The sequence below is a fragment of the Aeriscardovia aeriphila genome (genome assembly GCF_002259595.1).
Taxonomy (GTDB): domain Bacteria; phylum Actinomycetota; class Actinomycetes; order Actinomycetales; family Bifidobacteriaceae; genus Aeriscardovia; species Aeriscardovia aeriphila.
Genome location: NZ_MWWU01000002.1, coordinates 230686 through 288356 on the forward strand (window position 1 = coordinate 230686; position 57671 = coordinate 288356).

40 protein-coding genes and 3 tRNA genes (2 of these 43 only partly in view) are annotated in these 57671 nt (G+C 54.9%); 24 read left to right on the forward strand and 19 right to left on the reverse strand.

What is annotated here, in order from left to right:
- The 6 genes from mfd to AEAE_RS02035 all read left to right on the forward strand — a co-directional run.
- On the forward strand, positions 1–656 hold the 3' portion of the coding sequence (gene mfd, locus AEAE_RS02010; protein WP_094689490.1) for a transcription-repair coupling factor. Its footprint begins 2980 nt before the window's first position; only the last 656 of its 3636 coding nucleotides appear in the window; its start codon lies beyond the left edge, outside the window; it ends in the stop codon at positions 654–656.
- A gap of 122 nt (positions 657–778) precedes the next feature.
- The gene (eno, locus tag AEAE_RS02015; RefSeq protein WP_094689491.1) at positions 779–2074 is read left to right on the forward strand and encodes a phosphopyruvate hydratase; all 1296 of its coding nucleotides are present in this window, start codon (positions 779–781) and stop codon (positions 2072–2074) included.
- A 279-nt stretch (positions 2075–2353) separates the two neighbouring features.
- Complete coding sequence (locus AEAE_RS02020) at positions 2354–3154, forward strand: FtsB family cell division protein (protein WP_094689492.1); 801 nt, start codon at positions 2354–2356, stop codon at positions 3152–3154.
- 70 nt (positions 3155–3224) lie between these two features.
- A complete protein-coding gene (locus AEAE_RS02025) occupies positions 3225–3935 on the forward strand; it encodes a DUF501 domain-containing protein (protein ID WP_094690071.1) in 711 nt (236 codons plus the stop codon).
- A 232-nt stretch (positions 3936–4167) separates the two neighbouring features.
- Entirely contained in the window at positions 4168–5112 is a 945-nt protein-coding gene (locus AEAE_RS02030) for a Ppx/GppA phosphatase family protein (RefSeq protein WP_244569636.1), read from the forward strand.
- 160 nt (positions 5113–5272) lie between these two features.
- A tRNA-Leu gene (locus AEAE_RS02035) sits at positions 5273–5356 on the forward strand.
- Between the two features lie 91 nt (positions 5357–5447).
- Here AEAE_RS02035 and AEAE_RS02040 read toward each other — a convergent pair.
- The gene (locus tag AEAE_RS02040; protein WP_094689494.1) at positions 5448–6167 is read right to left on the reverse strand and encodes a hypothetical protein; all 720 of its coding nucleotides are present in this window, start codon (positions 6165–6167) and stop codon (positions 5448–5450) included.
- Between the two features lie 134 nt (positions 6168–6301).
- Here AEAE_RS02040 and AEAE_RS02045 point away from each other — a divergent pair, with 134 nt between their 5' ends.
- Positions 6302–6718 carry an FKBP-type peptidyl-prolyl cis-trans isomerase gene (locus tag AEAE_RS02045; RefSeq protein ID WP_094689495.1) on the forward strand — a complete coding sequence of 139 codons (417 nt, stop codon included), beginning with the start codon at positions 6302–6304 and terminating at the stop codon, positions 6716–6718.
- Positions 6719–6783: 65 nt separating this feature from the next.
- Positions 6784–7278 carry a GreA/GreB family elongation factor gene (locus AEAE_RS02050; RefSeq protein WP_094689496.1) on the forward strand — a complete coding sequence of 165 codons (495 nt, stop codon included), beginning with the start codon at positions 6784–6786 and terminating at the stop codon, positions 7276–7278.
- A 166-nt stretch (positions 7279–7444) separates the two neighbouring features.
- Here the strand turns inward: AEAE_RS02050 and trhA are convergent, their stop codons facing one another.
- Positions 7445–8299 carry a PAQR family membrane homeostasis protein TrhA gene (trhA, locus tag AEAE_RS02055; RefSeq protein ID WP_244569592.1) on the reverse strand — a complete coding sequence of 285 codons (855 nt, stop codon included), beginning with the start codon at positions 8297–8299 and terminating at the stop codon, positions 7445–7447.
- A gap of 61 nt (positions 8300–8360) precedes the next feature.
- On the opposite strand from trhA, the gene AEAE_RS02060 reads away from it, so the two are divergent.
- Positions 8361–9896: a sensor histidine kinase gene (locus tag AEAE_RS02060; protein ID WP_094689498.1), complete on the forward strand. Its 1536-nt coding sequence runs from the start codon at positions 8361–8363 to the stop codon at positions 9894–9896.
- Here AEAE_RS02060 and AEAE_RS02065 read toward each other — a convergent pair.
- The 3 genes from AEAE_RS02065 to AEAE_RS02075 form a co-directional block, all read right to left on the reverse strand.
- Positions 9853–11811, reverse strand: a complete 1959-nt coding sequence (locus tag AEAE_RS02065; protein ID WP_158520469.1) for an FtsK/SpoIIIE domain-containing protein — start codon at positions 11809–11811, stop codon at positions 9853–9855. The genes AEAE_RS02060 and AEAE_RS02065 overlap by 44 nt on opposite strands.
- A gap of 254 nt (positions 11812–12065) precedes the next feature.
- A complete protein-coding gene (locus AEAE_RS02070; RefSeq protein ID WP_094689500.1) occupies positions 12066–13601 on the reverse strand; it encodes an LCP family protein in 1536 nt (511 codons plus the stop codon).
- Positions 13602–13749: 148 nt separating this feature from the next.
- A complete protein-coding gene (locus AEAE_RS02075; RefSeq protein WP_094689501.1) occupies positions 13750–15231 on the reverse strand; it encodes an LCP family protein in 1482 nt (493 codons plus the stop codon).
- Between the two features lie 171 nt (positions 15232–15402).
- Between AEAE_RS02075 and AEAE_RS02080 the strand changes: the two genes are divergently transcribed.
- Together AEAE_RS02080 and AEAE_RS02085 are read left to right on the forward strand one after the other, a co-directional pair.
- Positions 15403–19056: a glycosyltransferase gene (locus AEAE_RS02080; RefSeq protein WP_094689502.1), complete on the forward strand. Its 3654-nt coding sequence runs from the start codon at positions 15403–15405 to the stop codon at positions 19054–19056.
- A gap of 1 nt (position 19057) precedes the next feature.
- A complete protein-coding gene (locus AEAE_RS02085; RefSeq protein ID WP_094689503.1) occupies positions 19058–20584 on the forward strand; it encodes a DUF5719 family protein in 1527 nt (508 codons plus the stop codon).
- Positions 20585–20677: 93 nt separating this feature from the next.
- On the opposite strand, the gene AEAE_RS02090 is transcribed toward AEAE_RS02085, so the two are convergent.
- The 6 genes from AEAE_RS02090 to glgB form a co-directional block, all read right to left on the reverse strand.
- Entirely contained in the window at positions 20678–21112 is a 435-nt protein-coding gene (locus AEAE_RS02090; RefSeq protein WP_094689504.1) for a metallopeptidase family protein, read from the reverse strand.
- Positions 21113–21956: 844 nt separating this feature from the next.
- The gene (locus tag AEAE_RS02100; RefSeq protein WP_244569593.1) at positions 21957–23498 is read right to left on the reverse strand and encodes a Y-family DNA polymerase; all 1542 of its coding nucleotides are present in this window, start codon (positions 23496–23498) and stop codon (positions 21957–21959) included.
- A complete protein-coding gene (locus AEAE_RS02105) occupies positions 23483–23968 on the reverse strand; it encodes a LexA family protein (RefSeq protein ID WP_094689506.1) in 486 nt (161 codons plus the stop codon). The genes AEAE_RS02100 and AEAE_RS02105 overlap by 16 nt, the downstream gene beginning before the upstream one ends.
- A 184-nt stretch (positions 23969–24152) precedes the next feature.
- On the reverse strand, positions 24153–25172 hold the full coding sequence (locus tag AEAE_RS02110; protein ID WP_244569637.1) for a sensor histidine kinase: 1020 nt from the start codon (positions 25170–25172) through the stop codon (positions 24153–24155).
- A 321-nt stretch (positions 25173–25493) separates the two neighbouring features.
- Complete coding sequence (locus AEAE_RS02115; RefSeq protein WP_094689507.1) at positions 25494–26231, reverse strand: response regulator transcription factor; 738 nt, start codon at positions 26229–26231, stop codon at positions 25494–25496.
- A gap of 14 nt (positions 26232–26245) precedes the next feature.
- The gene (glgB, locus tag AEAE_RS02120) at positions 26246–28495 is read right to left on the reverse strand and encodes a 1,4-alpha-glucan branching protein GlgB (protein WP_094689508.1); all 2250 of its coding nucleotides are present in this window, start codon (positions 28493–28495) and stop codon (positions 26246–26248) included.
- A gap of 210 nt (positions 28496–28705) precedes the next feature.
- On the opposite strand from glgB, the gene AEAE_RS02125 reads away from it, so the two are divergent.
- Positions 28706–29320 (forward strand): CarD family transcriptional regulator, encoded by a 615-nt coding sequence (locus tag AEAE_RS02125; RefSeq protein ID WP_094689509.1) that lies wholly within the window; start codon positions 28706–28708, stop codon positions 29318–29320.
- A gap of 140 nt (positions 29321–29460) precedes the next feature.
- On the opposite strand, the gene AEAE_RS02130 is transcribed toward AEAE_RS02125, so the two are convergent.
- The 3 genes from AEAE_RS02130 to AEAE_RS02140 form a co-directional block, all read right to left on the reverse strand.
- Entirely contained in the window at positions 29461–29961 is a 501-nt protein-coding gene (locus tag AEAE_RS02130; RefSeq protein WP_148139941.1) for a hypothetical protein, read from the reverse strand.
- Between the two features lie 561 nt (positions 29962–30522).
- Entirely contained in the window at positions 30523–31344 is an 822-nt protein-coding gene (locus AEAE_RS02135) for a metal ABC transporter permease (RefSeq protein WP_094689511.1), read from the reverse strand.
- A complete protein-coding gene (locus AEAE_RS02140; RefSeq protein ID WP_094689512.1) occupies positions 31344–32330 on the reverse strand; it encodes an ATP-binding cassette domain-containing protein in 987 nt (328 codons plus the stop codon). Before AEAE_RS02140 ends, AEAE_RS02135 begins: the two co-directional genes overlap by 1 nt.
- A gap of 113 nt (positions 32331–32443) precedes the next feature.
- Here AEAE_RS02140 and AEAE_RS02145 point away from each other — a divergent pair, with 113 nt between their 5' ends.
- From AEAE_RS02145 to pyk, 5 genes are all read left to right on the forward strand, one after another.
- Positions 32444–33343 (forward strand): tetrahydrofolate dehydrogenase/cyclohydrolase catalytic domain-containing protein, encoded by a 900-nt coding sequence (locus tag AEAE_RS02145; protein ID WP_211277519.1) that lies wholly within the window; start codon positions 32444–32446, stop codon positions 33341–33343.
- 375 nt (positions 33344–33718) lie between these two features.
- The gene (gene rpsA / locus AEAE_RS02150; protein WP_094689514.1) at positions 33719–35224 is read left to right on the forward strand and encodes a 30S ribosomal protein S1; all 1506 of its coding nucleotides are present in this window, start codon (positions 33719–33721) and stop codon (positions 35222–35224) included.
- Between the two features lie 252 nt (positions 35225–35476).
- Positions 35477–36148 carry a dephospho-CoA kinase gene (coaE, locus tag AEAE_RS02155; protein ID WP_094689515.1) on the forward strand — a complete coding sequence of 224 codons (672 nt, stop codon included), beginning with the start codon at positions 35477–35479 and terminating at the stop codon, positions 36146–36148.
- 124 nt (positions 36149–36272) lie between these two features.
- A complete protein-coding gene (uvrB, locus tag AEAE_RS02160) occupies positions 36273–38372 on the forward strand; it encodes an excinuclease ABC subunit UvrB (protein ID WP_420809216.1) in 2100 nt (699 codons plus the stop codon).
- 185 nt (positions 38373–38557) lie between these two features.
- On the forward strand, positions 38558–39997 hold the full coding sequence (pyk, locus tag AEAE_RS02165; protein ID WP_094689517.1) for a pyruvate kinase: 1440 nt from the start codon (positions 38558–38560) through the stop codon (positions 39995–39997).
- A 179-nt stretch (positions 39998–40176) separates the two neighbouring features.
- Here pyk and AEAE_RS02170 read toward each other — a convergent pair whose 3' ends face one another.
- Positions 40177–40767: an NUDIX domain-containing protein gene (locus AEAE_RS02170; protein WP_094689518.1), complete on the reverse strand. Its 591-nt coding sequence runs from the start codon at positions 40765–40767 to the stop codon at positions 40177–40179.
- 159 nt (positions 40768–40926) lie between these two features.
- On the opposite strand from AEAE_RS02170, the gene AEAE_RS02175 reads away from it, so the two are divergent.
- From AEAE_RS02175 to AEAE_RS02210, 7 genes are all read left to right on the forward strand, one after another.
- Positions 40927–41000 (forward strand) — tRNA-Leu (locus tag AEAE_RS02175).
- 56 nt (positions 41001–41056) lie between these two features.
- Positions 41057–41665 (forward strand): ANTAR domain-containing response regulator, encoded by a 609-nt coding sequence (locus AEAE_RS02180; protein ID WP_094689519.1) that lies wholly within the window; start codon positions 41057–41059, stop codon positions 41663–41665.
- Between the two features lie 419 nt (positions 41666–42084).
- Complete coding sequence (locus AEAE_RS02190) at positions 42085–45792, forward strand: DNA polymerase (RefSeq protein ID WP_420809215.1); 3708 nt, start codon at positions 42085–42087, stop codon at positions 45790–45792.
- Between the two features lie 38 nt (positions 45793–45830).
- Positions 45831–46790, forward strand: a complete 960-nt coding sequence (locus AEAE_RS02195) for a Nif3-like dinuclear metal center hexameric protein (RefSeq protein WP_094689520.1) — start codon at positions 45831–45833, stop codon at positions 46788–46790.
- A gap of 96 nt (positions 46791–46886) precedes the next feature.
- Positions 46887–46960 (forward strand) — tRNA-Pro (locus AEAE_RS02200).
- Positions 46961–47155: 195 nt separating this feature from the next.
- Positions 47156–48175: a hypothetical protein gene (locus AEAE_RS02205; protein ID WP_094689521.1), complete on the forward strand. Its 1020-nt coding sequence runs from the start codon at positions 47156–47158 to the stop codon at positions 48173–48175.
- Positions 48176–48265: 90 nt separating this feature from the next.
- Entirely contained in the window at positions 48266–49585 is a 1320-nt protein-coding gene (locus tag AEAE_RS02210) for a hypothetical protein (RefSeq protein ID WP_094689522.1), read from the forward strand.
- 3 nt (positions 49586–49588) lie between these two features.
- Here the strand turns inward: AEAE_RS02210 and glgX are convergent, their stop codons facing one another.
- From glgX to AEAE_RS02230, 4 genes are all read right to left on the reverse strand, one after another.
- Entirely contained in the window at positions 49589–51826 is a 2238-nt protein-coding gene (gene glgX, locus AEAE_RS02215; protein ID WP_094689523.1) for a glycogen debranching protein GlgX, read from the reverse strand.
- Positions 51827–52236: 410 nt separating this feature from the next.
- Positions 52237–53469 carry an acetate/propionate family kinase gene (locus AEAE_RS02220; RefSeq protein WP_094689524.1) on the reverse strand — a complete coding sequence of 411 codons (1233 nt, stop codon included), beginning with the start codon at positions 53467–53469 and terminating at the stop codon, positions 52237–52239.
- 146 nt (positions 53470–53615) lie between these two features.
- Positions 53616–55523 carry a phosphate acetyltransferase gene (gene pta / locus AEAE_RS02225; protein WP_094689525.1) on the reverse strand — a complete coding sequence of 636 codons (1908 nt, stop codon included), beginning with the start codon at positions 55521–55523 and terminating at the stop codon, positions 53616–53618.
- Positions 55524–55677: 154 nt separating this feature from the next.
- Positions 55678–57671 carry the 3' portion of a phosphoketolase gene (locus tag AEAE_RS02230; protein ID WP_094689526.1) on the reverse strand. 490 nt of this gene lie beyond the right edge of the window, so the window shows 1994 of its 2484 coding nt (coding positions 491–2484); the start codon falls outside the window, past its right edge; it ends in the stop codon at positions 55678–55680.

Below are 57671 nucleotides of genomic sequence, written 5' to 3' on the forward strand. Positions count from 1 at the left end.
AGAACACGGCTTTGGGCTCGGGTTATGACGTTGCTTTGCGCGATCTGGAGTTGCGTGGTACGGGTAACTTGCTGGGCGCTGAACAGTCTGGCCATATTGAGGGCGTGGGTTTCGACCTCTACGTTCGCATGGTCAGCCAGGCTGTCGAGCAGTTCAAGCATCCGCAGGAGAAGGAAGAGGAGCCGGTGACGGTCGATCTTCCAATTCCGGCCTCTGTTCCCGATTCTTATATTTCTTCGGAGAAGTTGCGCTTGGAGGCGTACCGTAAGCTGTCGGCGGCGAAGACCCAGGCTGACCTCGAGGATGTGCGCGAAGAGTTGGAGGATCGTTACGGCGCTATTCCTCAGCAGGTTCGCTTGCTCTTTGAGGTCGCTCGTTTGCGCCAGGAGGCTGGCAAGATTGGCATTACGGAAATTTCGGCTTTGGGTAGCCGCGTTCGCTTTGCCAAGATTGACCCTGCAGAGTCGGTGCGCATGAGGATGTCGCGTATTTACCATGGCTTTATGTATCGCCCGGTAACGCATACGGTGCTCATTCCTGCGCCATTCCAACGCTCTGAGCAGGCGGCGGAGAGTTTCGACCCTCAAGGTGTTATCGAGTGGGTTGAGCAAGTTTTGCAAGATTTTCAGTGGAAGCATGAGCCCTCTGCTCGCTAAATTCTCGACACAAAATTGACGAGGGATGGCTGAACTTTCCGTGTGTCGAGTGGCGTTTGCGCGTCTTGCATTTCGGATACTCTAGAAGAGTCAAAGCTACCACCTATCTAAAAGGAGTTGTTGTGGCAGTCATTGAAAGCGTGTACGCACGTCAAATTCTCGATTCCCGCGGTAACCCAACCGTCAAGGTCGTTCTTGACACCGACGATGGTGCTCAGGGCGAGGGCCTCGTTCCATCTGGTGCTTCCACCGGTGAGGCAGAAGCTTGGGAACGTCGCGATGGTGATAAGTCTGTTTACGGTGGCAAGGGTGTTCTTGACGCCGTCAAGGCAGTCAACGATGTGATTGCTCCAGCCATTATTGGTATGGATGCTTCCGATCAGCGTGCTCTCGATCAGACCATGATCGACCTCGATGGCACTCCAAACAAGGGCAAGCTCGGTGCAAACGCCATCCTCGGTGTTTCTCTCGCAGCTCTGTATGCTTCCGCTGAGTCTGCTGACGAACCACTCTACCGTTACATTGGCGGTACCAATGGTCACGTCCTTCCAGTGCCGAACATGAACATCATGAACGGTGGTGCTCACGCTGACTTCGCAACCGATATTCAGGAGTACATGATTTCTCCTTACGGTTTCGAGTCTTACTCTCGCGCACTTCAGGCTGGCGTGGAAATCTACCACACCTTGAAGTCCACCCTGAAGAAGGCTGGCCTCGAGACTGGTTTGGGTGATGAGGGCGGCTTCGCTCCAAAGCTCAACAACAACGAGGATTCCCTCAAGTACATCATGCAGGCCATTTCTGACGCTGGTTATGAGCCAGGCAAGCAGGTTGGCATTGCTATCGATGCTGCTTCTTCTGAGTTCTACAACAAGGAAACCAAGAAGTATCACTTCGACGGTGAGGATCGCGACGCAGCTTACATGCTCGACGTTTACTCCAAGCTCGTTGAAGAGTACCCAATCGTCTCCCTCGAGGATCCATTCGCTGAGGAAGATTGGGAGAACTGGCAGAACATCGTCGCTCGCATGGGTGATCAGCTTCAGTTCGTTGGCGACGATCTGCTCGTGACCAACCCGAAGCGCTTGCAGAAGGCCATTGACCTCAAGGCTGCAAACTCCCTGCTCGTCAAGCTCAACCAGATTGGTTCTGTGTCTGAGACTCTCGACGCCATCGAGCTCGCAACCCGCGCAGGCTTCACTTCTATGGTTTCTCACCGTTCTGGTGAGACCTCTGATACCACCATTGCTGATCTGGCTGTTGCTAAGAACACCCGTCAGATCAAGACTGGTGCTCCAGCTCGTGGCGAGCGTATTGCTAAGTACAACCGCCTTCTCGACATCGAGGAGGAGCTTGGCTCTACCGCAGTGTACGCAGGCCCATCTGCCTTCAAGCGCGCTCTCGCACTGCAGAAGTGAGCTGCTGAGCGGTCAGGCTTACTGTAGCTGGCTTGCTCATAGTTTGAGATTGTCACTGCTGCTGACAGCATAGTGGTAATCTTGTGCCGGCTGAGTTTTACTCAGCCGGCTTTTTATTTCCCGTCACACCTCCAGTCGGAAAGAGTAGACTGGGAATTTAGCTACGCCAGCCCGTGCGGGTTGATGACCGGACGGCGAAGGCTGGACGGTAAAGGGCAGATGGTGGTGGCCGGACGGTGATGACCAGATGAATGAGCGTTACGCGAGAGAGGAGTGAACGTGCCTAGTTTTCGTTCTCATGACTCGAAACGAGAGCCTTCCTCGCGCACTTCCGGTGCTCAGCGTGACCCACGCAACCACACGAGTTCGCGCGACAAGAACAGCTCGCGTAACCACTTGAACTGGCGTAATCAGCGGCAGTCGAATGCGGCACGCAATGTGTCGCCATCGCGCTCCTCATCTGCACTGCGCGACTTCGGCACAAAGCGTGCTTCAGCACAGCGGCCTGTTACTTTTTCTTCAACGTCTCCGAACTCTTCTTCGGCCTTACGCACGTCGAGCTCGACAAATACGAGCCGAAACACCAAAAGAGAGCAGGGAGTAGGCGTCAGAATTCTCCTTCAAACCCTCGCCGTGGTAATCTTGCTGGTCGCCCTCGTTCCTTTTATGGGGACTTTGCGCGACTACAATGCCTCTTCCAGCCAGCTGGTGAGCTTGCAAGATAAAGCGGAAGAGCTGAGTAAGCAGAAGCGAGAACTGGACCTGCAAATCGGGAGATGGGACGATAACAATTACGTCGTCGACCAGGCGAGGACCAGGCTGGGCTTTATTTACCCCGGCGAAGTGAGTGTGCGCGTTATCGGCAAGGAAAAGTACCAGAGCACCGCGACCACCACGGTGAAAACTCAGAATACGGGTAAAGCCAAGAGCGAATGGTATAAGCTGTGGCAGCGCTCGCTTAAGCGTTCCGATAAGGCTGCCTACCGCGATCAGAAGGTTTCTCAGGCAGTTCCGCCTGCGCAACAAGAGCAACAAGAAAAGGACCAGAATGCCAACCGAGGACGAGCTCGCCATGAATGAAGGCTCTGCCGTGAGAAGTGAAATGACTGAGGCTAAGGCTGATCCGGCAACACTTGATCCGGCAACGCTGATGAATGATGTGCCGCACTTGAGCGAAGATGATCTGCGCATCTGCCGTAGCAGAGCTCAGCAGTTACTGGCCGAGAGGGCGAGCCAAGCGGATATTGCCGTCGTCACCGAGCAGTTGGGACGTTACCCGCGTGGATTTATCTCCGTCGCCGCGCGCTGCCAGCAGTGCGGAACACCATTGGTTGTGGCAACTCGACCGCTGATTACCGAGCGCGTCAAGCATCCTACTCCTTTCCCGACCACTTTCTATTTGACGAGCCCGGAGGCCGTGAAGGCAGCGTCGCATTTGGAATCTGCCGGTGTGATGGTTGAGCTGCAGGAGCTGTACGGTGAGGAAGCGACTGCTGGCGAGGCTGCTGCTGCACAAGCTTCGGGTGCAGCTGCTTCAGACGCTGTTGAAACTGCGGATTCTGGCGAGGCGCAGGGTGATAATCTGGAGCGCCACCGCCAGTATGTTTGCGCCCATGAGATGTACCTTGCCGTGAGAAACGAGCTGGCCCGCGAGCTGGGCGACTCGCAGGAGCATATTCTTAACATTTCTGCAGGCGGCATGCCTACCCGCGTCAAGTGCTTGCACGCTCTCGTCGGCCATGCGCTGGCGATGGGTCCGGGCGTGAACCCGGTGGGCGATGAAGCGTTGCACCGTATGAAGCACGAGTTCGACCCTGCGGTGTGCCGTTGCACGCTGAAAGTTGCCGATTTTGAGCGCTAACAAGGTACTCAGTACAGCGAGCCTGTGCAGTGGAGAACGCGCAGTGAAGACGCGCAGTGAGGACGCGCTGTGAGCAACGCAGTTAACAAGTGCGATAACAAGTGAGGAGCAGACGATGACGGAATTGACTGAGCAGGAGCGCGAGTTCGCTCGTGAGGCTGCCGCAACCCCGAGGCCTGAGGGCAGCGTGCGCGTGGCCGGTATCGACTGCGGCACCAACAGCATTCGCCTCATGATCGCCGACGTTGACGAAGCCGGTCTCCACGTTCGCGTGCCGCGCATTATGGACGTGATCCGCCTAGGCCAGGACGTCGACCGCAATCACGCTTTTGCACCGGTTGCTCTCGAGCGTGCTTATGCGTCTGTTGCCCGATTTGCCGAGATTATCAGACTGGCTGGTGGTGTCGATCGCATCCACTTCGTTGCCACTTCGGCTACTCGTGATGCCTCGAACCGTGAAGAGTTTGAAGACGAGGTGGAACGCCTTCTCGGCGCTCGCCCGGAAGTGATCCCGGGCACTCAGGAAGCGCGCTTGAGCTTCCTGGGAGCGACCTCCCATTTGAGTGCTCAGCAGTTGCGCGACAAAGCTCCGTTGCTGGTGGTGGACCTCGGCGGTGGTTCGACTGAAATGGTGCTGGGTGGAACAGGGGAGCAGGCCAGTGAAGTTGCTCAGTCGATCAGCATGAATATAGGTTCGGTGAGGATGAGCGAAAGGCATTTGCTCTCCGACCCGGCCACTGCCGAGCAGATTGCGCAGGCGCAGGACGATATTGATGGCGTTCTGCATGATGCCTTGCGCACTGTTAATCTTGAGAAAACCCGGACGCTCATCGGCGTGTCGGGAACTATTACGACGCTCAGCCTCGCCGCTCAGGGAGAAAAGGTGTATTCGCGCGAGCTGGTCGACGGCGTGCAGGTGAGCATCGAGAACGCGAAGAAGGCTGCTGACATGATTCTGTCGCTTTCCACAAAGGATATGGAGAGCTGGCCGGTCATTCACCCCGGTAGGCGCGACGTTATCGGCGGCGGCGTGCTCGTCTACTCGAGGCTTTTGACGCTGGTCAACGCGCTGACTCGTAAGGCAGGCCATGAGATTACCAGTTACACTGCTTCGGAGCGCGGCTTGCTGGAGGGAATTATTCTTGACGCGGGTCGCAGTATGCTTGCTTCGAGGTGAGCACGAGAAGTAAGTGTTCGAAGTAGTGAGTGCGAGGGTGGTGCGCCCTCTGAGGAGAGGCACGCTACTCTCGCGCAAAGTTGAGGCGACACAGTGTTTTACTCTGCACGGCTTTGGCATACAATAAGTGAGGCTTGTCGTAAGTAGCGCTTGTCGCTTTGCTCCGGTGGCGGAATGGTAGACGCAGCGGGCTTAAACCCCGCGGTCCGTTGAGGACATGTGGGTTCGATACCCATCCGGAGTACTACATATCCGTCGGGTGTTCTGTGACACTGATCGAGTGTCGCGAGGACTTCTCGCGCTCTTTTCTTCCCGTTCTCTCGCCTTGAACTCTTTCAGTGCAAGAGCATGAAAAGCATCAGCGAAATGATAATCACAATCACCAGGGCGATCGGTACAACCCACGACGAAGCTTTCATCCTCTGATTGTGCTTGTCGAAAGCTTTCTGCACTTCCTGCGGAACTTCAGATCGAACCTGCTCATACTGCAAGCTCGCACGCTGAATCGCACCCTTCTGAGCGCGGGCATACTCCAAGTTTTTCTTTGCCTGCTCGATATCCTGCGTGGAGTTAATCACTGCTGTCACGTTCTGATTAAGCTCGGTCAGCGCCTTCTCATGCTCAGTAATATTTGACTGCGTATGCTGGCCCATCTCTCGCACTTGACGCGAAAACTCCTGTGCCGCACCCTCCTCTTGGGAACCGGCATTCACCTTCACCTCGGTGGAACCGTTAGTCAACATCAACACCAGAGTCTCACCGGAAGTCTGGATAGTGGATGTTACGGCTGAGCTCAGCGGCATCTGCACATCTTCTGCTGCCACATGGTCGCGATAGAGGCGAGCGGTTTCGAACTGGGCAACGGGGGAGTTCCACCGCTTCTTCTCATCTTCGAGAGCAGCCTTCGCCTTGTCGACAGCTTTAGCGTGCTGCTTGGAAACGCGATTAAAAGAATCTTCTGCAGCTTTCACGTTGCGATCGTACTCGTTGCGAGCCTGTTCTACTGAATTCCATGCTTGTTCCAAACGCAACATCTGAGGAGATTTCTCAGCCATGCTTCCCACCTTCTGCCTGTAAGCCTTTTGCTTACAGTTTACGCTTGTTGCGCTCAATTGGGCGGCCGCACCGGTAACATAGAGCCGGTAACCCGCGAGCTATGTGCTCAGCGGCAAAAGCATAAGGAGTAAACATGAGTGAAGCACAGATGCCAGTGGTCACTGGTGGCTTCGGCGAAATGCCAACCATTTCCTTCCCACAGGCTGAGGCTCCAGCAGGTTTGAAGGCTGTCGAGCTGGTGGAAGGCGACGGCCCAGTCGTGCGCCCTGGTGACATGGTCACTGTGAACTATCACGGTGTCGTGTGGGGTTCTGACGTCCCCTTCGATTCTTCTTTCAACCGTCATCAGCCAGCAACCTTCGGCATTGGCATTGGCCAGGTCATTAAGGGTTGGGATAACACCGTTCCTGGCCACAACGTTGGTTCTCGTCTCGTGGTTTCCATCCCAGCCGAGTATGGCTACGGTTCGCGTGGCATCCCGTCTGCTGGCATTCCTGGCGGCGCCACTTTGGTGTTCGTCGTTGACATTGTGTCGACTACTTCTCGCTGATAATCTCAAAATTTCTTGAGATTACCACTGCCGAGAGTTCGGCGTATTTCCTATAAAGGAGTGATATGGCAGAGGATAAGATCTATCTGCTGACTCAGGACGCTTACGATGAGATGCGTAAGGAGCTCGAGCATCGTCAGGGCCCATTGCGCGAAGAGATCGTTCAGAAGATCTCCGCTGCGCGCGCTGAGGGCGATTTGTCCGAGAACGGCGGTTACCACGCTGCTCGTGAGGCACAGGCGAAGAATGAGGGTCGAATCAACGAGTTGATCGTCAAGTTGCGCGACTCGAAGATTATCACCCCTCCTGAGGCAGGCACCGTGGGCAATGGCACTCTGGTCACTTTGAAGATTGGCTCGATGGAAGGCAAGTACTTGGTGGGTTCTCATGACCTGTCTATTGCTACTTCCGAGCAGATTATCAGCCCACAGTCTCCGATTGGCCAGGCTGTAATGGATCATCACACGGGTGATACTGTCACTTACACTGCACCAACAGGCCGTGAGATTCAGGCTACGATTGTGGATGCTCAGCCTTACAAGGCTCAGCAGTCTCAGTGACTAGCGCACAGCGCTTGAACATTCATAGAAGGGTCGGATTGCATTGCAGTCCGACCCTTTTTTATAGCCGTAGGAGGGTGTTACAAGCGCAGGAGAGCGTTACAGTCGCGCGATAGCGTACAGTCCGCTACAGTCAGCAACAGGGTGTTACAGGCACAGGAGACTCCTACAGGCGCAGCAGGACGAAGAAGATTGCCACCATATGGCATGCATATGCCAGCGTCGTGCACGTGTGAAAAATCTCGTGGAAGCCGTAGACGCGCGGCCAGGGGTCAGGCCAGCGTTTGCCATAGACCACAGCGCCGAGAATATACGTCAAGCCACCGGAGACAATCAACCACACCACAACCGGGCCTGCTGCAGGAGCAACCCACAGCGCGGGGATAAATAGGCCACCGGAGACGCCGAAAATGACGTAGACCAGCGTATAGAGCCAGCGTGGTGCGTTGATAAAGATCACGTGCAGGATGATGGCAGCCGCCGTCGCCACCCACAAAGCGGTGAGGGCAATGTGGCGCACGGAAGCAGGCAAAGCGAAGCTGATCGGTGTGAAAGTTCCCACAATGAGCAGGAAAATATTAACATGGTCGATGCGGCGTAGAATGTCTGTCACCTTCTCATTCCAGTCGCCAATATGGTAGACGGCAGAGTTGGCGAACAGGATGAGCGAGCAGATCATATACACTGCACACGCCCATTTCATCGCTGGCCCATGCGCTAGGCTGATCGCTACAATGCCGCCGGCGAGAGCCAGGGGAGCAGTGCCCGCGTGAATCCAACCACGCATCGCTGGTTTCGGCCTTCCGTGAACATCCAGCCGAACTTTCTTCCACGGGTAAGGCCCTTCCTTGATAGCGCCGACTCGCATGCCATGCTTGTACATTTTCTTCTCTCGGCGGGCCACGCGCTTGAGGTATTTCCACTGCGCTTTGGCCTCATCGGCACGCCTCTGAGCTGCCAGAGGGTCGAGCGTGTGCTCTAGCTCAGGGTTTGGCATATTCGGTGTGTTTTTCTCGCTCATTCTCATCCTTTTTCCGCTTGTCCACCACAATAGCGCTAGGCCAGCGAATACCATGGAGATTATGGCCGAATTTGCTCGAATTATTAAGGACGCACCAAACCTCGACGACTCTGACCGTGATTGCTTGCACAGGCTCGTTGCTGACTGGCAAGTGATCGCTGACCTGGGATACATGGACCTTCAGCTGGTCATTCCCGTCGCCGACGGCCACTTCATTTACGCCGGTCAGTGCCGCCCGTCCACTGGTGTGTCCATTCGACCAGACGACTTGGTGGGCCACCTTGTCGATTCTGATATGCGCGCCTTGCTCATGCGCGCTATGGGTTCGCATGATATTTTCCGCTCTCGCCAAGAAGAAAAGGATGATCACGACGATTACTACGATGACGAGGATGAAGAGCGCGATACCACTCCTCGCATCTGCGACACTTTCGCCGGAATTTGGCACAACGGGCGTGCGATCGGCGTTCTGATTCGAGAAACCAACCTCAACACGCGCGGTATTGCTGGCCGCTACGAGCGCGAGGGAATCACTGCAGCCAAAGCCCTCTTCAGCATGGTTTCGCGCGGCGAGTTCCCCTACTCTGTCGCTGTGAACAAGCAAAGGCATAACCCTCGAGTTTCTGATGGTTTCACTGTGCTGGATTCGCATGGCGTCATCAACTGCTCTTCGCCTAATGCCATCTCCTGCTTGCGCCGCTTGGGTTTTGTCAACGAGCTGGAAGGCCGCGGTTTTGACGATGTGATCCGCGAACTGCTGGGCGATAACAAGGAAGCCATTCAGCAGATGCAGCCGATTTACTCGGGTATGGAACCTGCGGATACCACCTTGGAAGTCAACGGTTCTGCTATTGCTTTCCGCACTTTGCCGTTGAACGGACCGCGTGGTCACTTTGGTGCCGTCATTCTCTACCGTGATATTACTGAGCTTCGCCGTCGTGACGAGCAGCTGAAGACCAAGGATGCCACGATTTCTGAGATTCACCATCGTGTGAAAAATAACTTGCAGTCGGTTTCTGCTCTGCTGCGCCTTCAAGCCAGGCGCACGAAGAATGACGTGGTGAAGCGCGCGCTTTTTGAAGCTCAGAGGCGTGTGCAAGCTATCGCTATGGTTCACGAGTCTTTGTCGCAATCGGCCGATGAGATGGTTGATTTTGACGCTGTGTTGCATGAACTGTTGCGCATGACTATCGACGTGGAAGCGCGTTCGGATCAGCATATTTCCCTCGTTTTTGAGGGCAAGTTCGGTAAGATGCCTTCGCAAGATGCAACCCCGCTTTCTCTGGTGCTGAACGAGCTGGTGACAAACTGTGTGGAGCACGGTTTTGAAGGACGCACCTCGGGTACGATCACGGTTTCCGTGGCGCGCTGGAAGAACGACCTGAACATTAGCGTGGAAGACGACGGCATTGGCCTGGAGGCAAGCCAGCAGATGGAGCACGATGACGGTGAATCAGGCTTAGGCACCCAGATTGTCAATACGTTTATTTCTTCCGACTTCGGAGGAACGGTGACGAGGAGTTCCAAGCCTGAAGGTGGCACGCGCGTGGACCTTACGGTGACATTGCGTGCAGCTCAGAACGCGGAGCGCATCTAGGCTGTTTTGACCGTTGCGCCGAGTCGGCATTGCTCTCGAACGACGGTGACGGTGATGAGCTCAGTACTTTGCTGCGCGCGGTTTCGTCCATGCGGTAGCACTGAACGGTAAGCTGCTGCGCGCCTGTCATTAGCACAGCGCGGCCGGGACATGTGTAATCTGCAGCTTCCCATTCCTGCACTGCTGGGCGTGATAATCCGGCGAGAGCATCACTAGTGGGCTCGCCCGTGGGAAAGTAAATCACCGTAGCAAATTGCTCAGCTCGGCGCACATATTTCGCACTGGTCAAGCACATTACGGTCCTCAGTTTCGGATTGTGCAGTTCTTCCCGGATTATCAGCGCGTCTGAATTAGTGGGATCCAACAGTTGGTCAGCGTCATCACGCCAGCGCACAGTAAAAGCTGATGAGTCATCAGCAGTGGTAATCTCAGGGTTTTCTTGCGATGAGCGGGCTTCCTCGTATTGGGTGCGCAAGAGGGTGAGCAGGTTGGTTTTACCTCTGCCATGCCCGCCCACTATAGCGATGTTGCCGTGAGTGAGGTCGACACAAGCAGGTAGCAGCGCAGTCCCACTATCCTGAAGGCCAAGAGCAAGCTGGTGCACAGTTGTAGAGAGATCGAGAGAACTGGAAGGGACGCTCAGTGGGGTTGGGGGAAGGCTGAGCGAGGTTGAAGGGACACCCCAGGGGATATTGCGGGGCAAAGGTGCAGAAAAGAGCTCCTGAACAGGAGTATTTTCCATAAACTGCGCAGCGAGAGAACAGTGGTGAACCACAGCAGCACACGAATCGAGATGCGGCGCATGGAAAAGCTGAGGGCCTTGACCATACTCCACAATGCCTAAGCCAGGAACGCTCGGCAGGTGGGCCGTATCCGGCACACCCACGAGGTCAGTCGATTGCATGCTATCGCGCAAACGCAAACACACGAGCAGGGAGAGGTTCGCTCGCATATCCGTGCTCAACTGGCCTAGGGGTGACTGAGTGGCCAAAATCAGGTGCATGCCTAAAGATCGGCCCTGGGAGGCAATCCTGGTGAGGCGCTGCACGTAGTCGGGCAACTGGTTTTTCAGCGCTGTGAACTCATCCACCACAATAATCAGGTGTGCTGGAGGCGAGCTGAGCTGAGTGATCTGCGAAACGTGATGATGGGCAACGAGCTGCTCTCGGCGATGCAGCTCTTCTTCGATTGCGCGCAGAGCTCGCTTCGCATGGGCAATCGAGAGGTCGGATACGCAACCGCGAGCATGAGGCAGATGCTTTAAATCATTGAAAGTAGCTCCGCCTTTGAAGTCGAGGAAGATGAACTGCACACGCTCAGGGCTATTGCGTAACGCTAAGCTTGCACACCAGCTTTGTAAGAGAACAGATTTGCCCGAGCCGGTCGTTCCTGCGATGAGCACATGCGGGCCATGCTGGCCAAGGTCTACGGTGAGCTCATCGAGCTGGGCAGTAGGGTAGAGCAGCGTTGAGCCGAGAGGAACACGAAGATCTACCGCAGGAGTGAGCTGAACACTGCCATCAGGCAGGAAGGAAGAATCACGTAGCCAGTAGCGCAGAATTGATCGCCAGTCGGGTGATGTGAGCTGCGCTGGCATGAAGGAAGTGAAAGGCTGCGATGCTGCGAACATACTGGTGTGCGCGTTCGCGTTACTAGGAGCGGTAGCGAGCAACTCCACCTGATGGTGGATCCACGTTTTCTCATCTTCCACTTGCGGCTCATGGGTGTGAGAGGGCTGCTCTTCGCTGAAAGTTGCTGCATCTTTCTTTCTGATAATCTCGGTGAGAACGGAAGTCAGGCTTAAGGCTGCGTTAGCGATACTCATGACCAAGAATGGGATATTCCCTGCCCACCAGGCGATGCCTACCATGGCAAACTGTGCGAGCAGAGGCAAGAAGCGCAGAAAAGCGAGCAATCGAGTGAGTGCAAGTTGCCGCGCAGAAGTGCCAGAGCGGCGTGTTTCAGCAGGAGAAGGTCCTGCAGCGACAGGCGAGCGTCGCGCAAGGGTCGGAGAGCGTCGCGCAGAAGTACAAGAGCCTGTGGCAGCAGCACAAGGGCCTCGGTCAGCTGCACGAGTGCAGTGTGAGAGGTGGTGGAGTGACATGCCTCCATCACAACGCACCAGTCACGCGCGAACAGGATTTTTCAGAAAATGTGGAAAACTTTCGCTCAGATGATGCCGCCCACAACGCCCGGCTCTTCTTCGCCATTGATAATCTTGGCAAACAAAGTGAGGGAAGCCTCCGAGTTGAGCAACACCGTCGAACCGATGCCGTCGACGTAATAACCCATCGACTTGACCACCGGCAAGCCAGTGATACCGTTCGGGCCGGTCGCTTCACGGAAAGCCAAAGCCATCTGCGCCAAGTTGAACGGATTCATTGAATTATCAACGGTGAGCGAATCGAGGCCAGCGCCCGCCACCGAGAAGAGCTTATGCGGGTTGAAAATCGTCGACGGGGACATGGTCTGCTTGGCAATAGCAGCAACAACCTGACGTTGACGCTTCGTACGGCCAAAATCACCCATCGGGTCGGAGTAGCGCATACGCGAGAAGGAGAGAGCCTGTTCGCCATTCACCGTGTGGCAGCCAGCAGTCCACTTCATACCCGAGTTTGCGTCATCAACATTTTGGTCGTAGCACAAATTCACGCCGCCCAAAGCATCGACAACATTTTGTACGCCGGAGAAGCCGATCTTGACCACATGGTCGACCTTGATGTGAGAAATACTCTCCACCTGGGCAGACAATGCCGGCCAACCGTACTTTTCTGCTATAGCGTTGATCTTCATATCCACATCGTCTTGAGTGACCAAAGTGTCGCGAGGAATGGAAATGAGAGCTGCGCGGCCAGAAGCCGGCTTGATTAACAGCATGATCGTGTCGGTACGCTCGCCAGGAACAGAATCTTCAGCGCCAGTGCCGCGAGCACCGTCGCGCACATCGGAACCGAGGATCAGCCAAGTATGAGCAGAATCGTCGGCGCGCGAGCTCAAAGCGTCAAAGCGCTTCGGCTTGGAATTTGCCCAGAAGTACACTCCCGCGCAGAAAATCAGAATGAGCACGAGCAGAACTGCCAGAACGCGCAAAAATATATGCCGCTTGGGGCGAGCTTTCGTGAGAGCCTCACCCGCTGGGTTGCCCGAGTGAGGGTCGAGGGGTGCGTGCGGGCCGCGAGGAGAGCGTGGTTCGAAGGAAGGATGCTGGCTGTCAGCAAAGCGAGAGCCTTGAGCGGCACGAGAACCTTGAGCGGCACGAGAATTACGCGGCGCAAAAGAAGGTGCGGGCTGATAATCTCGGCGCGAAGAGGGAGCAAAAGAAGGGTAATCGCCGCCGCGAGCCTGTGGTGCGCGGGAGTAAGGGTCAGAGGAGAAGCGAGCCTGCGAGTTACGAGCCTGTGCCTGCTGGTACTGACGAGGCTGAGGCTGAGCAGAATTGACCTGACGCGGAGCTTGCGGGTTGCGCTGAGGCTGAGAATAGCGGCTAGCTTGAGGATTGCGGCCAGCCTGAGACGTGCGCTGGGCCTGCGGGTTTCCTGCGCGCTGAGAGTTCTGAATGTGGTGGAAATTCTGAACATTCGAACCCTGCTGACCTGAGTTGTGCGCGTAAGAGCCATCAGCGCGCTGAGCAGCAGAAGAGGGGCGAGGCCGAGAATTATGGGGAGTAAAGCTTGGCGGTACGAAATCATCATCAAAAGCGGCCACAATATCTCCCTTCTCGTCCTCTCCCTTTGTAGAACATTGCGCGAGGGCAGGAGGCGCACTAGCGCGAGAATTTGCTGTTTCTTCGCAATCGGAAAGGCTCGGTCTGTGAATCTGGGCAGCACAAACCACCCAGATTATCAGCGCGCTATCACAGCTTGTCTGCAGGAATTCCGCAGATCGTGTGGTTCAGGTAGCGGTCAGCGATGCCCATGAAGCTTCCTGTCTGCGCATCACGAATCACGCCCGTCTCCGGGTCAACCACACCGCCTGTGCGAGGGTCAACCAAAGAGCCATCCGACTGGGAAATCAAGCCAGTGATCGGGTCAGGCTTCGCAGCGTTCTGCTCGGACTGCTGGTCGGAAGAATCCGTCGACTCCGAGGAGTTCGAAGAGTTCGAAGACGTGTCAGAAGAATTGTCCGAAGAAGTAGACTTGTCAGCCTCACTCTTGCTCTGAGCGCTTTCCTGAGCGAGCTGATCGGCCTGCGTTTGCGCATCAGCGGAGAGGTCAACGTTAATTGGCTTACCAGCGCGCATCAGCTCCCACAGAGTTTTTGCCGCATCCGAGAACACCACACGGTTCGGGTCACTCGGGGCCGTCATAATTGGGGCAGTGCGCGAGTAGAGGTTCGAAACAGAGAAGTGACGCATCGAGTAAGCCAAGCCAGTCAGTGTTCCCAGCTGGCCCAAACCAGAGCTCATCGTCAGTGACTCCAGTGCAGACTTAGCGAAACCATAGAGCTCGTTGACGTTGAGAAGAATATTCTTCTGCTTGATCTGGCGCAGCAGCTGCTTGATCAAATACTGCTGACGAGCAGTACGGCCAATATCGGAACCATCGCCAATGCCGTGGCGAATACGAGCGAACATGGTGCCCGACGTTCCATCCAGATGGTCCAAGCCCTTGTTCAAACGCAAACCGGTGTACTCATCATTCACGTTTTCAGCGATGCACACGTCCACACCACCGATGGCATCGATCATCTTCCTCATACCAGCGAAGTCGACAACGATGAACTGGTCAAGGTGAATTCCCGTGAGCGACTCCACAGCAGCCATCGCGCAGGTTGCTGCGCCCGAGAGGCCATCCCTGTTGTAGCCGTAGGCGAAGATGGAGTTGAACATCACGTTGTAGCGCGCAGGAATCGTGCCCTTGCTGGTAGTGCAGGCAGGAACATCGACCAAAGTATCGCGCGGAATAGAAACCAAATTCACATAAGAGCGGTCTGCAGAAATCTGGGCGATCATCGTCGTATCGGCGTTATGCTCGCCGCCTTCCGTCTTGTTACCCAGAGTGGAATTCTCAGCGCCATCGCGCGAATCCTGACCCATCACCAACAGATTGATCGGCTTGCCAGAGTTCGGGTCCAGAATCTCGGTTTCAGCCTTCTTCGTCTTTTGGGAAGTAATGATGACGGAGCGGGATGTGATCGTGCTGTTAATCTCGGAATACACTGCAGCACCAGCAGTGGCGACGAAAGCGAAAAGGGCAATGAACAGGCACAAAATTGCACGCAACACCACGCGGCGATTGGTGAAAACTGTTGCATGCAGGGGTTGGTTAGAGGGGGTGTGGGCCAAGTTGGGAATTGCTCGCCCCGACCTCGGAGCACCGTGTTTACTATTTGCCATATGCCCCGTCTTTCGTCTCAAAGCGTACAAAACAATATTTACAGTCTAGTCCACTCTCAAACTTTTGCACATTCGTGCTGCTTTCTCGCTACAGTGGGACGTGTGGGAAAGAATACGGTGAGCAATACGACAGAAGAAGCCCATTTGGCGCTGCGAGGAGATGATGTATCAATGAAGAGTTCAGTCACGCAGCACGGTGCCTCCTCAACTGACAATTTGCAACATCTGCACACCCCAGCCACGGCTGCCGCGCGCAATTCGGCCTCTTCGCAGGTCTCCTCGCAGGCTGCCACCGCGGGCTCCACCACAAAGGAAGCTAAGCCGGCCACTCTTGCCAGCATCACCCGAGACGTGAGGGAGATAGCCCAGCTCGCCCGTCGCATTATGAGCGGACCGGTGAGAAGCCTGAGCGAAACCATGACCTCGGTGACGGCTGTCAATGCCAAAGGCGCTGGCCCCATCGTCGTTTCGGATGTGTGCGCGATTATCACCGTCGAGCGTGACGCCCGCTTCTTCAAACAGACGCTGGAATCCGTCCTTTCTCAGTCCGTCTTGCCTTCCCAGATTGTCATTGCGTGCCAAACAGGGGAGAGCCTCACATCGCTCGCCGCTTACCGACCAGCACGAGCCCAAGTCGGCCCTCAAGCTCAAGCTGGCGCTCAAGTCGACAACCAAGCCGACGCTCAAACCTCCGCTCAAGCTCAAGCCAGCGCCGCCGCTCAAGCCGACTCCTCCATCGCTACTGCAACTGCGGACTACATCTCCGTCGGTCCCGTTCAAATCACTGTTCTTCCTGTCGAAGGTGCAAAGAGCTTCGGCGACGCCATTTCCCAAGTGTTGCGCGCCCAAGTTGTCGACCCTTCCATCGCCCGCCTCTGGCTGTTGCACGACGACTCTCGAGCAGCGGACAGCACCACTCTGTTTCGCATGGTCACCGCCGACGCCAAGCAGCCCGGCGTTCAACTGTGGGGTGCTAAACAGCTGGACTGGAAGGGTGAAACCCTCCACGACGTGGGCTCTTTCACTGACCGCTGGAATCGGCGTGCCAGCCTCGTCGTCGACGGGGAAGAAGACCAAGGCCAGTACGATCGCCGCTTGAACGTGTACAGCGTTTCCCTCGCCGGCGCGCTGGTCCACCTCACTGCGTGGAATAAGGTTCGCGGCACGCGCCCGTGGTACGGTTTCGACGAATCAGTAGACCTTTCTCGCCGCATGTGGCGTGCCGGCTTCCAAGTCGGCGTTGTTCCTCAGGCGCGCATCGCTCACCGTCGTGCCCGTTTTGAAGGCATTCGTAGCCTTCGTGGCCAGGCTCTGACGCACCCTCGCTCGAGCGCGTGGCAGCAGGTGGTTGCTCGCGACAAGATCCGCATTTCCGCCACTCCGCTCCTTCTCGCTCCTTTCGCATGGTTGGGCTCGATTCTCGTTTCGCTCTTCTTGTTCCTCGGCTTGCTGTTTTCCAAGAAGCCGTGGCAGGCGGTGTGCGAGCTCCTGGCTCCGTGGGCCGCACTCGTGCGCACACCTGTTGGCCTCTACCAGCGCACTCAGCTCAGGCTTGCTGGCCAGGGTGGTTCGCATTTCACTGCTTTGCGCGCCACCACCTCTCAGCTTCATGATTGGCATACTCGCCAACGCATTTTCCGCGATGCCCAGTCCCGCCCGGCGCGTAATCCGCTTGAGGCGATGCATCTGAAGACTTTGACTCATCGTCGCCTGCGCTGGGAGTTTGCTCTCGCCCTCGTAGGTATTGTTGCCACCGCCTTGGTGAACCGCTCGTCGCTGGCAGCTCTCTTCTCCGGCAATTCCTTGTCTTCCGTATGGTGGCCGGCAACTTCTGCCTCCACCGCGCACATCTTGCATGTGGCTTCTACTCCGTGGACCTATAGCTTGGGTATGGGTGCTGCTGCCGCTCCTCTTCCTTTCGCTTGGGACCTTCTGGTGATCTCTCTGCTGGGTGGTGGGCATCTCGCCATTGGTTTGACGGTGTTCTGGCTGCTCGCTCCTGCTGGTGCGATGCTCATGATGTTTGCCCTTGCTGGCACGGTTTCGCGTTCGAATTCCGTGCGTTTCAGTGCCGGTCTGCTCTGGGGTGCGCTCCTGCTGGCTACTGGCATTGTGTTTACTGGTGATGTGGCGATGCTGATGGTGTGGCTGATGCTTCCGGCCACTCTGTACTCGCTGTTGCGCGCGATTGGCTTCTATGCGGTTGACCAGCCGAAGAAGGCTCACTCTTCTGTTCAGTTCGCTGCTATTGCTGGGCTTTGTGGTGCGGCAGCCGTTCTTGCTCAGCCGCAGCTTTTGCTGGTCTTCCTTTTGTTGGTGCTGGTGTTCTTGGTTTTGGCTCGCTCGCATCGCTTGATGGTGTTGCTTCTGCCGCTGCCTGCTGTGGTGATGAGTGCGCCGACGTGGTTGAGCGCGTTTGACCTGGCTGAGCTGACTGGCTTGTCCTCGCAGCAGCTTCCCCTCTCGAGTAGTTTTGCTCAGTTGTTTGGCTCGGCACTTTTGCCGTACACGCACACTCAGCTTTTTGCTCACCCTCCTGTTGCGCTGTTCACCGTTATGGATGGCTTTGCTGCCGGTTTGGGTTCGGCTTCCTCGTGGTCGGCATTTCTCAAGATTGTCATTGCGCTTGTTGCCATTCTTTCCTGCATTGTGCTTGCCATGGCGGTGATCTCGCTGTTTGTTACGCGCTCTTTGCGCCTGTCTCGCTTGTCGTGGATGCTCATGCTGTTGGGCTCGGCTCTTGCCGCTTTTTCTGCAACGCAGACGATTGGTGTGACGACGGATGTTTTGGCTCTTCAGCGCGCAGGCTCTGGTTCCGTTTCGCCGTTTGTTCAAGGCTCGGTTCTCCCAGGATTATCAGTGCTGCTTTTAGGCCTGGTGTTGGCTGCAATCTGTGTGGCGGGTGTTCGCGATCACACGTTTGTGGGTTTGCTGGAAGTGGATACTGCTACGGGTGACGAGGTGGATGTTTCCTCTCATGCGGGTGTTTCTTCGGTGGCTTCTCGCGCTTCTGTTTTGCCGCGGCATGTTCTTGCTCCTGACCTTTTGAAGCAGATGAGTTTGACGCAGTCGGAACTTTCCGCTCGTTACGCGTCTACTGTTGAGGATGCTCGCCGCAAGCAGCGTCCTGTTCGCATTCTCCACTCCCTGATTTCCACTGTGTTGGTGGTGACGGCGCTGAGTTTGACGCTGGTTTCGGCTGTTCAGGCTGGCATGCTGAACAAGGTGAGCACGACGGGTTCTCTGCTTCCTTTGGTGGGTGTGGCTGATTTGCAGGAGCATCCTCGCCAGCGTGTGTTGGTTTTGCGTGTGGCTGATGAGTCGAGTGTGCAATACACGGTGATGTCTTCTGCTGCAGGCGATGTGCTTGACCGTAATGTGAATGCGGATGTTATTGCTGCGCATCGCAGCAATGCTGAGCAGGAGAAGCTGAATTCTTTGGCTGCTAATCTCTTGTCAGAAAATGCTCCTCAGGCTTTGGCGCAGTTGGAGAAGCTGGGCTTTATCGGCATTTTCGTGGTGCCGTCGCATTCTACGGATGCGGGCGTGGTGCAGGCGCATGCCATGTTGGCTTCTCATGTTGCTGGTTCGGATCAGAGCAATACGGTGGTCAATAATCAGGCTGGCTTGTATGTGCGTTTGCTTTCTTCGACGACGCAGAGTGTGGATGGTGCGCAAAGCTTCAATACTGTTGAGGTTCCTGTCGGGGGTGAGGTGCGTGCCTCGCGTTCGCCTTTGCGCATTGTGTGGCTGATTGCGATTGCTGTTCTTGTTGTGGTGTGGCTGTTGTTGGCGCTTCCGAAGCGTCGTTCGGTGAAGGAGTGATATGAGGGCTGTAACTCGTCGTATTATCACCGTCAGTTCTGCTGTCGTGCTGTTGGCTGCAGGCATTGGTGCGTGTGTTTTGCCTACGTCTCCTCTTCACGTGGGGGATGCTTCTGCGGTGACGAAGTCGCATTTTCAGAATGTTGCTCCGAGCCAGTCGTCGTGTTGGTTGCCTTCCGGGGTGGGGCTTGCTGATTCGGTGAGCTATGGTGATCAGGAGTTTTCTGCTTCGAATGGCAACTTGGCGGTCAGTTCTGCTGCTGCTGCTTTTGGTGCGGTGGCTTCTACTCAGTCGTCTGCTTTGGATTCAACGGATTTGAAGGATTGGGCTTCTGCTGAGTTTGGTGCTTCTACGGGTGAGCTTGCTGAGCGTGTGATGCATTCGGATTTGAGTTCGGCGACGACTGGTACTGGTTTGAGTACGTCGACTGTTTCGCAGGCTTCTACAGGTGATGTTCAAGGATTATCAGCGACGAGTTGCGTGTCTGCTCGCCGTGATTTCACTTTCTTGGTTCCTTCGACTCAGCGGGGGCATAACGAGATTGTTGAAGTGGTGAACCCGAGTGGTAAGCCGACGGCGATTAGTGTGGATTTGTGGACGGAGAAGGGTGAGTCTGCTTCTCAGACGTCTTCTCGTATTTCTGTTGCTCCGCGTTCTCTGGCTCGTATTGATTTGTCTGCTGCTGCGGGCCGTCATGATGCTCTTCGTGTGCGTTTGTCGAGTTCGGTGGCATCGGTGTATGCGTATGTGAAGTCGCAGGCTTCTCAAAAGCTCGCTTCGCAGGGTGTGGATTATATTTCGCAACCGAGTGTGGCTTCTTCTCGCCTTGCTATTGCTGGTGTGCGCGAGGGGCTTGCTACTTCGCTGGTGCTGTATTCACCTCTTCAGCAGCGTATTCATATTTCTTGGCTTGCTCAGGGTAAGCCTGCTGCTCAGGCTGATTCGGTAACGCTGGGTGCTGAGCATGTAACTGTGATCGACTTGAAGAATGCTCCTGCCGGGGTTTCTGGACTTCTTGTTTCCACTGATGCACAGAGTTCCAAGGCCACTCAAGCTGTGGTGGAAGCGATGGCTGTGCAGAGCGTGTCCAGCTCGGGTAATCAGCAAGATTACGTTCCTCTTCCTGCTCAGCTTCCTGTGACTTCTGCGGCGAGTGTGCGTGTTGATAATCTGAACTCTCGTTTTAGCTTGGCTAATTCTTCTGATTCTGCTGTAACTGTCACGCTGGCTCAGTTTGATGACAAGCATCAGCAGGTGAAGAGTGATACGGTGAGCATTCCTGCTCTGTCTTCACGGCTGATGGATGATAAGTGGCTTCAAAGCTCTACTCGTTCCGTGGTGCTCACTCAGCAGCTGGATAAGAAGCAGCCTCAGGCGGGTGTGACTTTCACTCAACAGGTGACGTCTCCTGCGCTGGATTCTGCACATGTGGCTGGTATTGCTGCTTTGTTGTCGACGAGTTTGGTTCCTGTTTCTCAGAAGGTGACTGTGGTGAGGAGCCCTGCTGCAGCCTCACTCACGCGCTAACCTTTTCTCCCTCAAATGTGCGGCTTGACTCGTTGCTGCTTGTGCTCGCTCTTGTGTGAGCGTGCCTATTAGCTCTTGTGTGAGCGGTTGTGTTTAGCGCCAGTCTCCGGTGTAACCAGGGTCGATTTCTTCGGGGCTCATGCCGCTGAGCTCGGAAATTCTTTTGACCAGTTCGTCGCGAATCATCATCTGCAAATCATGCTTGTCAATAGCGCGGTTGAGCAGTGGCCTGCGAAACAGCATGATGCGTGCAGGTTTTCCATGTTCTGCCGGGTAGGCGAGTGACCGCAGTGCCTGCTGATCTTCCCACGGCAGGGGATCGGTGGGAGCAATGTCAGTGACAGCGAACTGGATGGAGTTGATCATATCCGGCCATGCGGTGCGCAGGCGCTTGAGTTGACCGACGGCGAGCGCATCAAAGATGGCGGAGCGCTTGCGATATTGTGGTCGCCAGATTCCGGTGAGAACTCCGCGTTCTCCGCGTCCGTGCCGGTCACGGTAAATGGGTCGTTCCCATGCTTCACTCATCGTTACGCTCCTGCTTTCGTTTTCCACATTCACTCTAGAAGGATGCCTCAACGTCATTTTCGTGGTGTGCTCGACCTATGACGTATTCACTTCTTCGCGAGATTGACTACTTGCTCGCACCTCGAGGCTGTGCAGGCTGTTTACAACCTGACTGCGTGCTGTGCCATACCTGCCAGCAGCAGTTGGATAGGTGGGTTGAGCGTGATTTTCCCTCTTCACTTATTTGCTTAGGAGCGCTCTTCTCCTGTGCTCGCTATCAGGGACCTGTTCGCCACGCCATCCTCACGTGGAAGGATCATGGCGATAGGGAAGTGACGCAGTATTTTGCTTCTGCGTTAGCGCGGCTTATTCTTCGTACTCTTCGCGTCACTGGAGTTTCGCCTGATAACCCTCTTGTGTTGATTCCTGCTCCGAGTTCTCGCTCTTCTCTTCGCGAGCGCGGATGGTACCCGATGCGTGAGCTCTGTACTCAGCTTGCTGCTCTCCTTTCCTCTTATGGTTTTCATGTTCACGTGTGTTGCGCTCTTCACCAGAAGAGGGGCTCGCATAAGTCAGTGACGGGTAGTGTGAGGCAGCGGCAATCAAAGTCGCGAACCTATCAGATTAATCGGCGTCAGCTGCAGTTCCTGTTTGACGCGCAGGCATTGTGCTCGCCGTCTTTGTCGTTGTCGTCATCGTCGTCACCATCTTCTGGATCTTCTTCACAGTCTTTATCGCGGTCTCCTTTCGTCATGGTGATTGATGATATTTGCACTACAGGGTCTACGGTGGTGGGCTGTATTCGCAGCCTTCGCCAAGCTGGCGTCCCTGTGCATGCGGCTTTCACGCTGGCCTCAGTGTCGGGCTAGTTCGCTTTAACGACCATCATCTCATCCCAGCGAGTAGTACTGCGAGAAGAGAGCATGGCGCGCTTCATATTCCAGCTCGCACCTACTTCCTCTTTAGCTCGGCCAGTTCCTCGCACACCGCCATAACCGATGCCAATGCTGTGGTCACCATAACGACGGTTGATGGAGTCGAGCAGCTGGCCAATGTGGGAATCATCACGTTGAGCTTTGAACTGTTCGAAGGGGTGATATTCGCTCGAGGGGATGAGCCCGGAGAGGAGCACTCCTGCGCGAATGAAACGAGTGGACGGGTCAATTGCAGGCAGAAGCTCATGGGTGATGAACTTCACAATATAGAGAGGATCATCAGAAGGAGTAGGCAAGGTGCGAATGGTGAGGGGAAGAGGAACTCCTCCTTCATCAGGGTTGTAGGGCGAAATGCCGGCGAAAATTCCCACGCTGGTAGCGAGGCCATTCTGTCGGCGTAAACGACGGCAAGCATCTTGTGTGTAGACGCTGAAAGCCTGACAGAGAGTATCACGACCAGTGATGGGATGACCGAACATGCGCGAGCATAGAATTTGATCTTTTCGAGCACCGGTTGTGGCACTGACTTCATCTTCAATGCAAGCGATACCGCGCAATTCCAACACTGTTCGCTGTAAGAGCACAGAGAAGCGATGGCGAATAGCATTCGGGTCTTGCTGGGAGAGGTCCCACGCGCTGATAATGCCCATACTGCTCAGCTTGCGAGTGAGACGATGGCCAACTCCCCACACTTCGTCAATGGGAACGCTTTGTAAAAGCCTGCGTTGAGAATCAGCATCAAACTGATCCCAGGTACCGATATGCGCCGTGCCATTGCCATGCTTCACCCAGTGGTTCACTATTTTGGCGAGAGTTTTTGTCGGTGCAATGCCAATGGAGAGGGGAATCCCCACACCTTGCCACACGGCTTGGCGCATGCGGTGAGTTTGAAGAAGAGCATCGTGCAAGGGCAGGCGCGTTTCGAGGAAGCATTCGTCGATGGAATACACCTCTTGGTGTTCGAAGAACTCGTGCATGACGTTCATCATGCGAGCAGAAATACTGCCGTACAGCTCGTAATTGGAACTGCGAGCAACAGCACCATGTTCGAAGGCTGTCTCTCTGATTTGAAACCAGGGGACGCCTTGAGGAATATACGGTTTAGCCTCTGCTGTGCGCGTGACAACACAGCCGTCGTTATTGGAGAGCACGAGAACAGGCTTGTGCGCGAGCTCAGGGTGGAAAACGCGCTCGCAGGAGGCGTAGAAGCTATCAGCGTCGGCAAGAATATAACGGCGAGTGCTTGTAGAGAACACAGCACCATTGATGTTCACTGTGTTGTTCTGCTCAACCAGAGCAGGAATGCTGCTACTCTCCGGGGCTGCACCTGTTGCAGAAGCTGGGCGTCGCTCGGTGATGCGCTGCTCGCCGGGTCGTTGCTGGGTGGCGCACTGCTCGTGAGTACGGGAAGAGGAAAGCAGGGGAGAGCTTTCCCACGTGTGTACCGTGCCAAAAGTCATGCTGGTCGCCATGAGGAATCCTTTCGAGACAAGAAGTGATAGTTGCCAATAACCACTCCCCAGATCAGAAAATCTTGAAGATCACTGATGGCAATATTGGGGTATCGCGGGTTCTCCGGGTGTAAGTAGGGCGGAACTCCAGGTTGGGCGATGAGGCGTTTGACGGTGAGTTCACCATCCAAAGCGGCGATAACAATGTCAGAATCTTCCGCATCTAAGGCGCGGTCAACGAGGAGAAGGTCGCCGTCGAAAATACCTGCTCCTTGCATGGAATCTCCTGCGACGCGCACAGCATAGGTTGTGGCAGGGTGGGTGATGATGTTCTCGTCAAAGGAGAAGTCAGAGAAAAAATAATCCTGAGCAACGGAGGGGAAACCTGCATGAACGGCTTCCAGTGCTTCGGGTATCGGCCGTGGCGCGCGATGCAGCGAAGTAATAGAGAGGACATGCGTTTCTTCAGGTGAACTACTGTGCTTGTTCATATCGGCTCCTTTCTCACTCGAACTTCGAACATTTGTTCTATATCTGATTTTTCTCACGTCGTGCGACAAGTGAAAACGAGTGGTGAGCAGGTAGCCTGAGGAGGACTAACTATGAAAAAGCGCGGAATGACAGCCTTTTGAGGAGGCCATCACCCGCGCTGATAATCTTTGGAAATTAAAATTCCTACGCAACTTTTTCGGAGGTATCGTTTTCCTGGTGAATGCGAGGCAAACGAATTTCAAAATTCGCTCCACGAGGATCATCAACGACACGTACACTACCACCATGAAGGCGAGCAGCCCAGCGAGCAATAGACAAACCTAAGCCCGTACCGCCCGATGAGGTTCCTGGCCGGTGTTCTCCCTGAGCGAAACGCCTAAAGATGGTCTCGCGCTGAGCAGGGTCAATATATGAGCCAAAGTTCACCACATTAGTGACAATCTCATCGCCACGCGCCTCATAATGCGTGTCAATCAAAATATGCGTGTCATCAGGAGAGTGCTTCAACGCATTGTTAATGATATTGGTGAAAAGCTGGCTCAAACGTTGACGATCGCCCTCAATATCGAGATCCGGCGGCACATGCATCTCAATTTCGTGGTTATGCGAGGCGTCGGCAATCTCCAAAGGCTCGACCACCTCGTCCAAAAAATCGGCCATCGAGAAGGTCTGCACGTCCAAGCTGGCAGCACCCGCCTCCATGCGCGACAAATCCAAAAGGAAGGCAATGAGGTCAGAAAGGCGGTGAGTTTGCGTGACGATGACCTCAAGATTAGCAGGGCTCGCCTCAACAACACCGTCAGCCATATTCTCCGCCTGCGCTTGCATCACTGCCACCGGAGTGCGCAACTCATGAGAAACGTTGGCAATCATGTCCTTACGCATCTGGTCCGCATGCTCCAGCTCTTCGCTCATACGGTTGAAACTGATGGCAAGCTCACCCACTTCATCGGTGCTCGTCGGCTCAACACGAGTGTGATAGTTGCCTTGAGCCATATTCTCTGCAGCATCGCGAATTTGAGTGAGAGAGTACGTGAGGTAACGGGCAAAATAATGGCCGATGACAGCGAAAACGATCATCACGATCGGCAGGGAAATCCAGCCTGATAATCCTATGCGGCTCATCACCCAAGCAATGCAGAAGCTGATAGTTGCCGTAGAAACGAGCAAAAGCAAGATTTTGGCAGCCAAAGTAGTGTGCATAGGAAGCCACTCGTTGCGATGAGCACGGTTGAGCTCGGCCTGGTAGATGCGCGTAGAATGCTGGCTTTTTGCGAGTCTGCGGTAACGCACCTTCATGCCTCGACGAGGACGAGAGGAGGGCTTGCGAGCGCTGCGAGGGCTGGTGCCAGCAGAAGCAGGGGAGGGAGCGGAAGAATGATGGTGGTGCGCGCGCGGCAAGTTTTCTTGGGTAATGGGCTCGTCAAAAGGTTCTTTCATAGCTGCCTCGATGCGAAACGGATAAGCGGAAAGGGAAAAGTAAAGAAAAAAGAATGCCCCGCCAAACAGCGGGGCAATCACACATCAGGCTTGAGGTTCAGAAGTTGGCGGCTCGAAAGCGTACCCCACACCATGAACGGTACGAATCAGAGAAGCGCCGAGCTTATGACGCAAAGCCTTCACATGAGAATCAACAGTGCGCGTGCCAGAAGCATCCACCCAATCCCACACATCCTCAAGCAGCCTCTCACGGCTCAACACCGTACGAGGACGGCGAGCCAGAGTAGCCAAGAGATCAAACTCGGTAGGGGTGAGATGGATGAACTCACCATCTTGCTTGACTTGGCGCTGAGCTGGATCAATCACCAAAGAGCCGAAGTCCAGAATCTTCTCATTCTGAGAGTTCTGAGCAATGACCTTGGCTCGTTCCACACGACGAAGCAGTGCCTTGCAGCGGGCAATCAGTTCGCGCATAGAGAAAGGCTTGGTCATGTAATCATCGGCACCAGCTGCCAAACCAGTCACCTTATCTTGCTCATCATCACGAGCCGTCAGCATCAGAACAGGAACCATGCGCTGAGAAACGATCTTGCGCGTGGCTGTCAAACCGTCCATGACGGGGAGCATGACGTCCATGATAATCAGATCGGGCTTGAGCTGAGCCGCTGCAATAACAGCATTCTGGCCATCGCCTACCACGCGCGCATTCCAGCCTTCGCTCGAAAGGCGCTGGGCAATAGCAGTAGCCAAGGTCGGCTCATCCTCCACTACCAAGATAGTTGGCGGCTCCTGATTAACAGCAGTCAGTGAGGAATCCAACATGATTCTCCCTTCGCTTAGTCTTCAGGCTCAAAGATTACAGCAGAAAGTGGAGGAACGGTAATATAAGCCGAAGCAGGGCGAGAGTGGAACGGGCCACCGGTTGCCTCAAATGGCTCATTATGTGCGCCATTACCGTCATACTTCACATCATCTGTATTAATCACTTCGTGCCAGCGTCCGCCCTGTGGAAGGGCGAGCTGGTAATTATTCCACTGAGAACCAGAGAAGTTCACGACCACGACAACGGGATGCCCAGCCTTGTCATAACGCACATACGAAAGGGTGTTATGGTCGGAATCATCCGAAGTGAGCCACTGGAAGCCTGACTGGTCAAAGTCCAACTCCCACAGGGCAGGAGTGTTGCGATAGTACTCGTTGAGGTCAGCAACCAGAGTCTGAACACCCTTGTGGTCAGGCGAGCTCAAGCACGTCCAATCCAGCGACTCATTGCTATTCCACTCGTTGAACTGGGCGATTTCATTGCCCATGAAGCTCAACTTGCGGCCAGGGTGCGTCCACTGATAGGCGAAGAGCTCACGCACTTGGGCGAAACGTTCCGGGTCACTTCCTGGCATCTTGCCAATCAAGGAGTGCTTGCCGTACACAACTTCGTCGTGAGAAATAGGCAAAACGTAATGCTCCGAGTAGGCGTACACCAAGGAGAAGGTGATCTCATTGTGGTGCCACTTGCGGTTAATAGGCTGTTCGGCCATGTACTGCAAGGTGTCGTGCATCCAACCCATATTCCACTTGAAGCCAAAGCCCAAGCCGCCTGCCGAAGTAGGAGCAGTAACTCCTGGCCATGCGGTCGACTCTTCGGCGATGATCACCGTGCCCGGGTTGTTCTTATATGCCGTAGCTGTTGCTTCCTTCAGGAAGTCGATAGCCTCGAGGTTCTCGCGGCCACCGTAACGGTTTGGACGCCACTGCCCAGGCTTACGCGAGTAGTCGAGGTAGAGCATGGAGGCCACGGCGTCCACGCGCAAACCATCAACGTGGAATTCCTTCATCCAATAGATGGCGTTTGCCACGAGGAAGTTGCGCACCTCATTGCGGCCAAAGTTGAAGATGTAGGTGCCCCAATCAGGTTGCTCACCGCGCATCGGGTCAGGGTTCTCGTACAACGGAGTGCCATCGAAGCGGGCGAGGGCGAAATCATCCTTCGGGAAGTGGGCTGGAACCCAATCCATGATGACGCCGATGCCTTCCTCATGGGCGCGATCCACCAAGTAGCGGAAGTCATCCGGAGAGCCAAAGCGAGAATCAGGAGCGTAATAGCCCGTCACCTGGTAGCCCCACGAGCCGGCGAATGGGTGCTGAGCCAGCGGCAGGAACTCCAAGTGGGTGAAGTGCTCTTGCTTAACGTAGGCGATGAGCTTGTCGGCCATATCGCGATAGCTTAAACCGCGAATCCACGAGCCAGCGTGCACCTCGTAGATGCTCATCGGAGCGTTGTGAGCGTTCTTCTCGCGCCTTTGCTCCATCCAAGCGTTATCTTGCCACTCGTAGGTAGAATCCACGACGATACTTGCCGTACGCGGCGGTACTTCGTGGCTAAACTCCATCGGGTCGCACTTTTCCGTCCACTCATTATTGGCATTGAGAATCTGGTACTTGTACTTCATACCAGCGCGCAAGCCTGGAATGAAGATTTCCCAAATGCCGGAGTGTCCCATCGAACGCATGGCGTACTTGCGGCCATCCCAGCCGTCAAAGTCACCGATAACGCGAACCACATGGGCGTTTGGTGCCCACACGGCGAAGGAAACACCGCTCAATGAGTGGGATTCTGGGTCGTCAGGCGAACCCATCGGGTCGTCGAAGGTGCGCACATGAGCGCCGAGAACCGTCCACAGTCGCTCGTGACGGCCTTCGCCAATGAGGTATTCGTCCATCTGGCCAACAGTGGGCAGGAATCGGTAAGCGTCATCTTCGAGGAGGCGAGTGCCATCTTCGTACTGGGTACGAACGCGATAGTCAGGAATGGTATAAGAGCCATCTTCACCACGCTGTGAAGGTACAACTGCAACGAAAACGCCGTTCCACTCATGCTGTGCAGCAAACTCACCATCGGCAGTGATAATGGTCACCTGCTTTGCCAGAGGTTTGAGGACGCGCACCGTTGTGCGTCCCGCATTCTGCGGATGCTGGTGAGCGCCCAGAATCGCATGCGGATTGTAGAAGACGCCGTTGGACACAGCGTCCAGATCATTATGGTCAACCGCCAGCGGTACGGCCGGCGTCATTGTCAAATCATCAGCCATACCTTCACAGTACATGATTTTCACAAAGTTGCGATGTTTTCGTGAAGAACAAACGCCGAAAACTGAGATTTTCTTTCGAAAACGCGGTGTACAGGGCATTTTCACTCACTCTTCACGCCAAGTCCACACATGAGGCCATAATGGTTGAGTTTACGCGGAAAAATTACTACTGTTGGGAATTTCTACCTCCCAGCAGGGTGGGGGTCTTACATGGCATATCAAGTTGGTGATACTGTCGTCTATCCACGTCATGGTGCTGCCCGCGTGGTGGATATTTTTGAGCGCGAGCTTCGAGGGGTGAAGCGTCAGTACATCAAGCTACAAGTTCTTTCTACCATTGCCGACAATGACCTTGCTATTGAGCTTCCCATTGACAACTTGAAGAAGGTTGGCGTTCGCGACATCGTTGATGCTTCGGCTATTGACGCAGTTTTCGAGGTGTTGCGCACTCCTATTGAGGAAGAGAAGACGAACTGGTCGCGTCGTTACAAGCTCAATGTGGAGAAGATCGACTCAGGCGATGTGGACAAGATCGCTGAGGTTATTCGTGATCTTGCCCAGCGTGACGATGAGGAGCATGGTCTCTCTGCTGGTGAGAAGCGCATGTTGGTGAAGGCTCGTGCTGAGCTTTCCTCGGAAATCGCTCTGGCTGAGAAGATTAGCACTGAGGAAGCAGAGCATTTGCTCGACGTGAACTTGGGTTACGCTCGCCCTACGAAGGAAGACCTTTCCCATCACGCTCAGTTCCCTGATGAGCCGGCAAGTGAGACGCTGAACCGTATTGCCAACGAAAAGAAGGCAAGCAAGAAGCGCAAGTCTGCTTGATAGTTTCACTACGCGCTTCGTGTAGTGCACAGAACAGTGGAGGGCGATGACGGTTTCCGTCATCGCCCTCTTGCATTGATAGCTGGCGGTTATACCACTTGTGCGAGTGGCTTATCAGTCAACTCGTGAGGCTGCTCCTGTTAGATGAGGATGTCGCTCTCCTGGATGAGAAGCGAAATCCTCGGCTCAGCATTCTTGGCCGATACAGTCAGCGAATCCACTCCTAGGAACTTCTTTACTGGAATTGCGGAAACAGAGAGATTTCCATCGCAGGGTATCCCGCCAATGCTCTTCATATCAACCGCACGTCGTTCATCACCCTTATTAAGAGTGATCGTGAAGTCAGCCTGATATATCTCCGGATCATCAGATTTGCACGCGAAGAACACGTAATAATAGTTCTGTGAAGAACTCGCCTTTGCAATTTTTGTAGTGGAGGTGAGGGACAGGGCGTGTTTCTGAGTAACTAACGAGCCTAATGTGCGAACATGAGCTTGCTGTGACGAATCCTTTTCAGCCTGTTTCCACGCGGTTTCTTGTACGAACTTTTCGTATGCTTCCTTTGAAACAAGTTTGTCTGTGGGAAAGAGAGCTGTTTTGTTGATGCCGTATCCACCAATGTGGTTAACAGACTTCAACACCACGGGCTTTGCATCCTTGTGTTGAGAGGAGTTTGCGCAACCAGCAGTGATCAGCCCTGTTGTCAGAGAAAGCACAACTGCACTTGCCAGCGCTGTGCAGCGGCGAAGAATGGGGTGAAATATAGTTTAACCTTTACTGTGCCTTTATGGTGTTGAGTAGCTCAAGAGAATGAACTCTCGAGGAGAATCAGATGACAGGAGAAATGAGCAGCAGGAATACTCGATATCTTCAGTATTCATATTGGTTCTCAGCCCTGCGAACCGCGGTTGAAGAGATCGTATCACTGCTGAACGTACTGGTCTAGTACATCACATGCAGTTACGGCAGATAGTGGGGTCAATTCTGAGCTCTGTGGGTGAGCTCAGTCCTTCTCTTTCCAGAGAAAAGAATTAATCAAAGGCTCAGAAAATTATTGAGGAAAGAAAGATTAACACAAATAACGTGTTATCAGAGCTGATAGGAAAATGCCGGGAAGAGAGCTCCTCCAAAAGGAGGAACTCTCTTCCCGGCAGCGATGGAATGAGCAGATCTGCACTCAGACCTCAGCGGACTGATAATCTTTAGAGCTCCTTACGCAAAGAGCGAACTAAGGACTGTGACACTGCCCAGATGACAGTAGAAATAGTAACGATAGCAAAGCTGGGAGGTACAGGGACAGCTGCAGCAATAAAGAGACCGCCCCACAGGGAAACCAAACAAATCAAGCTAGCCCAGAGCATTGAGGTAAGGGGAGAGCGAGCAAAAACCTGAGCTGCAGCAGCCGGAGTGACTACTAAAGCAAAAATGAGCAGCGTACCAACTGCTTGAACGGAAATGGTAATTACGGCAGCCATCATCGCCATGAAAATCATATTCATCGCCTGAATCGGAATGCCCTTGGCCTGAGCAACATTCTCATCCACCGTGCTAAAGAGCAAAGGGCGGTAAATAATCGGCAAAACGACCAGCAAAACGACGTCAACAGCGGCAATGACGAGCAGCTGAGAAGGCGAAACCGTGAGAATCGAGCCGAAGAGAATCGACTGCATCTGAGCGTTCGCAGCGCTTGACATACGAGCAAAGAACAAGCCTAAGCCCATGGCAAACGCAAGAATCGAGCCAGTCGCCACCTCGCGCTTACTCGCCTTCTTACCCATCGCACCAATCGTGAGAGCGCCGGCGAGGGCGAAAACACCCAAGCCCAAACTCACGGGCAAACCGAGCAGAGCAGCACCAGTAGCGCCAGGCAGACCAATATGAGCCAGAGCATGCGCGGCAAAAGCCGTCTTTCGAGCAATCACAAAGTAACCAATAATGCCTGCGGTAATAGAAATGAGGAAGCCAGCAATAAAAGCATTCACCATAAAGGGTGTCTGCAAAGTAGAGAGAAGAGAAGCATTCATCAGCGCACCTCCATTTGACGAGCGTTATCATCGGCCGGCTTGTTATCCGAGTGGAACCGAGCAGCCTCAGCAGGGGTATGAGTGTGAATCGGGCGGTTTTCAGGCTCGACATGCGGGTCAGGGCGGACGAACATATCGCCCTGAACAGTCTTCAGGACCTCCACCTTCGTGCCATACAAGTGAGTGAGAAGTTCAGAATCCATCATCTGGCCGATCGGAGCGTAGTGAGGGTGACCATCCAGCAGGTAAATAGCGCCCGTCAAAATAGGCAGCAACACATTGAGATCATGCGCCACGATCTGAATGGTCATGCCGAGGTCCTCAGCCAGGTGAGCAAGCACATCCACCAAGTCGCGCTGACCAGCAATATCAAGATTTGCCAACGGCTCGTCCAGCAACAGAAGCTCAGGGTCGGAAACAAGAGCTTGAGCAATAGCAACGCGCTGACGCATACCGCCTGACATTTCCGAGAGGCGCAGCTTGCGGTGGTTTTCGATGCCGGCGAGCTGGAGAGCTTGGGTGATTTTGTCGCGCTGCTGGTCGCTCATGCGGTGAATGCCGAAGCGCGTACCATCCAAGCCCAAACGCACCGACTGCTCTGCAGTGATATTCGAATCGATATCAGAAGCATAGTTTTGCGGAACATAGCCGATTTTCTCGTTGGCCTTTCCTGCTGGAAGGCCCAGAACTTCGACGCTTCCGTTGCTCAGGTGCAGCAAATCAAGCTCGACATCGAGCAGGGTGGTTTTGCCAGCTCCGTTGGTTCCCACGATGGCGGTGACAGTGCCGCGGGGGATGGAGAAGTTGCCGTCAGTCCAAATGACACGATGCCCGCGCGTTACCGTGGCGTTGGTAAAGCGCACGGAGGGGGAGGATTGCGCGCCGTGTTGTTGCGTGCTGTGTTGTCGCGTGTGGTGTGCGCTGAGGTTTTCCTGTGCACCTTGTTGTACGCTCTGTTGTACGTTGTGCTGCTCTGTTTCGCTCATGCTTCTATTCTTCCTCGCTTTTGTTTCTGCCGTTTGCCTAGCTCTCAATTTCGAAATAACCAGTCAGTATACGCATTTGAACTCGACGTATGCAAGCCGGTAGTATGAAATTCATGGCACAAGGTAAGGCACAAGTTTTAGATGGTCGCGTGTGCGCGGCTGAGGTGAAGAAAGACCTCGCTTCTCGCGTTGAGGCACTGGTCGCTGCTGGGCACCGCCCTGGTTTGGGAACGCTTCTGGTGGGGGACGATGTCGCTTCGCATAAGTACGTCGCTGGCAAGCAGCGCGATTGCGCCCAAGTTGGCATTGCCTCCCTCTCCGCCGAGCTTCCTCAGTCTGCGTCGACAGATGATGTGCTTCAGCAAGTGGAGAAGTTCAACTCTGACCCCGCTTGCGATGGTTTTATCGTTCAGCTTCCCCTACCTGCTCAGGTGGACCGCGATACTGTGCTCAACGCGATTGACCCTGATAAGGATGCCGACGGATTAACAGCGCAAAGTTTGGGCCGTTTGATGCTTTCCGTCTCTGGTGAGCTCAATTCTTCTGTAGCCTGCACCCCTCGTGGCATCGTGAAAATTTTAGATTTTTATGGTATTCCCCTGGCTGGCGCCGTTGTTGCAGTAGTTGGCAGAGGATTAACAGTGGGTAGGCCTCTGACAGCTCTTCTGACCAGAAAAAATATTAATGCCACAGTCATTGCCTGTCATACGGGCACTCGCGATCTGGGAGCGCTCACTCGCCAAGCCGATGTCGTGGTTTCTGCTGCCGGCAAGGCTCACTTGATCACTGCTGACATGCTGCACCCGGGTGCTGTGCTGGTGGACGTGGGCATTTCCCGAGGAAGTGTGGACCCAGTGAGCGGAAAGATGCATATTGAAGGCGACTTTGACCCTTCCTGCTATGAGGTTGCTTCCGCTTACACGCCTAACCCAGGTGGAGTTGGGCCGATGACTCGTGCCATGCTGCTGGAAAACGTGGTGGAAGCTGCAGAGCGCAAGTACTTGCACAGCTGACAAGCATCTGCATCGCTGAAGGGCGGCGCACTGCGTGGCTGTGTTGTGCAACCGTGTGGTGGAGCCATGGTGAGCGCACGGCACGTGCGCGGATCAGTGCAAACGAATGGTGTGTCGTGGGTGAAGAGGCGCAGTGATAATCTTGAGCGACACGCCGTAACGACACGCCCGAAGTATGCAGAGAGAATGATTGTAACGGCAAAGTTACAGTCTGAGCGAAAAGATACGCGCTATGCGTTAGTATCGAAAAGGTGCTTGGGCGGGAGTGTACCTACCGCAATGTCGGCAAGTATTCACCGTGCGGGCCCAGCGTCCAAGAAGGCGCTCATAAGTGAAGAACGATCTTATCCAAACTATCAAGAAACGTATCAATCTATGTCTGATACCAACGCAGAGGTTCAGAAGGTCGCCATTAACGATATTGGCACCAAGGAAGACTTCATTAAGGCGGTCGACTCTACCATCAAGAACTTTGATGATGGAGACATCGTCACTGGAACCGTCGTGTCCGTTGACCACGACGAGGTTCTGCTTGACATCGGTTACAAGACCGAGGGTGTCATTCCGTCCCGCGAGCTGTCCATCCGCAAGGATGTTGACCCAGATGAGGTCGTGAAGCTGGGCGATCAAATTGAGGCTCTTGTCGTCACCAAGGAAGACAAGGAAGGTCGTCTGATCCTCTCGAAGAAGCGTGCTCAGTATGAGCGTGCTTGGGGTCAGGTCGAGCAGATCAAGGAGAATGACGGCGTCGTCGAGGGTACCGTCATCGAAGCTGTTAAGGGCGGCTTGATCGTCGATATCGGTCTGCGCGGCTTCCTGCCAGCATCCCTGGTTGAAATGCGTCGCGTTCGTGACCTGTCTCCATACATCGGCACCACCATCAAGGCCAAGGTGCTCGAGCTCGACAAGAACCGCAACAACGTTGTGCTCTCTCGTCGTCAATACCTCGAGGAGACCCAGTCTGAGGTTCGTGCTGAGTTCATGAACAAGCTCAAGAAGGGCCAGATTCGCGAGGGTACCGTTTCCTCCATCGTCAACTTCGGCGCATTCGTCGACTTGGGCGGTGTGGACGGACTCATCCACGTCTCCGAGCTGTCTTGGAAGCACATCGACCACCCATCCGAGGTTGTCAAGGTTGGTCAGAAGGTCACCGTCGAGGTTCTCGACGTCGATCTCGACCGCGAGCGCATCTCCCTGTCTCTCAAGGCAACCCAGGAAGATCCATGGCAGAAGTTCGCACGTACCCACGTGCCAGGCCAGATCGTCAAGGGCAAGGTCACCAAGATCGTTCAGTTCGGCGCATTCGTTGCCGTTGAGGACGGTATTGAAGGCCTCGTTCACATCTCCGAGCTTGCTGATCGTCACGTGAACAACCCAGCAACCGTGGTTGAGCAGAACGAGCCAATCTTCGTCAAGGTGATCGACGTCGACCTCGATCGTCGTCGCATCTCTCTGTCCCTCAAGCAGGCCACCGACTCCGTCGACCCAGCTTCCGAGGACTTCGATCCAGCTCTGTATGGCATGCCAGCAGAGTACGACGAAGAGGGCAACTACAAGTACCCAGAAGGCTTCGACCAGAACACCAACGAATGGTTGCCTGGCTACGAACAGCAGCGTGAAGAGTGGGAGCAGCAGTACGCTGCCGCCCGCGAGCTGTGGCAGGAGCACAAGGCATTTGTTGCCAAGCTGCGCGCCGCTGCAGAGAAGTCTGCTGAAGAGGACCACGAGGCTGGTAACGAGGCTGAGGCTCAGGCTGAGGCTCCAGCAGCAGCTGAGGAAGCACCAACCACTTACCACTCTGAGGTTTCCAACGAGGGTACCCTGGCTTCTGATTCCAAGCTCGCTGAGCTGCGCAACAAGCTGCTCAACAACCAGGAGTGAGTCACTCTGTGACTCAGCAACAGCTGAGCTAATTGCTGAACAAGCTCTTATAGCGTGATCAGCAGCGCGAGAAAGGGAAGGGGACGTCTACGGACGTCCCCTTTTGCGTATCAGCGTAATTATTTTCATTATTGTAAAATTCACTGAAGGAAAAGTATCCAGTGAAAGAAATTCCGCACTTTGTACAACCTAGCGTGACATAATCAAGAAACGGATAGGAGAGACAATCCTTTGAGGCCTAGTGGGGGTTCAATGTTTTCTCGCGTCGCGGTAACTGGCGGTATTGGCGCCGGTAAATCAACCATTACAAAGCACTTGCAGGAGCGAGGAGCCTTCGTTATCGACTACGACGAGGTGAGTAGAGAAATCGTTGCCCCGGGAACCGACGGCCTGCGCCGCGTTGTCGACCTGTTTGGCTCGGAGGCTCTCAACGCAGACGGAACAATGAACCGCAAATGGGTCAGTCATGAAGTTTTCGGTCGTCCTGACCTACGCAAACGTTTTGAATCTATCATCCACCCGCTTATTTTTGCTGACGCAGAAAAACAAGAATCGGACTGGATTGCCTCGCTGACAGGCCGATGCGAACTGTCCCAAGGAAGCGGGCGCTCTGGCCATTACTGCAAGCCGGGCAGCCCCCACCGCATCGTCATTCATGAAATTCCTCTGCTCGCAGAAACGGGAATCGCACGCTGGTTTGACACTGTTATTGATATTGAAGCACCCGAAGAGGTGCGCATTCAGCGTCTCATTGAATCGCGCAATCTCAACCGTGCAGAAGCGCGAGCTCGCATTGCCTCGCAAGCCAGTGAAGAGCAGAGGCGCCAGATTGCCACTTATGTGATCAACTCGGACAAGCCACTGCAAGAGGTGTATGACGAAGCCGATCGCATTTACGATAAGCTGTGCCACCTCGAAGGCTGAGCCGCGGTAAGCCGAGCTGTGCACTAAACTCAGCGCAAGCCCGCGGTAAAACACTTAAAGCCCCATAGGACTGTGAAGGAAAGCTGTGTCAGGTTTAAGCCAAGAATTCGTTGAAGAGTATGGCATCAAACGCACCAACAAGCCTTTCGTGGTGAAAGCGCCCTACAAGCCCAGCGGCGACCAGCCTCAAGCAATCCAACAAATCGTCGATCGCATCAATGCCGGCGAAACCGACGTCGTTTTGCAAGGCGCCACCGGAACAGGTAAAACAGCAACCGCCGCCTGGGTTATCGAAAAGCTGCAACGTCCAACGCTTATCATCGAGCCCAACAAAACCCTGGCTGCACAGCTGTGCTCCGAGCTACGCCAGCTCATGCCTGATAACGCCGTCAACTACTTCGTTTCCTACTACGACTACTACCAGCCAGAAGCCTACATTCCTCAGACGGACACGTTCATCGAAAAGGATTCCGACATTGATGACAACGTAGAACGCCTGCGCCATGCAGCAACCGCAGCACTTCTCACTCGTCGCGATTGCGTCGTCGTAGCGACGGTCTCCTGCATTTATGGCTTGGGTACGCCAGAAGAGTACGCCAAGCAAATGCTGTTCTTGCAACAAGGCCAAGAGATTGACAGGCAAAAGTTACTGCGTCGTTTCGTCGACATGCAGTACAAGCGCAATGATCTGGCCTTCACGCGCGGTACTTTCCGCGTGAAAGGCGACACCGTCGAAATCATCCCTGTGTACGAGGAGAACGCCGTTCGCCTCGAATTCTTCGGCGACGAAATCGACCGCATCTCCACGCTTAACCCGATCACCGGCGATGAAATTGGGGAAGAGGAGCAAATCCAGATTTTCCCCGCCACTCAGTACGCCAATGGCCCGGAGCGCACGAAGCACGCCATTCAGACCATTCAAGAGGAACTGGACGAGCAGCTCGCCAAATTCAAGAAGGAAGGCAAGCTCCTCGAAGCTCAACGTTTGCAACAGCGTACTTCGTACGACTTGGAAATGCTCTCTCAAGTGGGAACCTGCTCGGGTGTGGAGAACTATTCTCGCCACTTTGACCAGCGAGCAGCAGGAACGCCGCCGCATACGCTGCTGGACTTCTTCCCCGATGATTTCCTGCTCATCATCGATGAGTCGCATGTTACCGTTCCCCAGATTGGTGGCATGTACCACGGTGATATGTCCCGTAAGCGCACGCTCGTGCAATACGGTTTCCGCCTGCCTTCGGCTATGGATAACCGCCCGCTGAAGTGGGATGAGTTCGAAAGTCATATCGGTCAAACGATCTACTTGTCCGCAACTCCGGGCGACTATGAGCGTGACCGCAGCGATGGGGTAGTGGACCAGGTGATCCGCCCAACAGGCCTTCTCGACCCTCTTATCGACGTTCGCCCGACGAAAGGCCAGATTGACGACCTTCTTGACGAGATCAACCAAACCGTTGCTCGTGGTGAGCGCGCATTGGTGACGACCTTGACGAAGAAGATGGCAGAAGACCTCTCTGACTACCTGCTTGACCATGGCGTCAAAGTGAAATACTTGCACTCGGATATTGACACGTTGAAGCGCGTGGAATTGCTGCGCGAACTGCGAGAAGGCAAGATCGACGTCATCGTAGGCATTAACCTCTTGCGAGAGGGTTTGGATTTGCCTGAAGTATCCTTAGTGGCAATCTTGGACGCTGATAAGGAAGGCTTCCTGCGCTCGTATCGCTCTCTTATTCAGACGATCGGTCGCGCGGCGCGTAATGTGCACGGCCATGTGGTGATGTATGCCGATACAGTCACCGACTCCATGCGCCAGGCGATTGACGAGACGAAGCGTCGCCGTAGCGTTCAGGAAGCGTACAACAAGAAGCATCATCGCACGCCTCAGCCTCTGGTCAAGAAGATCACTGACGTCAACGACATGATCGCCAAGGAAGACGTCGATACGCAAAGCTTGCTGGCCGGAGGTTACCGTAAATCCACCTCGGCGGCAAGCTCTCATTACGGAATCCCAGCCCAGGACGAGCAAGAGATTACCAGGAGGCACGAGGAGCTCGAGAAGGCTGGAATGCCAGCCGAAGAGCTCAACTCTCTCATCCGCGAACTGGATGCAAAGATGAGGCAAGCCTCCGAGCAGCTGCAGTTTGAGCTGGCCGCTCGACTGCGCGATGAGATCATGGATTTGAAGAAGGAATTGAGGGCGATGATTCGCGCTCAAAAATGAGCAGAGTAAGCGAAACTTTCCCCGTGATTTCGCCGCTTATTTGGGTGTGTTGTGCGTTAGGGGCTGGCGCTAAGATAGAGGCGTCAAGGACTGGCGCGGCCTTCTACATCGTGATGGCTTGGCTATCAGGGTTGGAATAGTCCGCTGGCTCGCGATCAGTCAACACTCAAGTGAGGTATGAATTCATGCGCAAAGGCAAGATCGTAAACACTCAGGGTCCAGCAGTTGAGGGTTATGAGAACGCTCTCAAGCTTGTGCAGGCCGGCATGGATGTGGCACGTCTGAACCGCTCTCATGGCACCGTCGAGGAGCATCTCGCTAACTACAACAATCTGCGTAATGCTGCTAAGGAAGCTGGCCGTAACCTCGCCATCCTCGTGGATATCCAGGGTCCAAAGATCCGTTGCGGTTGGTTCAAGAAGAACGCTGAGGGTGAAGACAAGGTCGTCCTGAAGGAAGGCCAGGAGTTCACCATTTCCAACGATCCAGAGATTATTGGTGACGAAACCCACACTGGCTGCACCTTCGAGGGTCTGCCTCAGGATTGCCACCCAGGTGATCCAATCCTCATCGACGATGGTAAGGTTCGCCTCGAGGTCACCTCTGTTGAGGGCAACGAAGTTCACACCAAGGTTGTCGTGGCTGGTCCAGTGAGCTCCCACAAGGGCATCAACCTTCCAGGCGTCGCCGTCTCCCTCCCAGCTCTGACCGAGAAGGATGAGGCTGATCTGCGTTGGGGCGTCAAGGTTGGCGCTGACATCATCGCTATGTCCTTCGTGCGTTCCGCAAAGGACATCGAGCGTGCACACGAGATCATGGACGAAGAGGGTCGTCGCGTCCCGATCGTCGCAAAGATCGAGAAGCCACAGGCAGTGGAGAACCTCGAAGAGATCGTTAAGACCTTCGACGGCATCATGGTTGCTCGTGGCGATATGGCAGTTGAGATGCCATTCGAAGAGGTCCCGCTGGTCACCTACCAGTGCATCGAGCTGTGCCGCAAGTACGCCAAGCCATGCATCGTGGCAACCGAGGTTCTTGGCTCCATGGTCAACTCCCCAGTTCCATCCCGTGCAGAGGCTTCCGATTGCGCTAACGCCATGCTCGGCGGCGCCGATGCAACCATGACCTCCAACGAGACTGCAATGGGTAAGTACCCATTCGACACCGTCAAGGCAATGGCTCGCATCTCCAACTACGCAACCGAGAAGGGCTACAACCGCATTCCAAAGCTCGACCCAGCAAAGATCGACCTTTCCAACGGCGGCGCAACTGCACTCTCTGCTGTTGAGTTGGCTGAGAAGTCCGGCGCACAGGCAATCGTTACCTTCACCGATAACGGCCGTGCTGTGAACCAGATCTCTCGCTTCCGTCCACAGGCTCCAATCTTCGGCTTCACCACCGATGCTCACAACTTCGGCTGGATCACCCTGTCTTGGGGCACCACTGCTGTGATGAGCGAGAAGAAGGCTTCCGAGCTCTCCAAGGCTGAGCTTCTCTCCTTCGTGGATGAGACCCTCAAGGCTAAGGGTGCTGTGAAGGCTGGCGATCAGGTTGTCGTCTCCCTCTCTGAAGCTGGCGAGCTGCTCGATGGCGAAGAGTCCGTCGTTCTGCACACTGTTGCCTGAGCTTACTGAAGTAATTTCAGAATAATCAGCTGAAGGGTGTTGCTACAGAGTTCTGTAACAACACCCTTTTTCATGTGTGCTGGAGTTGTATGCCGCGTTGACAATCTTCAGCATGAAAAATGCCCGTCAGGGAACAAAGAAGGTTCCTAGGCGGGCATGAGTTTATGAGGATCAGTAATTCACTGATCCAAGCCGCGGTTGACAGCGTGAAGCACGGCAATCACCGTCTTGGCGTCGAGAATTTCACCGCTCAAAACCATCGAATAGGCCTCATTGAGGGTGAGCCAACGAATGGAGGAGCGGCGCATATCAATGCCCTTCACCTCACGAGAAACGTCGGTCAGGCCATTAGCCAAGAAGAGGGAAGTGTAGTGAGTCGAGTAGCTTGGCGTGTTGATGAAGCGCAAAATCTGCGTGTAATTCTCAGCAACCAAACCAGCTTCCTCGCGCAGCTTCTTTGCTGCGGTCTTCACTGGGTCTTCGCCTTCTACCTCCGCGTGGCCTGCAGGAATTTCCAAGGTCCAACGGTGCGTAGGAATGCGGTACTGCTCGATGAATGGAATTTTCCCGTCGCCGCCGACAGCAAACACGGCAACAGTGTCCCCGCGATGAGTGTGAATGATTTTGCGAGAGAAGTGTCCAAAATTCGCTGCGTGAAGGTTAACTTTCTCCACCTGGAAGTAGAAGGCGTCATCGATAGTTTCGCGAGAGTCTTCCACAACCGGAGGAACGCGCCATGGATCAAAACGTCGATAAGTCTCGTCCGCCATAAAAATCTCCTTTGTGGATCGGGGCGGATCAGCATGATGACACTGGTCCCTACTTTCTATTTTAGATTCAGCGGTCTAGATTGGTAGCTCACCACGCCGTACACGCCGATGTGTTTGCCGGTGAGGTGTTTGTGATACACTAATGCAGTCATTGAGAAAGCCTCAGTATCCCAACCGGTAGAGGAGACAGACTCAAAATCTGTACAGTGTGGGTTCGAATCCCTCCTGAGGCACTTTTATGAACAGATCTCCAGAGCGGCAGATCTGTCCTCCTGAGAAAGGCAGTGACATGGCAAGTCAGAAGAAAGAGACTGCAAACGAGGAAACTCCTCGTCGTGTGGTAGTCGCTGAAGACGAGGCCCTTATCCGCCTCGATATCATTGAATCTTTGAAATCCGCTGGTTATGACGTGGTCGGTGAAGCTGCCAATGGCGCGGAAGCTATCGACTTGGCTCGTGCCAACCACCCTGATGTGGTGATCATGGATGTGAAGATGCCAGGAACTGACGGCATTACCGCTGCCAAGACGATTACCGATGAAGGCATCGCCCCGGTCGTTATGCTCACGGCATTCTCGCAGCGAACTCTCGTCCAGCAGGCTGGCGAGGCAGGTGCTATGGCTTACGTGGTCAAGCCTTTCGTTCCGGAAAAGCTGTTCCCAGCCATTGAGATTGCCATGACGCGATTCCAGCAAATGCAAATTTTGCGCGACCAGGTTTCTGACCTGAAGGAACGCTTCGAAGCTCGCAAGAAGATTGACCACGCCAAGGGTCTGCTCCAAGAGAACATGGGCTTGAGTGAATCGGAAGCCTTCCGCTGGATTCAAAAGACCTCTATGGATCGTCGCCTGACCATGGCAGAAGTTGCTGAAGCAGTGATTGCACAGGTCAAGGGCTGAGCTAATTCAATAAGAGCTTGGCTAAGAAGAATCTCGGTCAGCAAGAGCTTGGTTAACAAGAACGGTAAAGCTGGTATCTTCGGATACCAGCTTTTTTATTCTCATCAGCGTGAGGGCGTCTCTTTGTTCCTCACGGCTGAAGTCGGTACTCTTAAAGTATGAGCGAAACGAGCACGGGTATGAATGAAGCACAGGAAAGCCAGAGCGAAAGCGTCGCACAGGCACAGGCGGTTATGATGACCGCAGCGGGCAAAGAGCTTGCCCCTGATAATCCTGAGCTACTCACGACAACAGCAGGGCAGGGCGAGCCAGAGGAAATGACCGACGACAAGATTGCCGAAGGTGTTGCCAAGGCCGTCGCTAAGGAAAAAGACAGGAGTTTGGAGGAGCTGGAGGCCAGTATTCCTCAAGTTCCCAAGATTACCAACCCGAAAGGCCGCCTTCTTGTGGTTGACGGCCATTCTCTCGCCTTCCGCGCTTGGTACGCCTACAACGCCGATAATTTCACCAACGGTAAAGGCCAAGCAACCAACGCGGTGTACGGCTTTATGAGCATGCTCTCTGATGTGTGCCGCAAAGAAAAGCCAACTCACCTCGCTGTCGCTTTTGATGTGAAAGGCGGCACCTTCCGTAATGTGATGCTCGGTGGTTATAAAGCTACCCGTACTGCCGCACCTGAGGAATTGTTGAGCCAGCTGCCGCTGATTCAACGCATGCTCCATGCTCTGACCATTCCCTACATCGAAGTGCCCGGCTATGAGGGCGATGATGTGATCGCAACTCTGGCCGCCCAAGGTGAGCTTCACGGCTACCAAACCCTCGTGCTTTCTGGCGACCGTGACTCTTTCCAGCTTATTGACGACAACGTGACGGTTCTCTACCCGGGTTATCACTTCTCTGACCTCAAACATATGACGGCACAAGCCGTGTTGGAGAAATATAAGGTCACTCCTCGCCAATACCCTGATCTCGCGGCAATTCGTGGCGAGACTTCCGACAACATTCCTGGCGTTCCTGGGGTCGGTGACGGCTTTGCGGCGAAGTGGATCAACCAGTATGGCTCGCTCGCTCAGCTGGTTGCGCATGCCAATGAGCTCACTGGCAAGAAGGGTGCGGCTTTTGCTGAGATGACCGACCAGGTGATGCTCAATCGCCGTATTAACGTGGTGCGTCGCGATGTTGATTTCACCGTCGATTTTGACGCGCTCAAGATTACCACTGTGGATGTTCCTGCCCTCGACGCTATTCTTTCTGAGCTCAATTTCGGCCAGCATACGCGCCAACGCCTGCTCGATACTTTCGCGCAGGGCAAGAGTGCTGGCGCTGCCCAGAGTGCTGGCGCTGGTCAGAGGACCACGGGTCATACGAGCGCCGCTCAGGCTGTGAGGAGCGCGGGCGCTGGTCAGGGTGCTGGTAGCGCTCAGATCGCTGGTAATGTGCAGGCTGCTGGCGGTGTTGGCAGTTCCGCCGCGACTTCGGCTGCTGCTGACGCTGATATGAACACTCCGCCGACCCTCTTCCAAGGCTCTGAACCGGGCGATAACAGTACTTCCGCTGCTCGGGACGAGGACTATTTCGACGACTCCTCAGTTCCAGTTACCCCAGTTCCACTGCTCACTTTTGACCATATTGGCGGTTCGACGAACGCTGAGCCTGCTGACGTTGAGCAAGCAGCCCTCGCGTCCTACTCGACGCTGACTGCAGCACAGACCAAACGCGCAGGTGAGGTGCCCCATTTCTCCACGTATGAACGAGGGGAAAAGGAGCAAGCACGATTCAGCTTTGATAATCTCAAGCCAACCGTGTTGACCGCCGGCTTACCAGACGCCGAAAAGCTAGAAAAGTGGCTTTCTGAGCACCCCGCCAGGAAAGCCCAGCGAGTGGCAGGAGCCCAGGCTGCGCAATTTTCCAACGCGCCGATCAACCCCGACACGCCTGACGAGCAGCAGGGCAGCGTCGCCAATGCGTTGGGAACCGTGAAGAACGCGCGTCAATCTGCGATGGACACGCTTCTCGTGCTGTTGGAAGGCAACTCTCAGCCAGGCAGGGCGAGGGCTGACACCTTGTGGCTCGTTGCGCCAGACCATCATGCGCTGAGAATTGACCTGCGCAGCATGAATCTTGCGGCCGGCCCGTCGTGGGACATGAGTGATAATGCCACCGGTCAGTATGCTGCTGGTGAGGATGCTGCTGGTCACGATGCCGCTGGTGAGGATGCTGCTGGTCACGATGCCGCTGGTGAGGATGCTGCTGGTCAGGATGCCGCTGATAAGGCTGACTCACAGCTTGAGGAGAGCGACGAGGAAGAAACCAAGGGCTTGAGCGAAGAAGAAGCCCTCGAAGCTCGCGTTGCCCTCCTTTCCGGCTCTATTCCAGTAGGCCAAGCTCTCAGTGACGGCGAGATTCTCGTCACCGACGACTCACAGGCGGCCTTCGACCTCTTCGCTGATGAAGGCGCAGCCGCGAAGAGTGATGCTGGAGAGCAGATTCGCCGCGTGCTCAACAAAGCCTTCCAGCAAAGGGCCATCAGCGTGTGGGGTTACAAGGAATCTCTGCTGCTCGCCCAAGCGGTCGGCCTGAAACTCGCCACACCTGCTTTCGACATTAAACTCGCCGCATTCCTCACCTCGCCGGATAAGCCGTGCGAAACCGTCGAAGAGGCGGCACGCACCTTCCTCGGCATTGAGCCGGTGCTCAAAGAGGTTAAGCAGCGTAAGGCGAAGCTCGACTGGTTGGCTGGTAAGCTCGTGCGTTCGCGCGCTCACGCCTTTGCGCGCCCGGCCTACCTGATGGCTTTGCAACGCTACCTGGCACAGCTCGTCGACGGCCACTGCCAGTTTGGCTTGCTGACCAATGTTGAGCTGCCGGTCTCGCAGGTGTTGGCGCGTATGGAGGAAGCCGGAACGAGTGTCGATTCGGCGAAGTTGGAGGAAGTTTACCAAGATTTCCACTCCCAAGCTCAGCAGGCCGAACAGATTGCTCTCGACGTGGTGCGAAACCATGAGAATGCGCTGAATCCTCATGCTGATAATCTTGAGGCGCAGGGGGAAGTGAACCTCAGCTCGCCGCAACAGTTGCAAACAGTGCTGTTCACCACGCTGGGGTTGAAGGGTACCAAGAAGACGGCGCGTGGCTACTCCACCGACGCGACGGAAATCGACAAGCTCATCGTCAACTATGCGAATAATGAGGAAGCGATCACCTTCCTGACCGCTCTCAAGCGTTTCCGCGAGCAGACGAAGCTGGCCGCGATGGTGGAAAACCTGCAGTCGACCGTCAACCCTTCGGATAACCGAATCCACACCACGTATACGCAGACGGTTGCCGCAACAGGACGACTGAGCTCGCTTGAGCCGAACTTGCAAAATATTCCGAACCGCACGCCTGAAGGTAGGGAAATTCGTTCGACTTTCGTCGCCCGCCCGCGCTTCACGAGCCTTTTGAGCTCGGATTATTCGCAGGTGGAGCTGCGTATTATGGCTCATATGTCCGGCGACCAAAGCCTGATCGACGCCTTCCGCTCTGGCGCGGACTTCCACAAGTACGTGGCGTCGCTGGTGTATTCGGAGCCGGTCGAGCAGGTGACTGATTCGCAGCGTACACATGTGAAGGCGATGAGCTACGGCCTGGCTTATGGCTTGTCCACCTTCGGATTAGCACAGCGTTTGGAGGTGAGTAACCATGAGGCTGAGGAGCTGAAGAATAAGTACTTCTCCACGTTTGGCAAAGTGCATGACTTTTTGGAGTCATTGGTTTCTCAAGCTCGCCGCCGCGGGTACACGGAAACCTTATTTGGCCGCAGACGCTACTTCCCGGAGCTGCTCGGAACGGATCGTCGTGCTCGCCAGGCGGCTGAGCGAGCAGCGTTGAATGCGCCCATTCAGGGTACTGCTGCCGACATTATGAAGCTGGCGATGATCCGCGCGCAGAAAGCTTTGGATGAGCACCATGTGAAGAGCCAGATTTTGCTGCAAATTCACGATGAATTGGTGGTCGGCTTGGCACAAGGTGAGGAGGAGCTCGTTACTAGGCTGGTTAAGGATGCGATGGAAAACGCTGTGCATCTGACCGTGCCGCTGAGTGTGTCTACGGGTGTGGGGCCAGATTGGATGGCTGCTGCTCACTAATGGGCCGCGGGCTCGCAAGCCACAGAAACGGAGGAATGATGCTGCTACTCGCTCACGTCGTACAAGAACTGGAAAAGCTTTACCCACTGCGATATGCGGAAAGCTGGGATCATCCCGGCCTGATTGTGGGAGACCTCGCACACCCTGTGCGCAAAATTTATATGGCTGTCGACCCGACCAAGGCCATCGTGGAAGAAGCGAAGGCTTGTGGTGCTGACCTGATCGTCACCCATCATCCGCTCTTCTTCCGTTCGGCGCATGAAATGTCAGGTTTAAGCCATAGGGGAGCGATCGTCTCCGAGCTTTACCGTAGCGGTATCGGCCTGTGGGTGGGGCATACGAATGCGGACGCTGCTCATCGCGGGGTGAGTGAAGCGTTGGCTGATGTTCTCGGAGTGCGCAACTATAAGCCGTTGGTTGCTCTGTCTGACCCGAGCTCTCCTTATGATGGCGAGCTTGGCCTGGGGCGTGTGGGCGAGCTGGAGCAAGCGATGAGCTTGCGAGATTTCGCTGAGCGTGTCAACGCAGTTTTGCCGCCGACCCACAGGGGAATTGACGTCGCTGGTAATCTTGAGATGCCCGTAAAGAAGGTTGCCGTTCTAGGAGGTTCTGGCGACTCGGAGTTTGATGCAGTGCGTGCGGCGGGGGCGGATGTGTATGTGACCTCCGACTTGCGTCACCACCCAGTTTTGGATGCCGTTGCGCAGGCTGACAATGAGGCGGCGCTTGCCCAGCTCGGGATTATCATTGCCAGCGAGCGGGTGCAAGAAGTGAGCTTACCAGCGGATTATTCTGGCTTCCCACATCCGGCGTTTATAAACACCCCGCACTACGCTTCAGAAAAGCCATTCTTAACCTACGCTCAGCATGATGTGGCTCAGGTGGTGCGTGAAAAGTATGGCCTGGAGCTGGAGATCGCGATTTCGCCGACGGACACGGACCCGATCGTGCTGCATTTAAGCTCACCTATCGAGCCGGTGATGCCGAGCGCGAAGTGAGCAGCGGAGAAGTTTTCTGATTTCCGCGTGTCGAAACTAGCCAAATGGGAAAGTGCACACTATAGTAAAAGAGTTGCCCACCGCGGTGGATGACATCGGACCGTAGCGCAGCTTGGTAGCGCGTCTGCTTTGGGTGCAGAATGTCGCAGGTTCAAATCCTGTCGGTCCGACAATCAGGGGATGAACTCAGGTTCATCCCTTTTGCGTATCTGGCAATCTCAGCTCATCTGAGGCTTGGCTTCTCTCCAGATTATCAGTGTCCGAAAGTGGCAAGTGTGAAAATCATTCTCTAGAACGATGGAACAACCATGCCAGCTGTGCCACACTAAGTATCTTGGTAATAGAGGCGAGGAAACGAGGTGAGCATGAGCAACAACGAGCCTCATCATCGTTACATCCATCATCTTTCCCAAGAAGAAATCAACGAAGCAGCAGCCGCGCGTGACCCCCATATTCGAGAAATCCTTGAGAGGGAATCACGCACGCCTTTCTCCCGTTTTGCCTACGATTGGGCAACTCTGCGCACTCTTCACGGCCAAGAAAAGCGTGACTTCTTCAGCCGTCACCTGCTCTCGCCAGTACTCATTTGCATCATCCTCGCCGTGTGCATGCTCATCAGTGTGGGCGTGGTGTTGCAACGCCCAGACGTTCCTGTCGTCCGCGTTGAGACGATTAACATGGGCGAGTACAAGGGGCAGCTCAACCAACTCGCCGCGAATTTCAGCGACTCCGACCCTGTTCTTGGCCATGATGATGTGCTGATTGACGCACAGATGAGTATGACTCGTTCTCGCCTGACACGGCAAAACTTGTGGAGCAACCTCAAAGACCCTCGTCAGCAGCGCTATTATTCCGGCAATGAGAACAAACTGGGCGCTAAAAAGGAAGGTGTGCGCAATGGTGCTCATAGGAGTAGCCAGGATGGCGGCAGTGGCAAAGAGGGGCTGCACACTCCTTCTGATGAGCGCAACCAGCAGGATGGCACGCGCGAATCTGGCACACGCGAATCTGGCACCTGGGGCCGCTTCTTCCAGGGTTTTGCCTCCGCTCTTCCTCGCATGCGCACCCGCCGCGTCTGCCCGGCAGGCCAATGGGTTGCCGATCGCCACATCTTCGCGCGCATGGTGCACTTGCACTGCATCGAACCTCTGCCTCGCGTCGTCGATACCAGCGTTCTTGATAATCTCAAGCATTCCGGGGCTCGCTTTGTCGACAAGAACGGCAAGATTACCAGCAATATTGAGGCTTCCTACGGCTTAGATTTAGGCTCGGCGCCACAATGGGAAAAGCTGAAACTGCCCGACGACGCTTGTTTTGGCGCCTCGATCACCCAGTATGACGTGAAATACTTGCGTCAGTTCGTCACCTTCCTCTACGAAAAGTAAACTCGCACAGGGCAGGCGGCTTCATATCTGAGTCATAGCTGAGTCATGTCTGTGGCGTGCGCTGGGCTATAGTGGGAGCGAGGAGGAGTGATGGGACGCAATCAAAAAGCTGAAACCGGCGGAATTATTGCAGCTGTACTGTCGCTTTTTGCCACTTACGCCATTCTCATGGGAATCGACCAATTCACTAATGTGCAACATGCGGATGTGAATATTCGATTCCTCGTCTGGTCGGCAGTCATCGCCTGCTGTGCGGTGGTGAGCTTCATCATCGGCTACGCACGGCTCTCCAATTCTTGGACGTCGCGCTTCGGGCTGTGGATTCCGATCCGCAAATTCTTTGAAGTCGTCTCGCTCTCGGCCATGTACGCGCCAACTGTGCTCCTCGTCGCTTTCTTCACTATGCGAGTCACCTACACAACCGTGGGCTACCAAACAAACTCGCTCTTCTTCCATGGCATGGTCTCCGTCATCGCAGCAGTAAGCAGTTATTTCGGCTTCGTCCAAGGAGAAATGTTGACCGCCAAGATGGTGGTGAGCATCCTGCCGGTCTTCGTGATTTCAGGCGTCATGACCGCAGCACTGACGACCACCGACCTCAACTGGTGGCGTGCGAACTTCTCGGAGCTGGGTGATTCGACGTCGTTCGCGGCGAATATGTTCAACTTCACACTCATCATGTGCGGAATCTGCGTGGTCATCGTCTCTTACTTCGCTGTATATGAGCTGATCGGCTCGCATGATCAGTACCTCGCGTGGAGAGCGAAAGTCGGCCTTCCCACAACCATTGAGCCGGGCTATTACACCCGAAAGCGCAAGCATATGTGGGCTGTAGTGAAGTCGGCGATGCAGACGAATTACGCGCCGGAAGAGAGCTTACAGGGCAGCAAGCAGGCTGATAATCTTGACCCTGAGTTGCGAGCTTTACGCGCCCAGATTATCACTGACAAATCAGCCCTCTACCCTTACTTCAGGCTTCGCTGCTATGTTTTGCTCGCGCTGCTCGTCATCACCGGCCTCATGCTTTCCGGAGTGGGCGTGTTTCGCTACACGCCACACCCCGATATGCATAATTTCTTCGCCCGCGGAATGATGGTGCCAATCTACACGCTGCTCGTGGCCTTGCCGATTCTTGCTCCTCAGTTGAACAGAATCGTGTATGCAGTGAGTTGGGCTGAGGTGCTTTTCGTCATGCTCTCCGGCCTCAGCTGGCTCAATGGGGAGACGACGCTGACCAATGTGGAGGCGATCACCTGGCTGCTGTTCATGGCGTGGTTCATCATTTTCTCGCGTCAGATTGCGTCGATCGCCGCAGACAGAGAGTATGCGCAGTCGCGTTACTCTCTGCTGAGCGATCAGGTGAACAGTTTGCCTTCGGAAACGGCGTCGCGCGTCTCCCCAGAAGCGTGAGCTTCAGTTCTCCGAGCCCTCCTGGCCATCGCCAGAAACGTTCATCAACCCCGCCTTCGCGCGCTCATTCAACCTGGCTTCGCGCAAACGAGCAGCAGCCTTCTGGGCAATCTTGCGCTCATCATGAGGAGTGAGCGAATGCAGCAGCAAGAAAGAGTAGGGCTGTGCGGTCAGCGTGAAGCCAGCATCATAGGTGTACGCTGGAGCATCCGGCTGATACGTGTCAACCTCGACTCGCCACTTCGTCCCATACTGCTTATCGGGCAGAGTGAAAGCAATTGGCTCATAGTAAGCGTTGAAGATGAGCAAGAAATCATCGTCACGCTTGGGGTTTCCCAGCTGGTCTTTCTCGCCTAGATCATGGCCGTTCAAGAACACCATAATGGACAGAGCATAGAACTTATTCCAGTCGGACTTATCCATGATGCGGCCCGAATGGTCGAACCATTCAATCTGAGCAGGGCTGCTGGAAGCGTCGTGCGCAGGACGCGATTCAAAGTAACGAGAACGGTGGAATACCGGGTGGTCACGACGCAGCTTGATAATCTTGCGCGTAAATTCCAGCAAAGCACGGTCGTCATCGTCCAGATCCCAGTTGTACCAGCTAATCGCGTTGTCCTGACAGTAAGCGTTGTTATTGCCTTGCTGTGTGCGGCCCATCTCATCGCCGCCCAACAGCATCGGAACGCCTTGGGAGAACATGAGAGTGGAGAGGAAGTTGCGACGCTGACGGTGACGCAAATCCAGCACGTCGGTGATTGTGGTCGGGCCTTCCGTACCACAATTCCACGAGCGATTATTCGAATCACCATCGCGGTTGCCCTCACCATTAGCCATATTGTGCTTCTCGTTATAGGAAACGAGATCGGTGAGAGTGAAGCCGTCGTGAGCAGTAATGAAGTTGATGGAGGCCTGAGGCTTGCGCCCATTGTGCTGGTACAAGTCCGACGAGCCGGTGATGCGAGAGGCGAAAACCGGCAGGGTAGAGGTTTGGGAACGCCAGAAATCGCGAGCCGTATCGCGGTACGCGCCATTCCACTCCGACCAGTTCGACGGGAAACCACCCACCTGGTAGCCATTCTCACCTGTATCCCACGGTTCGGCGATGAGCTTGGTGTGGGAGAGAACAGGGTCGGTGTCCACCATGTCGAAGAAGCTCGAGAACTTGTCAAAATTACCGTTCTCGCGACCCAGTGTTGCGGCAAGGTCGAAGCGGAAACCGTCCACATGCATGTCGTGAGCCCAATAGCGCAGCGAATCGACGATCATCTGCAACTGGTTAGGGTAGCGCATGTTGAGCGAATTGCCTGTACCGGTCGTGTCGAAATAGTGCGCCTCATCGCCCTGTACCAACCGATAGCTCGCCGCATTGTCAATACCACGGAAGGAGAGGGTAGGTCCGTTGTGGTTGCCCTCAGCAGTGTGGTTGTACACCACGTCGAGAATGATCTCGATGCCGGCGCGATGGTAAGCCTTGACCATCGACTTGAACTCAGCAACCTGCTCGCCTCTCTCACCCCAACTGGCGTAGTTAGCGTTCGGAGCGAAAAAGCCGATAGTGTTGTAACCCCAATAGTTCGCCAGACCCCTCTTTTGCAAGGTGGAATCCTGCACGAACTGGTGAACAGGCATCAACTCCACCGCCGTCACACCGAGCTTCTTGATGTAGCTGATGACGCTGGGGTGTGCCATACCCGCGTAAGTGCCGCGCAAGTCGCCAGGAACATTAGGGTTTAAATTTGTAATACCGCGAACATGGGTTTCGTAAATAATCGAGTCGGAGAGGGGAGTTTCTGGCTTGCGGTCATTCTCCCAATCGAAGTACGGGTTGATGACGACAGCTTTGGGCATGGACTTCGCCGAATCCATAATGTTGAGTTTGCCATGACTGGGATCGTCAAAGTAATACGAGTACAAAGTTTCATCATCGTGGACTCGGCCTGCGATAGCCTTCGCATAGGGGTCGAGGAGAAGTTTATGCGGGTTGCAACGCTGGCCATGTGCAGGGTCCCATGGTCCATAAACGCGGTAGCCATAACGCTGGCCAGGGTAGACTCCAGGCACATACACGTGCCACACTTTGGCGTCACATTCCTCAACGGGGATTCGAGTTTCTTTGTCATCATCGTCGAAGAAGCAGAGCTCAACAGCCGTTGCTACCGAGCTAAAGAGTGCGAAATTGGTGCCTTCGCCATCGAAATTGGCACCCAGTGGATAGTTCTTACCTGGTCTGGTCTGCATAATTCCTCCTGGGTTTAGTTTATCAGTTTTCTCCGGCAGTTTTGACGACTATGCTCAGCTAAGAAGAGGCGGAAATGAAACCTGCAGAGATCAATGGTGATGACAGCGCATCATTTTTAACGTATATGCTCTGACGAGTCGTGGGCAGATCAGGCCTTCACTAACACCACAAGCCAAAAGATCAACCTCACCAAGCCTGACGATCATGTTTTCCGAGCAGCGACCTATTGGCATATCACTGGAGTGCGTCAGGAGAAAGAGCAAGAAAAACTCAACGCAAAATGGTCAGTAAACAAGCTGAGCAGTCAACAACGATAACTGAAACGAAAAACAGATATAAAAAGGAGGTGGAAAAATTTCCACCTCCTTTTTATATCGCGCGGATTAAGTGGATTAATCAGTGAGCGTGATCAGTCCTCATCGAGACCGGTGTTATAGTCGTCATGACCATCGGCAACGATCTTCTCAGCCTTACGAGCAATAGCAAGCTCTTCGTTGGTTGGAACCACGCACACAGCGACAGAAGAATCTGGAGTGGAGATGACGCGGTTTTCCTTGGAGCGAGTCTCGTTCTTCTCGTTGTCGAGCTTGACGCCGAAGGCAGCGAGCTTCTCAGCAACCATCTTGCGCACGAGGGAGTCGTTCTCACCAACGCCAGCGGTGAAGGTGATGGCGTCGAGGCCACCGAGCTGAGCCCAGTAAGCGCCGATGTAGCTGACGATGCGGTGGACGTAGACATCCAGAGCGAGCTTGGCGTCAGCGTTGCCCTCTTCGTAGAGGCGGTCCACTTCGCGCAAGTCGCCGTAACCGGTCATGCCGGTCATACCTGACTTGTGGTTGAACAGGTCGTCGAGCTCTTCAACATCCATGTGAGCGTTGCGGATCAGGTGGAACACGACAGCGGGGTCGATGTCGCCAGTGCGGCCGCCCATAACCAAGCCCTCGAGTGGGGTGAGGCCCATGGAGGTCTCGACTGGGCTGCCAGAAACCTGAGCGGAAGCAGAAGCTCCGTTACCAATGTGCAGAACGATCTGCTTGAAGCCTTCAGCTGGCTTTCCCAACAGGGATGGGACAACGGAGCCGACATACTCGTGAGAGGTGCCGTGAGCGCCGTAACGCTGAATGTGATAACGCTCTGCAACGTCCTTGTTCAGGGCATAGGTCTTTGCCTCTGGTGGGAGTGCGAAGAAGAAGGAGCTGTCGAACACGGCGATCTGTGGGACGGAAGGCAGCAGTTCCTTCATCACTTCGATTCCGGTGGCCTCTGGGCCGTTGTGCAGTGGAGCCAGAACAGCGAGATCCTTGATCTGCTGGATGACCTTCTTCGTGGTCAGAGCTGGCTTCGGGAAGATCCAACCACCCTGCACCACGCGGTGGCCGACAGCGATAATGCCGGCTTCTTGCAGGTTTGGACCATATTCATCAAAGAAGTCAAGAACCTTCTTCAGACCAGTGCGATGGTCTGGAACGGTTTCGTTCAGGTCGTGCTTCTCGCCCTTGTACTCGTGGCGGTAGTGGCCTCCAACAGGCTCGCCGATAGCTTCCACAAGACCGGAAGCAATAGAATCAGCGGTTTCCAAGTCGATCAACTGGTACTTAATCGAGCTGGAGCCAGCGTTGATGACAAGAACGGTTTTTGCCATGCGATATCCTCCAAATTTCTGGGTGTCTCGAATACGCGGACGGTATTCGTTTCACTTGGCCTCTTCGAGATTACCCGCCGGGGTTTACTTTCTTTCACAATTGCCAGGAAGATTATCACTGCGCCTCATCGAGCGCGCGCTTGAGGCTACACGTTCTGCGGGGCTTGCGCTTGCACGCATGTCAGCGCGATCGTGTTGATAATATCCCTCGTCGTTGCGCCTCGGGAAAGATCGTTGACTGGCTTATTCAACCCTTGCAAAATAGGGCCAATTGCCACGCCTTCTCCTACGCGCTGAATGGCTTTAATACCAATATTTGAGGCAGAAAGGCTGGGCATCACAAAGGTGTTCACATGGCCGGCGACACTATCACCCGGAGCTTTCAGCGCTGCGACGGTGGCATCCCATGCGGCGTCGAATTGGATCGGTCCGGTTATCTTTTCCTTGGGGAAAGCCTCTTTGGCAATCTGGGTGGCTTCCTTGACCAAGTCGACATCGGGGCCTTTACCAGAGTCGACGGTTGAGTAGGAAAGCATGCCAATGTAAGGGTCGAGGCCAAACTGGCGGGCAGTGCGTGCTGACTCACCTGCAATTTCAGCTAACTGTGAAGCAGTCGGGTTCGGCAGCAGCGCGACGTCAGCGTAGATGTCAACTCGACGGCCCAAGCACATTACCATCACGCCGGAAGCGAGCTTGATGCCGGGGCGCGTCTTGATAATCTGGAGCGCCGGGCGAACAGTGTTGGCCGTCGAGTGGCGCGCACCAGAAACCATGCCATCAGCAAGGCCCAGCTGAACGTACATCGTGCCAAAAGTGCTCGGGTCTTTGAGGGCCTCACGCGCTTGGTCCTCGGTCATCCCATGCTTGGCGCGAATGCGTACCAGCTGCGGGACCATGCGAGAGATCAGCTCCTCGTCATTCATCGATTGAATCGTCGCCTGAGAGGCCACATGAGTCAGACCCAGAGCTTCGGCATGGCGAGTGATCTGCGAAGCGTCGCCCACGATGACAGCATGGAAAGCGTTGAACTCGAGCAGGTAGTCGGCTGCGCGCAAAATACGGTCATCATCGCCTTCTGGCAAAATGATGGTCTTCTTCTGCTGCGCTGCCTGGTGCATGAGTCGATACTGGAAGTTTGCCGGAGTGAGTACGCGCGGGCGGTCACGCACGATCAGCGGCAGAAGTTGCAGTGGTTCGACGGCCTTTTGGAAGGCGGCGAGATGCTGGTCGATAATCGCGTCGAGGTGAGCGATGTGGGCTGAATCAGCGTCGTGGAAATCAGCCGATTCTTCAGTATCTACATTCTCCACAAACCACACGGGCAGCTCGTAATCGACGAGGTTGATCAGCACGTCTTGCCTGAGCTCCGGGTTACCGGGGCACACGAACGCGCCAATCACCTTATTGCCCGCCTCTTCCACAAAGCTAATGGAGGAGCGCAAGCTCTGAGCAATCGCGCACGCAGAAAGGTTTTCACCGTTGATCACGACCACAACGCTGGCTTGCAAGTCGGCGGCCAAGGCAGCGTTGTCGTGCAGCAGGTAGGGGTCGGCAATCACCGGATTATCAGAACTCATACACACCACCGCGTCCGCACTGGCAATCTGAGGGTTGGTGTGGAAACGAGTGACGATGTCCAGCTCAGTGCGCGAAAACGATGGGGTAGAGGACGTGTCCAAACCGATATGCTGGTCGCGGTCGCTATTGATGTCAACAGGAGCATGGCCAGCGGGCGCCAAAGGGTGCGAGAAGCGCTGGGCTGCTCGCAAGGCGATCGTCATGTTGGCGGCAGAAGAATTCGTGCTGATGGGCTGGAAAACAGTCGTTTGCGCGTAGGCTTGCGAAAGCGTGTGCAACAGGCCAATAGTAACTGTTAAGCGGCCTGCAGAGTAGTCGGGTGAGAACACGGATACGACGGGTCGACGAGGTGTTGTGCCGTTTTCCTGTGGGGGAAGGGGAGCGGTGGCTTGCGGATTGCCTTCCGCTTGTGGTGCTGCGAGTTGTGCATGGTCAGGAGAGCTCATCATTGTTTCTCCAGTGTTAGTCGTTGGCATAGGCGCCTCCTCGCTTCCTATTATGCCTGAAGGCTGGTGTCAACTCGTGAAGGGCGTGTGAGATTATCACTTGTATTTGCAGGTACGCAAAAAGCCCGCACCACAAGGGCACGGGCTTTTGCTCAGATCAGTTCACACAATGCGTGTGAGAAGATCACTTCTCGTTATCGCCGGCAGTGTTGATGGCAGCTGCAACGTTGCCACCCTCGAGGTCGGTACGAACGCCTGGCCACACCCAGTCGGTGTAATCAGGATGATCGTAGCCGTTGTCGACAGCGAACTGGAAGGCTTCCTCACGGAACTTCTCGAGCTTGTTGATCTCGTCGGCGAACTTGTCGGCGTCGACCATACGCAGAGCCTCTGCGGTCAGCTCGTAACGATCCATCTCGTTGACGCGAACCATGTCGTAAGGAGTGGTGGTAGAACCTTCCTCCTCGTAACCATGGACGTTGAAGTTGTCGTGGTTTGGACGATCCCAGATGAGGGAGCGAATCTCACGAGCATATGCGTGGTAAGCAAACAGAACTGGCTTGTCAGCGGTGAAGAGCTGAGTGAACTCTTCGTCGGAGAGGGCCTGATCGTTCTCAGAAGCGTTCTGGATGCTGAGCAGATCCATCACGTTGACAACCTTGAACTTCACGCCAAGCTTGTTGAGCTTGTCGGCAGTTGCCATGATCTCCTGAGTTGGAACGTCACCAGCGGAAGCCAAGACAACCTGAACTTCGTCGTTGCTCTTGGCATTGGAAGCCCACTCCCACTCAGCAGCACCCTTCTTGAGCTCTTCGCGAGCTTCGTCGAGGGAGAGCCACGTTGGAGCTGGCTGCTTACCAGAAACAATGGCGTTGATCATGTTGGTGGACTTGAAGGCCTTCTCAGACACGGCGAGCAAGGAGTTGCCGTCGGCTGGCAGGTAGATGCCAACAACGTGATCGTTGTGGAAGTTCTTGTTGAGCAGGATGTCGATGACACCTGGATCCTGGTGCGAGAAGCCGTTGTGATCCTGACGCCACACGTGAGAGGAGACGAGCAGGTTCACAGAAGCGATTGGCTTACGCCACGGGATGTGACGAACGGTTGCCTCGAGCCACTTTGCATGCTGGTTGAGCATGGAGTCGATGACGTGCACGAAGGACTCATAAGAGCTCCACAGTGCGTGACGGCCGGTGAGGACGTAACCTTCGACGAAGCCTTCCATCTGGTGCTCGGAGAGCTGCTCGGTGACCTGACCGGTGACAGCCATGTGAGCGTCGGTCATCTCGGAGAGGTAGCCGGCATCCCACTGCTTGTTGGTGACCTCATAGGCAGCCTGCAAGCGGTTAGAAGCGGTCTCATCTGGTCCGAAGATACGGAAGGAATCTGGGTTGAGCTTGATGATGTCGCGAGCATAGTCGCCGAGACGGCGAGTAGCTTCGGTCTGGCCCCAACCGTGGCCATACTTCTCAACGCCTTCGACCTTGTAGTCGTCGAGCTTTGGAAGGTTCAGTGGCTTCAAGATGCGGCCGCCGTTTGCGTTCGGGTTCTGGCCGATACGCAGTTCGCCCTTAGGCATGAAGGCGGTCACTTCTGGACGCACAGCGCCGTTCTCGTCGAACAGCTCTTCTGGCTTGTAGGACTCGAGCCAGTGCTTGAGAACCTGGAAGTGCTCTTCGGTATCGCGAGCGGAAGCCAGCGGTACCTGGTGAGCGCGCCAAGAGCCCTCAGTCTTGTTGCCATCGATGAACTTCGGGCACGTCCAACCCTTTGGAGTGCGGAAGATGATCATCGGGTAGAATGGGCGCTCCATATCGTTGGTGTTGGCAGCAGCCTTGATGTCGCAAATCTCATCGAAGATGGACTCGAACAGGTCTGCGAAACGACGGTGGATGGACATGTGGTCCTCATCGTCGAAGCCAGCAACGAACTCATATGGTTCGTAACCCATGCCGTGGAAGAAGTCGTGGAGCTCTTCGTCAGAAATACGAGCAAGGATGGTTGGGTTTGCGATCTTGTAACCGTTGAGGTGCAAGATTGGCAGAACGATACCATCGGTGCGTGGGTTGACGAGCTTGTTGGACTGCCAGCCGGTAGCCAATGGGCCAGTTTCGGCCTCGCCATCACCGACGATGGCTGGGACGAACAGGCTTGGGTTGTTCATAACGGCACCGTAAG

Coding starts and splice junctions, on each gene's coding strand:
- AEAE_RS02025 (WP_094690071.1), top strand. CDS start 3,225: ATGAATGATGTGCCGCACTTGAGCGAAGATGATCTGCGCATCTGCCGT.
- AEAE_RS02030 (WP_244569636.1), top strand. CDS start 4,168: ATGATCGCCGACGTTGACGAAGCCGGTCTCCACGTTCGCGTGCCGCGC.
- AEAE_RS02040 (WP_094689494.1), bottom strand. CDS start 6,167: ATGGCTGAGAAATCTCCTCAGATGTTGCGTTTGGAACAAGCATGGAAT.
- AEAE_RS02045 (WP_094689495.1), top strand. CDS start 6,302: ATGAGTGAAGCACAGATGCCAGTGGTCACTGGTGGCTTCGGCGAAATG.
- AEAE_RS02050 (WP_094689496.1), top strand. CDS start 6,784: ATGGCAGAGGATAAGATCTATCTGCTGACTCAGGACGCTTACGATGAG.
- trhA (WP_244569592.1), bottom strand. CDS start 8,299: ATGAGCGAGAAAAACACACCGAATATGCCAAACCCTGAGCTAGAGCAC.
- AEAE_RS02060 (WP_094689498.1), top strand. CDS start 8,361: ATGGCCGAATTTGCTCGAATTATTAAGGACGCACCAAACCTCGACGAC.
- AEAE_RS02075 (WP_094689501.1), bottom strand. CDS start 15,231: ATGGCAAATAGTAAACACGGTGCTCCGAGGTCGGGGCGAGCAATTCCC.
- AEAE_RS02080 (WP_094689502.1), top strand. CDS start 15,403: ATGAAGAGTTCAGTCACGCAGCACGGTGCCTCCTCAACTGACAATTTG.
- AEAE_RS02085 (WP_094689503.1), top strand. CDS start 19,058: ATGAGGGCTGTAACTCGTCGTATTATCACCGTCAGTTCTGCTGTCGTG.
- AEAE_RS02090 (WP_094689504.1), bottom strand. CDS start 21,112: ATGAGTGAAGCATGGGAACGACCCATTTACCGTGACCGGCACGGACGC.
- AEAE_RS02100 (WP_244569593.1), bottom strand. CDS start 23,498: ATGGCGACCAGCATGACTTTTGGCACGGTACACACGTGGGAAAGCTCT.
- AEAE_RS02105 (WP_094689506.1), bottom strand. CDS start 23,968: ATGAACAAGCACAGTAGTTCACCTGAAGAAACGCATGTCCTCTCTATT.
- AEAE_RS02110 (WP_244569637.1), bottom strand. CDS start 25,172: ATGCACACTACTTTGGCTGCCAAAATCTTGCTTTTGCTCGTTTCTACG.
- AEAE_RS02115 (WP_094689507.1), bottom strand. CDS start 26,231: ATGTTGGATTCCTCACTGACTGCTGTTAATCAGGAGCCGCCAACTATC.
- glgB (WP_094689508.1), bottom strand. CDS start 28,495: ATGGCTGATGATTTGACAATGACGCCGGCCGTACCGCTGGCGGTTGAC.
- AEAE_RS02125 (WP_094689509.1), top strand. CDS start 28,706: ATGGCATATCAAGTTGGTGATACTGTCGTCTATCCACGTCATGGTGCT.
- AEAE_RS02135 (WP_094689511.1), bottom strand. CDS start 31,344: ATGAATGCTTCTCTTCTCTCTACTTTGCAGACACCCTTTATGGTGAAT.
- AEAE_RS02140 (WP_094689512.1), bottom strand. CDS start 32,330: ATGAGCGAAACAGAGCAGCACAACGTACAACAGAGCGTACAACAAGGT.
- AEAE_RS02145 (WP_211277519.1), top strand. CDS start 32,444: ATGGCACAAGGTAAGGCACAAGTTTTAGATGGTCGCGTGTGCGCGGCT.
- rpsA (WP_094689514.1), top strand. CDS start 33,719: ATGTCTGATACCAACGCAGAGGTTCAGAAGGTCGCCATTAACGATATT.
- coaE (WP_094689515.1), top strand. CDS start 35,477: ATGTTTTCTCGCGTCGCGGTAACTGGCGGTATTGGCGCCGGTAAATCA.
- pyk (WP_094689517.1), top strand. CDS start 38,558: ATGCGCAAAGGCAAGATCGTAAACACTCAGGGTCCAGCAGTTGAGGGT.
- AEAE_RS02170 (WP_094689518.1), bottom strand. CDS start 40,767: ATGGCGGACGAGACTTATCGACGTTTTGATCCATGGCGCGTTCCTCCG.
- AEAE_RS02180 (WP_094689519.1), top strand. CDS start 41,057: ATGGCAAGTCAGAAGAAAGAGACTGCAAACGAGGAAACTCCTCGTCGT.
- AEAE_RS02195 (WP_094689520.1), top strand. CDS start 45,831: ATGCTGCTACTCGCTCACGTCGTACAAGAACTGGAAAAGCTTTACCCA.
- AEAE_RS02205 (WP_094689521.1), top strand. CDS start 47,156: ATGAGCAACAACGAGCCTCATCATCGTTACATCCATCATCTTTCCCAA.
- AEAE_RS02210 (WP_094689522.1), top strand. CDS start 48,266: ATGGGACGCAATCAAAAAGCTGAAACCGGCGGAATTATTGCAGCTGTA.
- glgX (WP_094689523.1), bottom strand. CDS start 51,826: ATGCAGACCAGACCAGGTAAGAACTATCCACTGGGTGCCAATTTCGAT.
- AEAE_RS02220 (WP_094689524.1), bottom strand. CDS start 53,469: ATGGCAAAAACCGTTCTTGTCATCAACGCTGGCTCCAGCTCGATTAAG.
- pta (WP_094689525.1), bottom strand. CDS start 55,523: ATGCCAACGACTAACACTGGAGAAACAATGATGAGCTCTCCTGACCAT.